The sequence below is a fragment of the Brachybacterium sp. AOP25-B2-12 genome, assembly GCF_052378625.1.
Classification (GTDB): Bacteria; Actinomycetota; Actinomycetes; order Actinomycetales; family Dermabacteraceae; genus Brachybacterium.
The window spans coordinates 1-56,900 of sequence record NZ_JBQSXW010000015.1 but is presented as its reverse complement, the minus strand read 5'-3'; the positions used below and the strand labels follow the sequence as shown (position 1 = coordinate 56,900).

The 56,900-nt window shown below is 72.8% G+C and carries 47 protein-coding genes and 1 pseudogene (1 of these 48 running past the window's edge); 22 read left to right on the top strand and 26 right to left on the bottom strand.

Annotation, left to right across the window (positions count from 1 at the left end; genetic code table 11):
• The 7 genes from ACT3TZ_RS11530 to ACT3TZ_RS11500 form a co-directional block, all read right to left on the bottom strand.
• A protein-coding gene (locus ACT3TZ_RS11530; RefSeq protein WP_444583567.1) for a serine/threonine-protein kinase crosses the window boundary here: on the bottom strand, positions 1 to 233 show its 5' end (the start). 1,156 nt of this gene lie to the left of the window's left edge; only the first 233 of its 1,389 coding nucleotides appear in the window; the start codon lies at positions 231 to 233; the stop codon falls past the left edge of the window.
• Positions 230 to 1,675: a peptidoglycan D,D-transpeptidase FtsI family protein gene (locus ACT3TZ_RS11525; protein WP_444583566.1), complete on the bottom strand. Its 1,446-nt coding sequence runs from the start codon at positions 1,673 to 1,675 to the stop codon at positions 230 to 232. The genes ACT3TZ_RS11530 and ACT3TZ_RS11525 overlap by 4 nt, the downstream gene beginning before the upstream one ends.
• Positions 1,676 to 3,046: an FtsW/RodA/SpoVE family cell cycle protein gene (locus tag ACT3TZ_RS11520; RefSeq protein WP_444583565.1), complete on the bottom strand. Its 1,371-nt coding sequence runs from the start codon at positions 3,044 to 3,046 to the stop codon at positions 1,676 to 1,678.
• On the bottom strand, positions 3,046 to 4,392 hold the full coding sequence (locus ACT3TZ_RS11515; RefSeq protein ID WP_444583564.1) for a PP2C family protein-serine/threonine phosphatase: 1,347 nt from the start codon (positions 4,390 to 4,392) through the stop codon (positions 3,046 to 3,048). The genes ACT3TZ_RS11520 and ACT3TZ_RS11515 overlap by 1 nt, the downstream gene beginning before the upstream one ends.
• Positions 4,389 to 4,892, bottom strand: a complete 504-nt coding sequence (locus ACT3TZ_RS11510) for an FHA domain-containing protein FhaB/FipA (protein WP_444583563.1) — start codon at positions 4,890 to 4,892, stop codon at positions 4,389 to 4,391. Before ACT3TZ_RS11510 ends, ACT3TZ_RS11515 begins: the two co-directional genes overlap by 4 nt.
• A 7-nt stretch (positions 4,893 to 4,899) precedes the next feature.
• Complete coding sequence (locus ACT3TZ_RS11505) at positions 4,900 to 5,673, bottom strand: FhaA domain-containing protein (RefSeq protein WP_444583562.1); 774 nt, start codon at positions 5,671 to 5,673, stop codon at positions 4,900 to 4,902.
• Between the two features lie 82 nt (positions 5,674 to 5,755).
• Positions 5,756 to 6,502, bottom strand: coding sequence for a L,D-transpeptidase family protein (locus tag ACT3TZ_RS11500; protein ID WP_444583561.1), 747 nt, complete (start codon positions 6,500 to 6,502; stop codon positions 5,756 to 5,758).
• A gap of 293 nt (positions 6,503 to 6,795) precedes the next feature.
• On the opposite strand from ACT3TZ_RS11500, the gene ACT3TZ_RS11495 reads away from it, so the two are divergent.
• Together ACT3TZ_RS11495 and ACT3TZ_RS11490 are read left to right on the top strand one after the other, a co-directional pair.
• Complete coding sequence (locus tag ACT3TZ_RS11495; RefSeq protein WP_444583560.1) at positions 6,796 to 7,617, top strand: serine hydrolase domain-containing protein; 822 nt, start codon at positions 6,796 to 6,798, stop codon at positions 7,615 to 7,617.
• A gap of 60 nt (positions 7,618 to 7,677) precedes the next feature.
• A complete protein-coding gene (locus tag ACT3TZ_RS11490; protein WP_444583559.1) occupies positions 7,678 to 8,538 on the top strand; it encodes a serine hydrolase domain-containing protein in 861 nt (286 codons plus the stop codon).
• Here ACT3TZ_RS11490 and ACT3TZ_RS11485 read toward each other — a convergent pair.
• Positions 8,517 to 8,873, bottom strand: a complete 357-nt coding sequence (locus tag ACT3TZ_RS11485; protein ID WP_444583558.1) for a hypothetical protein — start codon at positions 8,871 to 8,873, stop codon at positions 8,517 to 8,519. The genes ACT3TZ_RS11490 and ACT3TZ_RS11485 overlap by 22 nt on opposite strands.
• 162 nt (positions 8,874 to 9,035) lie before the next feature.
• On the opposite strand from ACT3TZ_RS11485, the gene ACT3TZ_RS11480 reads away from it, so the two are divergent.
• The gene (locus ACT3TZ_RS11480) at positions 9,036 to 10,184 is read left to right on the top strand and encodes an NAD-dependent epimerase/dehydratase family protein (protein WP_444583557.1); all 1,149 of its coding nucleotides are present in this window, start codon (positions 9,036 to 9,038) and stop codon (positions 10,182 to 10,184) included.
• 223 nt (positions 10,185 to 10,407) lie between these two features.
• Positions 10,408 to 11,724 carry a glycosyltransferase gene (locus ACT3TZ_RS11475; RefSeq protein ID WP_444583556.1) on the top strand — a complete coding sequence of 439 codons (1,317 nt, stop codon included), beginning with the start codon at positions 10,408 to 10,410 and terminating at the stop codon, positions 11,722 to 11,724.
• A gap of 551 nt (positions 11,725 to 12,275) precedes the next feature.
• On the opposite strand, the gene ACT3TZ_RS11470 is transcribed toward ACT3TZ_RS11475, so the two are convergent.
• Positions 12,276 to 12,809, bottom strand: a complete 534-nt coding sequence (locus ACT3TZ_RS11470) for a hypothetical protein (protein ID WP_444583555.1) — start codon at positions 12,807 to 12,809, stop codon at positions 12,276 to 12,278.
• A 236-nt stretch (positions 12,810 to 13,045) separates the two neighbouring features.
• On the bottom strand, positions 13,046 to 14,536 hold the full coding sequence (locus tag ACT3TZ_RS11465; protein WP_444583554.1) for an SDR family oxidoreductase: 1,491 nt from the start codon (positions 14,534 to 14,536) through the stop codon (positions 13,046 to 13,048).
• A gap of 169 nt (positions 14,537 to 14,705) precedes the next feature.
• Here ACT3TZ_RS11465 and ACT3TZ_RS11460 point away from each other — a divergent pair, with 169 nt between their 5' ends.
• Genes ACT3TZ_RS11460 through ACT3TZ_RS11430 form a run of 7 tightly spaced genes read left to right on the top strand, consistent with a single transcriptional unit; the run spans position 14,706 to position 20,198 of the window.
• Complete coding sequence (locus tag ACT3TZ_RS11460; protein WP_444583553.1) at positions 14,706 to 15,611, top strand: phytoene/squalene synthase family protein; 906 nt, start codon at positions 14,706 to 14,708, stop codon at positions 15,609 to 15,611.
• Positions 15,608 to 17,206: a phytoene desaturase family protein gene (crtI, locus tag ACT3TZ_RS11455; RefSeq protein WP_444583552.1), complete on the top strand. Its 1,599-nt coding sequence runs from the start codon at positions 15,608 to 15,610 to the stop codon at positions 17,204 to 17,206. The genes ACT3TZ_RS11460 and crtI overlap by 4 nt, the downstream gene beginning before the upstream one ends.
• Positions 17,203 to 17,556, top strand: coding sequence for a lycopene cyclase domain-containing protein (locus ACT3TZ_RS11450; protein WP_444583551.1), 354 nt, complete (start codon positions 17,203 to 17,205; stop codon positions 17,554 to 17,556). Before crtI ends, ACT3TZ_RS11450 begins: the two co-directional genes overlap by 4 nt.
• On the top strand, positions 17,553 to 18,029 hold the full coding sequence (locus tag ACT3TZ_RS11445; RefSeq protein ID WP_444583550.1) for a lycopene cyclase domain-containing protein: 477 nt from the start codon (positions 17,553 to 17,555) through the stop codon (positions 18,027 to 18,029). Before ACT3TZ_RS11450 ends, ACT3TZ_RS11445 begins: the two co-directional genes overlap by 4 nt.
• Positions 18,026 to 18,901 (top strand): prenyltransferase, encoded by an 876-nt coding sequence (locus ACT3TZ_RS11440; protein WP_444583549.1) that lies wholly within the window; start codon positions 18,026 to 18,028, stop codon positions 18,899 to 18,901. Before ACT3TZ_RS11445 ends, ACT3TZ_RS11440 begins: the two co-directional genes overlap by 4 nt.
• Positions 18,898 to 19,656, top strand: a complete 759-nt coding sequence (locus ACT3TZ_RS11435) for a glycosyltransferase (protein ID WP_444583548.1) — start codon at positions 18,898 to 18,900, stop codon at positions 19,654 to 19,656. The genes ACT3TZ_RS11440 and ACT3TZ_RS11435 overlap by 4 nt, the downstream gene beginning before the upstream one ends.
• On the top strand, positions 19,653 to 20,198 hold the full coding sequence (locus ACT3TZ_RS11430; RefSeq protein ID WP_444583547.1) for a hypothetical protein: 546 nt from the start codon (positions 19,653 to 19,655) through the stop codon (positions 20,196 to 20,198). Before ACT3TZ_RS11435 ends, ACT3TZ_RS11430 begins: the two co-directional genes overlap by 4 nt.
• 93 nt (positions 20,199 to 20,291) lie before the next feature.
• Here ACT3TZ_RS11430 and ACT3TZ_RS11425 read toward each other — a convergent pair whose 3' ends face one another.
• The 9 genes and pseudogenes from ACT3TZ_RS11425 to hemE form a co-directional block, all read right to left on the bottom strand.
• A complete protein-coding gene (locus ACT3TZ_RS11425; protein WP_444583546.1) occupies positions 20,292 to 21,302 on the bottom strand; it encodes a hypothetical protein in 1,011 nt (336 codons plus the stop codon).
• 48 nt (positions 21,303 to 21,350) lie between these two features.
• Positions 21,351 to 22,706, bottom strand: coding sequence for a glutamate-1-semialdehyde 2,1-aminomutase (hemL, locus tag ACT3TZ_RS11420; RefSeq protein WP_444583545.1), 1,356 nt, complete (start codon positions 22,704 to 22,706; stop codon positions 21,351 to 21,353).
• Positions 22,707 to 22,819: 113 nt separating this feature from the next.
• Entirely contained in the window at positions 22,820 to 23,863 is a 1,044-nt protein-coding gene (hemB, locus tag ACT3TZ_RS11415; RefSeq protein ID WP_444583594.1) for a porphobilinogen synthase, read from the bottom strand.
• 204 nt (positions 23,864 to 24,067) lie between these two features.
• Positions 24,068 to 24,781, bottom strand: a pseudogene (locus ACT3TZ_RS11410) (uroporphyrinogen-III synthase); the annotation flags it as partial.
• A complete protein-coding gene (gene hemC, locus ACT3TZ_RS11405; RefSeq protein ID WP_444583544.1) occupies positions 24,778 to 25,845 on the bottom strand; it encodes a hydroxymethylbilane synthase in 1,068 nt (355 codons plus the stop codon). The pseudogene ACT3TZ_RS11410 and the gene hemC, both read right to left, overlap by 4 nt.
• On the bottom strand, positions 25,842 to 27,101 hold the full coding sequence (locus tag ACT3TZ_RS11400) for a ferrochelatase (protein WP_444583543.1): 1,260 nt from the start codon (positions 27,099 to 27,101) through the stop codon (positions 25,842 to 25,844). Before ACT3TZ_RS11400 ends, hemC begins: the two co-directional genes overlap by 4 nt.
• Positions 27,098 to 27,838: a hydrogen peroxide-dependent heme synthase gene (hemQ, locus tag ACT3TZ_RS11395; RefSeq protein WP_444583542.1), complete on the bottom strand. Its 741-nt coding sequence runs from the start codon at positions 27,836 to 27,838 to the stop codon at positions 27,098 to 27,100. The genes ACT3TZ_RS11400 and hemQ overlap by 4 nt, the downstream gene beginning before the upstream one ends.
• Complete coding sequence (hemG, locus tag ACT3TZ_RS11390) at positions 27,835 to 29,310, bottom strand: protoporphyrinogen oxidase (RefSeq protein ID WP_444583541.1); 1,476 nt, start codon at positions 29,308 to 29,310, stop codon at positions 27,835 to 27,837. Before hemG ends, hemQ begins: the two co-directional genes overlap by 4 nt.
• Complete coding sequence (gene hemE, locus ACT3TZ_RS11385) at positions 29,307 to 30,509, bottom strand: uroporphyrinogen decarboxylase (protein ID WP_444583540.1); 1,203 nt, start codon at positions 30,507 to 30,509, stop codon at positions 29,307 to 29,309. Before hemE ends, hemG begins: the two co-directional genes overlap by 4 nt.
• Positions 30,510 to 30,632: 123 nt before the next feature.
• Between hemE and ACT3TZ_RS11380 the strand changes: the two genes are divergently transcribed.
• The 3 genes from ACT3TZ_RS11380 (at position 30,633) to ACT3TZ_RS11370 (ending at position 33,790) form a co-directional block, all read left to right on the top strand.
• Positions 30,633 to 32,081, top strand: coding sequence for a glutamyl-tRNA reductase (locus tag ACT3TZ_RS11380; RefSeq protein WP_444583539.1), 1,449 nt, complete (start codon positions 30,633 to 30,635; stop codon positions 32,079 to 32,081).
• Entirely contained in the window at positions 32,078 to 32,374 is a 297-nt protein-coding gene (locus ACT3TZ_RS11375; RefSeq protein WP_444583538.1) for a hypothetical protein, read from the top strand. Before ACT3TZ_RS11380 ends, ACT3TZ_RS11375 begins: the two co-directional genes overlap by 4 nt.
• A gap of 339 nt (positions 32,375 to 32,713) precedes the next feature.
• Positions 32,714 to 33,790 (top strand): hypothetical protein, encoded by a 1,077-nt coding sequence (locus tag ACT3TZ_RS11370; protein WP_444583537.1) that lies wholly within the window; start codon positions 32,714 to 32,716, stop codon positions 33,788 to 33,790.
• A gap of 8 nt (positions 33,791 to 33,798) precedes the next feature.
• Here the strand turns inward: ACT3TZ_RS11370 and ACT3TZ_RS11365 are convergent, their stop codons facing one another.
• From ACT3TZ_RS11365 to ACT3TZ_RS11355, 3 genes are all read right to left on the bottom strand, one after another.
• On the bottom strand, positions 33,799 to 35,118 hold the full coding sequence (locus tag ACT3TZ_RS11365; protein WP_444583536.1) for a M18 family aminopeptidase: 1,320 nt from the start codon (positions 35,116 to 35,118) through the stop codon (positions 33,799 to 33,801).
• Positions 35,119 to 35,181: 63 nt separating this feature from the next.
• Positions 35,182 to 38,142 (bottom strand): SGNH hydrolase domain-containing protein, encoded by a 2,961-nt coding sequence (locus tag ACT3TZ_RS11360; protein WP_444583535.1) that lies wholly within the window; start codon positions 38,140 to 38,142, stop codon positions 35,182 to 35,184.
• Positions 38,143 to 38,451: 309 nt separating this feature from the next.
• A complete protein-coding gene (locus ACT3TZ_RS11355) occupies positions 38,452 to 39,528 on the bottom strand; it encodes an NAD-dependent epimerase/dehydratase family protein (protein ID WP_444583534.1) in 1,077 nt (358 codons plus the stop codon).
• A 210-nt stretch (positions 39,529 to 39,738) separates the two neighbouring features.
• Here ACT3TZ_RS11355 and ACT3TZ_RS11350 point away from each other — a divergent pair, with 210 nt between their 5' ends.
• The 3 genes from ACT3TZ_RS11350 to ACT3TZ_RS11340 are packed head-to-tail and all read left to right on the top strand — an operon-like array spanning position 39,739 to position 41,860.
• On the top strand, positions 39,739 to 40,440 hold the full coding sequence (locus tag ACT3TZ_RS11350) for a glycosyltransferase family 2 protein (protein ID WP_444583593.1): 702 nt from the start codon (positions 39,739 to 39,741) through the stop codon (positions 40,438 to 40,440).
• Positions 40,437 to 40,862, top strand: a complete 426-nt coding sequence (locus ACT3TZ_RS11345; protein ID WP_444583533.1) for a DUF2304 domain-containing protein — start codon at positions 40,437 to 40,439, stop codon at positions 40,860 to 40,862. Before ACT3TZ_RS11350 ends, ACT3TZ_RS11345 begins: the two co-directional genes overlap by 4 nt.
• Positions 40,859 to 41,860 carry a glycosyltransferase family 2 protein gene (locus ACT3TZ_RS11340; protein WP_444583532.1) on the top strand — a complete coding sequence of 334 codons (1,002 nt, stop codon included), beginning with the start codon at positions 40,859 to 40,861 and terminating at the stop codon, positions 41,858 to 41,860. The genes ACT3TZ_RS11345 and ACT3TZ_RS11340 overlap by 4 nt, the downstream gene beginning before the upstream one ends.
• 2 nt (positions 41,861 to 41,862) lie before the next feature.
• On the opposite strand, the gene ACT3TZ_RS11335 is transcribed toward ACT3TZ_RS11340, so the two are convergent.
• The gene (locus ACT3TZ_RS11335) at positions 41,863 to 43,167 is read right to left on the bottom strand and encodes a hypothetical protein (protein WP_444583531.1); all 1,305 of its coding nucleotides are present in this window, start codon (positions 43,165 to 43,167) and stop codon (positions 41,863 to 41,865) included.
• A 75-nt stretch (positions 43,168 to 43,242) separates the two neighbouring features.
• Between ACT3TZ_RS11335 and ACT3TZ_RS11330 the strand changes: the two genes are divergently transcribed.
• The 3 genes from ACT3TZ_RS11330 to ACT3TZ_RS11320 all read left to right on the top strand — a co-directional run bounded on the left by ACT3TZ_RS11330 (position 43,243) and on the right by ACT3TZ_RS11320 (position 47,219).
• Positions 43,243 to 44,124, top strand: coding sequence for a glycosyltransferase family 2 protein (locus tag ACT3TZ_RS11330; RefSeq protein WP_444583530.1), 882 nt, complete (start codon positions 43,243 to 43,245; stop codon positions 44,122 to 44,124).
• Between the two features lie 28 nt (positions 44,125 to 44,152).
• Positions 44,153 to 45,121, top strand: coding sequence for an acyltransferase (locus tag ACT3TZ_RS11325; RefSeq protein WP_444583529.1), 969 nt, complete (start codon positions 44,153 to 44,155; stop codon positions 45,119 to 45,121).
• A 133-nt stretch (positions 45,122 to 45,254) separates the two neighbouring features.
• Complete coding sequence (locus ACT3TZ_RS11320; protein ID WP_444583528.1) at positions 45,255 to 47,219, top strand: DUF6541 family protein; 1,965 nt, start codon at positions 45,255 to 45,257, stop codon at positions 47,217 to 47,219.
• Positions 47,220 to 47,237: 18 nt separating this feature from the next.
• Here ACT3TZ_RS11320 and ACT3TZ_RS11315 read toward each other — a convergent pair whose 3' ends face one another.
• A complete protein-coding gene (locus ACT3TZ_RS11315; protein ID WP_444583527.1) occupies positions 47,238 to 49,529 on the bottom strand; it encodes an acyltransferase family protein in 2,292 nt (763 codons plus the stop codon).
• Between the two features lie 71 nt (positions 49,530 to 49,600).
• Here ACT3TZ_RS11315 and tgt point away from each other — a divergent pair, with 71 nt between their 5' ends.
• Positions 49,601 to 50,938: a tRNA guanosine(34) transglycosylase Tgt gene (gene tgt, locus ACT3TZ_RS11310; RefSeq protein WP_444583592.1), complete on the top strand. Its 1,338-nt coding sequence runs from the start codon at positions 49,601 to 49,603 to the stop codon at positions 50,936 to 50,938.
• A gap of 7 nt (positions 50,939 to 50,945) precedes the next feature.
• Here tgt and ACT3TZ_RS11305 read toward each other — a convergent pair whose 3' ends face one another.
• Both ACT3TZ_RS11305 and ACT3TZ_RS11300 read right to left on the bottom strand, forming a co-directional pair.
• The gene (locus ACT3TZ_RS11305; protein WP_444583526.1) at positions 50,946 to 51,596 is read right to left on the bottom strand and encodes a hypothetical protein; all 651 of its coding nucleotides are present in this window, start codon (positions 51,594 to 51,596) and stop codon (positions 50,946 to 50,948) included.
• Between the two features lie 181 nt (positions 51,597 to 51,777).
• Positions 51,778 to 54,873, bottom strand: coding sequence for a glycoside hydrolase family 2 TIM barrel-domain containing protein (locus ACT3TZ_RS11300; protein WP_444583525.1), 3,096 nt, complete (start codon positions 54,871 to 54,873; stop codon positions 51,778 to 51,780).
• Between the two features lie 140 nt (positions 54,874 to 55,013).
• Here ACT3TZ_RS11300 and ACT3TZ_RS11295 point away from each other — a divergent pair, with 140 nt between their 5' ends.
• Positions 55,014 to 56,549 carry a DUF3375 domain-containing protein gene (locus ACT3TZ_RS11295; RefSeq protein ID WP_444583524.1) on the top strand — a complete coding sequence of 512 codons (1,536 nt, stop codon included), beginning with the start codon at positions 55,014 to 55,016 and terminating at the stop codon, positions 56,547 to 56,549.
• Positions 56,550 to 56,900: the final 351 nt, after the last annotated feature.

Here is a 56,900-nt window from a genome sequence, read left to right as displayed (position 1 = left end):
TCGTAGAGCCCGGCGATCGTGTCGTGCGAGAGCGCCGCGGTGTGGCGCGCCTCGGCCCGGAAGCGCTTGAGGAAGCCCTCGTCGCCCGCGTACTCCTCGCGCAGCACCTTGACCGCGACCTCACGGTCGAGATCCTGGTCGGTGCCCTTCCACACCTGGCCCATGCCGCCCGTCGCGATGAGCTCGTCGAGTCGGTAGCGGCCTTCGAGGACCAGTCCGGATTCGGTCCTCATCCCGTGACCACCGCCTCCATCACGTCGCGGGCGATGGGTGCCGCGGCCTCGGCGCCATAGCCGCCCTCCTCGACGACGACGGCCACGACGACCTTCTTGTCGCCGGCGTTCGCGTAGCCCACGAACCAGGCGTGGGGCTCGCGGCCGTCGCCCCACTGGGCGGTGCCGGTCTTGCCGCCCACCTCGACGCCGTCGATGGCCGCCGCGGTGCCGGTGCCGTCCTGGACGGTGGCGACCATCATGTCCCGCATCTGCGAGGAGTTCGCGGCCGAGAGCGGCTGGGAGAGCTTCTTGGAGGAGTACGGGGTGACCTCCTGCAGGTCGCTCGTGCGCACGGACTTCACGAGCTGCGGCTGCAGCAGCACGCCGTCGTTGTCGATCGCGGAGGCCACCATCGCCATCTGCAGCGGGGTCACGCGGTCCTCGTACTGGCCGATGGAGGACGTCGCGATCTGCGCCCCGTCGAGGTCGCTGCCGATGGTCGAGGGCGTGACGCCCATCGGGATCGAGAGCTTCCTGCCGAAGCCGAAGTCCTCCGCGGTCTTCGTGAGGTCCTCCTCGCCGACCTCGGTGCCCAGCAGCGCGAAGGACGTGTTGCAGGACTGCTCGAGCGCCGACTGCATGCTCGACTGGTCGTCGGGGCCGCACGGCTCCTGGCCGCCGCCGGAGTGGTTGTTCATGACCGAGGACGAGTTGGGCAGGGTGTACATGCCCGGTCCCGGGATCACCGAGTCCTTCGTGTACTTCCCGGAGTTCAGCGCGGCGGCGGCGACGACCAGCTTGAAGGTGGAGCCCGGCGGGTAGAGGTTCCCGCCGATCGCCCGGTTGGTCAGCGGCTTGGCCGGGTCGTCGTTGAGAGAGTTCCAGGCCGCGGTGACGTCCTTGCTCGAATGCCCGGCCAGCTGGTTGGGGTCGTAGGAGGGCGCGGAGACCATCGCGAGGATCTGCCCGGTGGTCGGATCGATCGCGACGGCGGCGCCGCGCTTGCCCTGCAGCCCGTCCCACGCGGCCTTCTGCGCCGCGGGGTCGATGGTCAGCTCGACGGTCGCGCCCTGGGACGGGCGTCCCGAGACGGCATCGGCGATCCGCTGGTAGAACAGCGCGTCCGCGTCCCCGGAGAGCGTGTCGTTGAGCGACTTCTCGATGCCCGAGAAGCCGTAGACCACCGAGTAGTAGCCCGTGATCGGCGCGTACATCGCGCCGGGATCGTAGGCGCGCTGGTAGCCGTAGGAGTCGTCCGAGGGGGTCGAGGAGGCGATCGCGTCGCCCGCCACGACGATCGGGCCCCGGTCCTTGCCGAACTCGTTGTAGATCGTGCGGGCGTTGCGCGGGTCGGCGTTGAGGGACGTCGCCTGCAGGACCTGGATGTAGGTCGTGGATCCGAACAGCAGCACGAACAGCACCGCCACCACCAGGGAGACGTGGCGCAGGGGTTTGTTCACTCAGCTCACCTCCGCAGGGACGCCGGCCGGGGTGCCCGCGCGGCGGGCCGCGGGTCGCCGTGCGGCATCGGACAGCCTCACCAGCAGGCCCACGATGATCCAGTTCGAGATGAGGGAGCTGCCGCCCGCCGCGAGGAAGGGCAGCGTGAGCCCTGTCAGCGGGATCACCCGGGTCACGCCGCCGACGACGACGAAGACCTGCAGGGCGATGACGAACCCGAGGCCGCCGGCCAGCAGGGTGCCGAAGCCGTCGGAGATGCCGACGGCGGCCCGCAGGGCGCGCTGGACCAGGAGCAGGTACAGCAGCAGCACCGCGAAGGCGCCGACCATCCCGAGCTCCTCGCCGAGCGAGGTGTAGATGAAGTCCGAATGGGCGAAGGGGACGATCGCGGGGCGCCCCTGCCCGAGCCCGGTGCCGACGATCCCGCCGTTGGCCAGGCCGAACAGGCCCTGGTCCACCTGGTAGCAGCGGTCGTAGTTGGCGGCGGCGAGCGGGTCCAGCCAGCAGGTCAGGCGCGTGCGCACGCGGGCCACCTGCGTGACGGCGAAGACCGCCGGGGGCACGAACATCGCCGCCCCGATGATGAGCCAGCTCAGGCGGTCCGTCGCGACGTACAGCATCACCACGAACAAGCCGAAGAACAGCAGCGAGGTCCCGAGGTCCGCCTGGAACACGAGCACCGCGACGGAGAACCCCCAGGCCACGAGGATCGGCCCGAAGTCCGACCAGCGCGGCAGGTGGATCCCGAGGACCTTGGGGCCCGCGAGGGCGAGGGAGTCGCGTCGGCTCACGAGGTAGCCGGCGAAGAACACGGCGAAGCAGATCTTCGCGAGCTCGGCGGGCTGGAAGCTGAAGCCCGCGATGCGGATCCAGATCTGTGACCCGTTGATCGAGCGTCCGATGCCGGGGACCAGGGGGAGCAGCAGCAGGAGGGCACCGAGCACGGCGGAGATCCAGGTGTAGCGGCGCAGCAGGCGGTGGTCGCGCAGGCCCACGAGCACGACGCAGGCCAGCACCACCCCGAGCGCCGTCCACATGAGCTGACGGTCCGCGTAGTGGGTGGCGGTGCCCGAGGCGGCCTTGGCGCCGTCGATGCTCGAGATCACGGCGATCCCGATGAGGTTCAGCAGCAGCACGATCGGCAGGATCACGGGGTCCGCGTACGGCGCGCGCCACATGACGACGGACTGCAGGGCGACCGCCAGGACGGTCGTCACGATCGCGATGGTGGTGAGGTGGGCGGGGAGCTGCTCGTCACGTCCCAGGGAGGCGAGCGCGACCGCCGACAGCCCGATCACGAGGGCGCTCAGGAACAGGAGCGCCTGGGTGCTCCGTCGGGTGCGCGCCGTGTACGAGACGACGGTCGCCACTACGTGGGTCCGTCCGTGGGGGTCTGGGTCGTCGGGGTCGCCGCCGGCGGGGTCGGCTGCTGCGACTGCGCCGCCGCGGCGGCGGCCTCCGCCTGACGCTGCTCCTCCTGGGCCTGCCGGGCCTGCTGGTTCTGCTGGGCCTCGGCCTCGAGCCGGTCGACGATCTGGTCGGCCCCGGCGCGGTCGCTCGCGGGGAGGGTCTCGTCGACCTGTCCGCGCGTGACCGAGGACAGGTCGGAGACCAGGACGTCCGTCTGCTCGACCTCGTGGGACAGCCCGATCGGGCCCAGATCCTGCGAGACGCCCTGATAGACGACGACGCGGCCGTCCCGGGCGGCGACGTAGTACTGGGTCTGGGTCCAGGCGTAGCCGGCCCAGAGGCCGCCCGCGATGACCGCGGCGATGAGGGCGGCCACGACCAGGGCGGGCCAGCGGCTGCGGCGCGGCAGCTCGTCCTCGCTGAAGTCCTCGTCCTCGAACGGGACGTCCCGCTCGGGGCGGGTCAGGGCGGCCGCCTTGGCAGCGGGGCCCGAGGCGCTCGTGGGGCGGTTGCGCGAGCGGGCGGCGGAGCCGACGATCTCGGGGCTGGTCGAGGGGGCGTCGACGCCCTTGGGGAGGTCGTCGAGGTCCACGACGTCGGCGATCACGCAGGTGATGTTGTCCGGGCCGCCGCCCTTGAGGGCGAGCTCGATGAGCGCGTCGGCGCACTCGCCCGGGTCCTCGATCTTCACCAGGGTGCGCTCGATCGTCTCGAGCGAGACGAGGCCCGAGAGCCCGTCGGAGCAGAGCATCCAGCGGTCGTCCACGCGGGCGGGGCGCAGCGAGAGGTCCAGCTCCGGCTCGGAGTCGACGTCCCCCAGCACCCGCATCAGCACGCTGCGCTGGGGATGGCGCTCGGCCTCCTCGGGCGTGAGGCGCCCTTCGTCCAGCAGGCGTTGGACGAAGGAGTGGTCCTTGGTGATCTGGGTGGCCTCGCCGTCCCGCAGGAGGTAGGCGCGGGAGTCGCCGATGTGGGCCAGGGCGAACTTGCCCTCGGCGCGCAGCAGGGCCGTGACCGTGGTGCCCAGGCCCGCGAGCTGGGGCTCCTCGCGCGCGCGACGCAGGATCGCCTGGTTGGCGTCGAGGATCGCCTCCTCGAGGGCCGCGACGATCTCGGTGGCGGGGGTCTCGGAGTCCAGCTGGGCCAGGCGGCCGATCGCGATGGAGGACGCGACGTCCCCGCCGGCGTGCCCGCCCATCCCGTCGGCGACGGCGACGAGATGCGAGCCCGCGTACCCGGAGTCCTGGTTGTTGGAGCGGACGAGGCCCACGTCGGAACGGGCCGCGAAACGCAGCGCGAAGGTCATCGGGGACCTCGCCTCAACTCGATCTCGGTGCGGCCGATCTTGATCCGTGCCCCGGACTTGAAGGGGACGGTGCCCTCGATGCGGCGGCCCGACAGCAGGGTGCCGTTGGTGGATCCGAGGTCCTCGACGAACCAGTCGCCGTCGCGCTCGAAGATCCGGGCGTGCCGGTTGGAGGCGTAGTCGTCGTCCAGGACCAGCGTGCACTCGGGGGCGCGGCCGATCAGGACGGGCGTCGCGCCGAGGCTCAGGGTGGTCCCGCGCAGGGGGCCGGCGGTGACGACGAGGTTGGTGGCGGTCACGGCCGGATCGGTGCGCAGCGCCGCGGCGGCCGCGGGGTCGATCGACGGGCGCTGCTCGCGGCGGGGGTCGGGCTTCGTGCCGCGGGTGACCACGGTGGTGCCGAACAGGTCGCTGCGCAGGACCAGGAGGACCACGACGACGAACACCCACAGGGCGATGACGAAGCCGATCCGCAGGACGACGATGGTCAGTTCGCTCACGGGCGCCTCACCAGTCCGCCGCGCCGGGCGCCGCGGGCAGGATCACGGTCATCCGGGTGCGGCCGACCGTGAGCAGCGAGCGGTCGTGCAGGGCCACGGGGGTGCGGATCCGGTCGCCGTCGACGAACGTGCCGTTGGTCGACCCCAGGTCGGTGGCGACGACGCCGCCGTCCTCGGCGCGCAGCTCGAGGTGATGGCGGGAGACCCCGGTGTCGTCGAGGATGATGTCGGAGTCGCCGCCGCGGCCGATCACGGTGATCCGGCCGGTCAGCAGGTACTGCTGGCCGTCGATCTCGAGGATCGGGTCCCCGGCCGCGCCCTCCTGGACGCCGGTGGCGGGGGCGACGGTGCCGCGCTCGGTGCGGGACTCGGTCTCGAAGCGCCCCTGGCGCACCTCGTCGTCGGACTGCAGCTCGACGGCTACGGCGCCGACGAACATGTAGGCCTGCTTCTCGGCATGCTCGACGAGCACGCGCTCGAGCTCGTCGACGAGGGTGTCCTGCCACGAGGAGAAGCGCTCGAAGTCGACGCTGTTGAGGAAGACGGTGTAGACGTTGGGTGCGAGCGTGCGGGTGCGGTCGAGCACCTGGATCTGGTCGTCGCATTCGCGACGCAGACCCTGCGCCAGGTCGAGCGGCTTGATCTGGCCGCGTCCGGGCGAGAACACGCTCGTGACCCCGCGGTCGAGGCCGCGTTCGATGCGCTCCAGGATCCCCACGTGTGGTCCTCCGCTGTCGTGACGTCGTGCATCGGGCAGGTGCCCGTCGAGGACGACGGACACCTGCCCGAGCCTACCGTGCGCGGAGCGCCGGTCGGAGCGGAGGCCCTGCGGGGCATGTGCAGGTCCGGTGAGGATCAGATGGTCAGTAGACCAGCACCCGCGTGCCGTGGGCGGCGAACCCGGAGGCCCACAGCAGGTTCATCATGTTCACGGTCACGCGCGCGCAGCCGTGCGAGGCCGGGTAGGCCGGGACCGAGTTCGAGCCGTGGAAGGCCCACCCCTTGAAGAAGTACGCCGGGCGGTAGAGCCGCCCCAGCGGTGCGGTCTGCCATCCCGCGCTGTGGGTGCGGAAGACCGAGAAGTCGCCCCGGGGGGTGGTGGCCGTGGCCCAGGAGCCGCCCGAGGTCCTGTAGCGCTTGCCGCTGCCGGTGGACGTGTTGATCACGTACCCGAGCTTGCCCAGCGAGGTGACGATGAGCAGCTGGCGGGCGAGGTCCACCTCGATCCCGTTGCCCTCCTGGATCCGGCGCTGGGCGCGGTGGCCCGCGTCGAGGGCCTGGCGTGTCTTGGGGCCGACGAAGCCGAGCCGGTCCAGCCCTGCCGCTTTCTGGAGTGCGAGGACGGCCTGCTTGGTGTCGTTGCCGAAGGAGCCGTCGGGTGCCCCGCAGGGGTAGCTGAGCTCGTTGAGGCGGTTCTGGAGGTCGGTGACCTCCTGGCCCTTGGATCCGACCTTGAGATTGCCCGCGGCGAGCGCGGGGGTCGCCCCGAGGGCGACGGTCGCGGCGATCGTGCCCGAGCCGAGCAGCAGGTCCCGACGTCCGACCGGGCGCCGGCCCCCACCGGTCGTCCGGGCGTCGTCCGCGCTGTACGCGCGCGGTGTGCTGAACATCGTCGTGCTCCCCCCGTTCCATGTCGTCCCCGATGGGTCACCGGGCATCCGACGCCGGTCATACCGACTCCCCCATCGTGTAAAGGAATGGCAAAGTCGCACAACCGGCATCCGGGATGTTTCCGGGACATTCCCGGACGGCTTGCGCGGGTACGACCGCAAAGAGTGGTTCGACGGGTATCTCGGTCACGGGGTGAGCAGATCGTGCGCAGAGACCGAGCGGAGTCCCCATGCAGCGGCGGCGGCGCGACGGGGCGAGCCGCCCGGAGGAGCCTGTGTGCCATCCTGGCGCCGTGGACGACTCCCGGCTGACCCCCCTCGATGCCTTCGACTTCGGCTGCGCGATCGGCGTCACCGATGTCGCGGGCGACCTCCTCCTGCAGGGCGAGGACGTCGAACGGGCCCTCATGAGCGTCTCCAAGCCCGTGACGGCCCTGGGCGCGCTCGTGGCCGTGCGACGCGGACTGCTCGACCTCGACGAACCGGCCGGTCCCGAGGGCGCCACCGTGCGGCACCTCCTCGCCCACACCGCCGGGTACGGCTTCGACACCCCGCGCGAGAAGCTCCTGGCCGGCCCCGGGGAGCGTCGCATCTACTCCAACACCGGCTTCGAGGTGCTCGGCGAGCACGTCGCCGAGGCCACCGGCTACGATCTGCCGGACTGGCTCGAGGAGACCGTCGTGACCCCGCTGGGACTGCGGAGCCTCGACGTGCAGGGGTCCCCGGCCTCCGGCTACCGGGGCACGGTCTCGGACCTCCTCGTCCTCGCGCGCGAGCACCTCGCGCCCACCCTGGTGCCCGGGGAGCTCGCGCGCGAGGCCCGGAGCGTCCAGTTCCCAGGCCTCGCCGGGATCCTGCCGGGCTACGGACGCCAGGCGCACAACGACTGGGGCCTCGGCGTCGAGCTGCGCGACCACAAGGACCCCCACTGGACCGCACCGAACAGCGCCCCGGAGACCTTCGGGCACTTCGGGCAGTCGGGATCCTTCTGGTGGGTGGACCCCACCCGGGGCATCGCCGCGGCGTTCCTGGGCGACGAGCCCTTCGGTCCCGTGCACGTCCAGGGGTGGCCGCCGCTGACCGCGGAGATCCTGCGGCGGGCTGACGCGCGATGAGTGCCGGGCGCGGCGGGGTCCAGACGCGATGAGTGCCGGGCGCGGCGGAGTTCAGGCGCGATGAGTGCCGGAGCCGGCGGGGCCGGGGCGCTCGCGGCCCTCGAGGTGTTCTCCTGCGAGACCGCGGGGATCGTGCTCGGGCCCGAGGGTGTGCGCGAGAACCGCGGGGACCTGCACCGAGAGCGTCCCCTGCGCAGCGTCACCAAGTCCCTCACCGGATACGGCATCGCGATCGCCGTGGATCGAGGGCTCGTGGATCTTGACCAGCCGGCCGGCCCCGAGGGGTCGACCCTGCGGCACCTGCTGGCCCACGTCTCCGGGTACTTCTACGAGTCCGACGGGGTGCTGATGGCGCCCGGCAGGCGCCGGCACTACTCCAACTTCGGGATCGACGAGGCTGCGCGGGCGGTCGAGCGGAACACCGGGATCGACTTCGGGGAGTGGATCCGGCAGGAGGTGGCCGAGCCCCTGGGGGTGACCGCCCTGCGCTGGGACGGCTCCCCGTCCGTGGGCGGCTTCGCGCCGCTCGCGGACCTCGCGCTCTTCGTGGGGGAGCTGATGCGACCCACCCTCGTCGGCGCGGAGACGTTCACGACGTTCACGACGCCGCAGTTCCCCGCACTCGTTGGGATCATGCCCGGCTTCGGCAAGCAGGACCCCAACCCCTTCGGCCTGGGATTCGAGGTGCGCGGGGACAAGACGCCGCACTGGACGGGCCGCACCAACGCCCCGAGCACCTTCGGTCACTTCGGGATGCTGGGGACGATGTTCTGGGTGGACCCGGCCGCGCGGCTGGGCCTGGTGGTGGGGACGGACCTGACCTTCTGCGACGAGCACCGGGAGGTGCTGCCGGTGGTGTCCGATGCGGTGGTGGCCGCGTACGGGCACACCTCGCATCGTCAATCCCGGCAGTGCACCTGAGTGCCGGCGCGATAGGTGCGGGTCGTCCAGTCCGCGAAGCCGATCTCCACGGTCTCGATCGTGCCGTCCGGGAACGCGGGCGTCCTCCATCGTCCGGGGCCGTCGGCGTCGTCCTCGGCGGGATCCCACTCGACGTGGTCGACCTCCGCGCTCCAGCTCTTCCCGTCCTCGCTGATGCGTGCGCCCTCGGGGACGTCCCCGACCATGACGAGCCGGTGCGGGTCGGGACCGGAACGGTCCGACCCGAGGGACCGCGAGGCCGGTGCGTCATCGTCGGCGGAAGGTGTCGGCGTCGGGTCGGCGGGACGTCGTCCGCGGCGGAACAGCGGAGTCATGGGCGCTCCTTCGGGTCGTGCGGTGATCGTAGGCGCGACCCCGGGCATCTCGCGTTCATCTGCGAGCGCGCGTGGGGGGCAGGGCGCCGCGTACCGTGGGAGCGACCCCGCTGAGGATGCCCGAGGCATCGTCGTCCGCCCCCACCAGGAGGAACCCCGACCATGAAGATCGTCGTCGCCGGCGGAGACGGATTCTGCGGCTGGCCCACCGCCTTGCATCTCTCCGACCGGGGGCACGAGGTGACCATCGTCGACAACCTTGTGCGCCGCCGGATCGACGAGGAGCTTGGTTCCAACTCGATGACGCCGATCCTCCCGCTGGACGAGCGCGTCGCCGCCTGGAAGGAGGTCAGCGGGCACGACATCGCCGTCCGCATCGCCGACCTCACCGATTACGACGCCGTGACCTCGGTGTTCGAGGACGTGCGGCCCGATGCTCTCGTGCATTTCGCCGAGCACCGCAGCGCCCCGTACTCGATGATCGACCGTGAGCACGCGATCGAGAACCACCGCAACAACGTCGAGGGCACCCTGAACGTGCTGTGGGCCATCAAGGACCACGCGCCCGACTGCCACCTGGTCAAGCTCGGGACGATGGGGGAGTACGGCCAGCCCAACATCGACATCGAGGAGGGGTGGATCGAGATCGAGCACAAGGGACGCACCGACCGCCTGCCCTTCCCCAAGCAGCCCGGCTCCTTCTACCACCTCACCAAGGTGCACGACAGCGACAACATCATGTTCGCGTGCCGCATCTGGGGGATCCGCGCGACCGACCTCAACCAGGGCGTCGTCTACGGCCTGGGCACCGAGCAGACCGACCGGGACCCGCGCCTGGTCAACCGCTTCGACTACGACGCGGTGTTCGGCACCGCGCTGAACCGCTTCCTCATCCAGGCGGCGATCGGCCACGACCTCACCGTCTACGGCGGCGGCTCGCAGACCCGCGGCTACCTCAACATCGCCGACACCGTGCGCTGCCTCGAGATCGCCTGCGAGAACCCCTCCGAGCGCGGCGAGTTCCGCGTGTTCAACCAGTTCACCGAGTCCTTCTCCGTCGAGGAGCTGGCCGAGAAGGTCCAGCGGGTGGCTCGCGCCGAAGGCCTCGATGCCGTGATCGAGCACATCGACAACCCCCGCGTCGAGAAGTACGACCACTACTACAACGCGGTCAACACGCACCTGCTGGACCTCGGCCTCGAACCGCACCTGCTGACCGACGAGGTGCTCGCGCAGATCCTGGCCGTCGCCCGCGCCAACACCGACCGGGTGCGCCGCGAGCTCGTGATGCCGACGGTCACCTGGCGGTGACCCCTCCCGTCGGAGTCGGGGAGCAGCGGCACGATGTCGGTGATGGGGCGTGAGGACGCGGGGTTCGTGGCGCAGACGTCGTTGCCTGGTATTCGGCGGCGTCGCGTGAGGATGGGGATCGTGACCGAGGCGTCGCCGCCGGGATTCGACGGCGCAGCGTGGGGATGCGGATCGTGACCGAGGCGTCGGCGCCGGGCGGCGGCGGCGCATGAGGATCGCCATCGTGACCGAGACGTTCCTGCCGAGCGTCGACGGGGTCGTCACCCGGCTCACCCACGCGGTCGAGCACCTCACGGCGCGCGGACACGAGGTGCTCGTCCTCGCCCCGGATCTGGGAGTGCGCGAGCACTCAGGGGCGCGGGTGATCGGGATCCCTGCGGTGACCCTGCCCTTCTACCGGGATCGTCCGTTCTCCCTCCCGCACCGCGCGGTCGACCGGGCACTGCGGGAGTTCCGGCCCGACATCGTCCACGCCGCACAGCCGATCCTCCTCGCGAGCTCCGCCGCGCGCGCGGCGCACCGCCGGGGTGTCCCGCTCGTGGCCAGCTACCACACCCATGTGCCGCGCTACCTCGACCTGTACCGAGGGACGCGGTGGGCGCGGCCGCTGCTGTGGTGGTGGATCCGCCGCAACCATGGTCTCGCCGACCTCAACCTGGTCACGAGCGCGGCCATGCGCGACGAGCTCGCCGCGCATGGGATCCCCCGGCTGCGCGTGCTGCGACGCGGGGTCGACACCGAGGCGCGGAACCCGCGGTTCCGGTCGGCGGCGATGCGGGAGCGGCTGCTGGGAGGTGCCGTCGATGGGATGGGGACGGGTGGCCGGGAGCCTGCCGTGCTGCTCTACGTCGGCCGGCTCGCCGCAGAGAAGTCGATCGACACCCTGCGGCCGCTGCTGGATCGTCGCGCGGACGTGAGGCTCGCGATCGTCGGCGATGGCCCCGACCGGACCCGGCTCGAACAGGTCTTCGCGGGGACGGGCACGGTGTTCACGGGCTTCCTGCGCGGCGACGAGCTCGCGGCGGCCTTCGCCAGCGCCGACGCCTTCATCTTCCCCTCGGTCACCGAGACCCTGGGGCTCGTGATCCTCGAGGCCATGGCGTCGGGCCTGCCGGTGGTCGCCGCCCGCTCCGGGCCGACCGTCGAGCAGGTCGAGGACGGCGTCACGGGGCGTCTCTACGAATCCGGGGACGTGGCGTCGATGGAGCGGGCTGTCCGTGGGGTCGTGGGAGATGAGGTCGGCGACGCGGCGGGGGTTGGGGATGATCTTCGGCCGGAGCCCGAGCCCGAGCCCGAGCCCGAGCCCGAGCCCGAGCCCGAGCCCGGGTCCGGACCCGGGGGCGGACTCGGGGGCGGGGATGGCGACGGGGATGGCGACGGGGGAGTCGACCGGGACGGCGGGAATGCAGCTCCCGGTGCTGACGTGGGGCGCGCGGCGCGCGTCGAGGCGCTGAGGTTCTCGTGGGACGCCGCCGGGGACGACCTGCTGGACTGCTACGGGCAGGCCATCGCCGTGCATCGGGTGCGGAGGGACAGATGAGGTGTGGGGCTCCGGGGGTCGTGAGCGAGTGAGGTCGTGGCTCGTGGCCAATGACCATTGGCCAATGGTTCTTGGTGTGCGACGCGGAGGTCGTGGCTTCACGCCCCAGGAGTCATTGCCTCCTGGGGCAGTGGCCACGTGGCTGGGGGCTGCGGGGCGCGATGGACAGGTGCACTCGGGCCGGCCGGGAGGAGCCGAAGGGGATCAGACCACTGCCGGCCTCGGGGTGTCCACGGAACGGCGCTCTGAGTGACGACCCCTGCACCGGTGCAGTCCCTTTGGCACAGAGCGCCGGTGTGTGTACATCCGCCCAGTGCCGCGCCTGTCCGACGCGGGGTGCCGCGTGCGGTGAACGGCTCGGGGAGCGACGGAATCCGAGGCTGTTCCGGGCAGGGGTGTGCACTGACCGGCGCTCCATGCGACGACCCCTGCACCGGTGCAGCCGTGCCCGCACATGACGCCGGTCCGTGCGCACCCGGGTCCGATCCCGGCGAGGACGACCTCCGCTCCGGTCGCGCGGCGGTGCTGAGCGGGTGGTGTCCGGGCCCGGGTCACCGGGAGCGGTGGAACAGGCCTCGGAACCCGCGGCGAGGTGACGTGCGGCGGGACGAGCGGGAATGCCGAGGGTCCGTGGGGGTGACGGGGACCTCGTCGTCAACCGGGGCGCGCGACGTGTGGTCAGAGCCGAAGGTGCGGGTCTTCCGGTCAGAGGCGGAGAATTCGGTATCGGTATCGGTATCGGTATCGGTGTCGGTGTCGGAATCCGCCCCCGCGTCCAGGTCCGCGCCGTGTTCGTCCGGGTCGGGATCGTCGTCGTCCTCGATCCACTGGTCGGTCCAGCCGATGTCCTCGGCGTCCCGGGGGCGGTAGGCGGCGCGGGCGGGGAGCTGGTCGGCGACGTCCGCGAGCTCGATCTCCTCGGGGGCGGTGACGTTCGAGGCGCGGTGCGGCACCGGGCAGGTCCAGAAGTACGGGCACCCGGGGCAGCCGGCGAGCTCGTCGTCGGGGGCGGCCTCGCGCTGCATCTGCACGCTGTCCTGGTTCTCCAGGATGCGCAGGCGGGCCAGGGAAGGGTTGATCTCCATCGTGGGGTGCAGGGTAGTCGGTCACGATGGGGATCGGGATCGACCACACGCAGGATGGGTGCCGCGTGATCCGTGGGCGTCCGTGCACCGGCCAGGGTGCCCCGCCCGCCGTGCTCGGCCAGGGTGCCCCGCCCGCGGTGCTCGGCCTGCAATGCTCCGCCCGCGGTGCTCGGCCTGCAGTGCTCGGCCCGCGGTGCTCAGCCTGCGGTTCCCCGCCCTCGGTGCTCGCCCCGCGCTCAGCCCTTCGCCGTGCGGGCCGCCTTCAGGATGTTTCGGGCCATGGCCGGGAAGACCAGGGCGTGGAACGGGAAGATCGCCCACCAGTACAGCCGTCCGATGAGACCGTCGGGGAAGTAGACGGCCCGCTGGTGATAGGTGGAGCCGCCGCCCTCTGCCGGGGTGACGCCGAGCTGCAGCCAGGCTCGCCCGGACATGCGCATCTCCGCCCGCAGGGTCAGGCGCTCGCCCGGCTCGATGGCCTCGACGCGCCACCAGTCCAGGGCGTCGCCCACCCGCAGGCGGCGCGGGTCACGGCGGCCGCGGGCCAGGCCGTAGCCCCCGAGCGCGCGGTCCATGACGCCGCGCAGCCACCACAGAGTGGGGGTCGAGTACCAGCCGTTCCTGCCGCCGATCCCCTCGATGACGGTCCACACGGCCTCCGGGGTCGCCGCGGGGTCGGTGCGCTCGCGCTCGTCGGTGTAGACGGTGTGGCCGGCCCAGTCGGGGTCCGGCGGCAGGGGCGCCGCGGGGTCGGTGTCCATGGTGTCGTCGTCGTCCCAGGTGGAGGCGAGGTCTCCCGCCTTCTGGGAGGCGATCGCCGCCCGCACCGCGTCCTCGTAGGACGTCGCGCCGCCCTCGGGGGCGGGGACGACGTCGCTGAGCGGACGATCGTGGGGGACCGCCTCGTGCTGCATCGACTGGGCCAGCGGGATCGCGGTGCGTGCTGGCACGGGGGTGACCACGCCGATCCACAGCCCGGACAGCAACGGCGCGGGCACGGGCAGGGGGATGACCCGGCGACGACGCAAGCCCGCCACCTCCGCATACCGGGTGAGCAGGTCGCGGAACCGCAGCACCTCCCCGCAGCCCACGTCGTACGTGCCGGCGATGTCGTCCGGGGCGGTCGCGGCGGCGGTCAGGTAATGCAGGACGTCAGCGATCGCGACCGGCTCGATGCGGTTGTCGACCCAACGGGGTGCGGGCATCACAGGCAGCCGCTCGGCGAGGTGGCGGATGATCTCGAAGCTCGCGGACCCCGCCCCGATCACGGTCGCCGCCTGCACCACCACGACGGGGGTGCGGCCCTCGCGGAGGATCCGCGCCACCTGTTCGCGCGAGGCCATGTGCTCGCTGAGCTCCTCAGTCTCCGGATGGATGCCAGAGAGGTACACGATGCGCCTGACCCCGGCCCGCGCGGTCTCATCGGCCACGATCCGCGCCATGCGGGCCTCGCGGTCCGCGTAGCCCTTCCCGCCGCCCATCGCGTGCACGAGGAAGACGACGACGTCCATGCCCTCGACGGCGCGGCGCACAGCCATGCGGTCCGAGAGGTCCGCCTCGGCGATCTCGACCCGGTCGGACCAGTCCCAGGCGCGCAGGGAGTCGGCGTGACGACCGGTGACGCGCACGCGGGCCCCGGCCTCGAGCAGCTCGGGCACCAGGCGCCCGCCGATGTAGCCGGAGGCGCCGGTGACGAGCACGCGGGGATTCTCGGGGATCTGGGGCACGGGGGCTCCTCCTCGTCGACGATGCGATCTCCCGGACACGCCATCCGAGGTGCCCTCGATGCTAGCCCCGCGGCCTGCGCGACCACCTGGTCGGCCCCGCCGTCTGAGGGCGGCCGGCCACCGGTTGCGTGCTGTAATGGTGCAGGTCGCCCCAGGGAAGAAGGTCGCCATGACCGCTCTCGAGACCCGTGCCGCCCGGGAGTACACCGAGGCCGCCGCATTTGCCGCAGATGCGGTGATCTCGCGCTACTCGACGTCGTTCGGCCTCGCGACCCGCCTCCTGCAGGGACCGGCCCGTCGCCGGACCCGCTCGGTGTACGCGATGGTGCGGGTGGCCGATGAGATCGTCGACGGCGCAGCCGCCGGCTGCGGACTTCCGCCGGCCGAGATCGGCCGGACCCTCGACGCCTACGAGGCGGAGATCGAGAGCGCCCTGACCTCGGGTTTCAGCACCGACCTGGTGATCCACGCCTTCGCGAGCGCGGCGCGGGCCACCGGCATCACGACCGAGCTGACCCGCCCCTTCTTCGCCTCGATGCGCGCGGACCTGACCACCTCCACGTACTCCGCGGAGGCCTTCGAGGAGTACGTCTACGGCTCTGCGGAGGTGGTGGGCCTGATGTGCCTGCACGTCTTCGCGACCGATCGGTCGGTCCGGCCCGTCGCGCCGGACGACGCCCTCGTGGCGGGGGCCCGTCGCCTGGGCGCGGCCTTCCAGAAGGTCAACTTCCTGCGGGACCTGCGGGCCGACGACGGCCGCGGGCGCGCCTACTTCCCAGGGGTGGACCCCACCCACCTCACCGAGGCCGACAAGCACGAGCTGCTCGACGACATCGACGCCGACCTCGCCGCATCCCTCGGCGCCCTCGCGGCCCTGCCGGCGTCGAGCCGTGCCGCGGTGCGCCTGGCCCACGACCAGTTCGGCGAGCTCTCCGCACGCCTGCGGTCCACGCCGGCCGACGTGCTGCGCACCACCCGCGTGCGGGTGCCCGGGCACCGGCGGGCCGTGATCGTCGCCCGGGTTCTCGCCGAGCGCGCGACCGGGCGCCGCCTGCCGTCCCGGAGCGTCCGATGAGCCGCGCCGTCGTCATCGGCGCGGGCGTCGCGGGTCTGGCGACCGCGGCGCTGCTGGCGCGCGACGGGCACGACATCACGGTCCTGGAGCGCAACGACACCATCGGCGGCCGTGTCGGCTCCTGGGAGGCACAGGGGTTCCGCTTCGACACGGGCCCCTCGTGGTGGTTGATGCCGGAGTGCTACGAGCACTTCTTCGCCCTGCTCGGCACCCGCCTCGAGGACCACTTGGAGCTCGTGGACCTCGACCCCGCCTACCGCGTGTTCGGCGAGCGGTACGAGGGGCCGCTGGACGTCCGCACGGGCCGCGCCGCCGTGATCGACCTGTTCGAGAGCGTCGAGCCGGGCGCGGGGCGCGCGATCGCCGAGTACCTCGACTCCTCGCGCGAGGCGTACGACCTGGCCATCGGATCCTTCCTCTACACGACGTTCTCCCGGGTCCCGCTGCGGACCCTGATCCGCGTGCTGCCCCACGCCGGGCGCCTGGCGAGGCTGCTCCTGGAGTCCCTGCACGACCGGGTGGCCCGCACCGTCACCGACACCCGGCTGCGGCAGATCCTGGGCTACCCGGCGGTGTTCCTCGCGGCGACGCCCCGGACCGCACCGAGCCTGTACCACCTCATGAGCGCGATGGACCTCGAGGACGGGGTGCGCTACCCCCAGGGTGGCTACGCGCGGTTCGTCGAGGTGCTCGGCGAGCTGGCCCGCGCGCAGGGCGCGCAGCTCCGCACCGGCGTCGAGGTCACGCAGATCCGCACCGCCCCGATCGGCCGCACCGGGAGGCGCGCCCGCGCCACCGGCGTCGTCGCCCGCACCGCCGACGGTGCCGAGCTGCGTCTGGACGCCGACATCGTCGTCTCCTGCGCCGACCTCCACCACACTGAGACGGTGCTCGTCGAGGAGGGGCTGCGCACCTATCCCGAGCGACACTGGCGCCACGTCAGCTCCGGGCCGGGCGCCGTGCTGGCCCTCCTGGGCGTCGAGGGTGAGCTGCCCGAGCTCACGCACCACAACCTGTTCTTCACCGAGGACTGGGACGCGAACTTCGCACAGGTCTTCGGGTCCGAGCCCGTGGCACCGGAGCCCGCGAGCAGCTACGTGTGCATGCCCTCGGCCACCGATCCGCAGGTGGCGCCCGCCGGGGACGAGAACCTGTTCGTGCTGATCCCCGTGTCGCCGGATGCCCCGGACGGGCGCTCGGTGGGCGCAGGCGGCGTCGACGGCGCCGGGGACCCCGCGGTCGAGCAGGCCGTGGACCGGGCGATCGCCCAGATCGCCGACCGCGCCGGGATCCCCGACCTCGCCCAGCGCATCACGGTGCGCCGCACCATCGGCCCCGCGGACTTCGCCCGGCAGTACCACGCGTGGCGCGGCAACGCCCTGGGGCCCGCGCACACCCTGCGTCAGTCCGCCTTCCTGCGCGGCACCACCCGCAGCCGGCACATCCGCGGGCTGCTGTACGCCGGGGCCACCACGGCGCCGGGCGTCGGCGTGCCGATGTGCCTGATCAGCGCCGAGAACGTGCTCAAGCGGGTCCGCGGGGACACGAGCGACACGCCGCTTCCCGTGCCGGGTCCCACCGGCGGGGCCCGATGATCGCCTTCGCCTACCTCGCCGCGCTGCTGGTCAGCGCCGCGTCGATGGTGCTCATCGACCGCCGCTGGCGCCTGTACCTGTTCGCGGCACCCGGCCGGGTACTCGTGGTCCAGGCCGTGGGCGTCGGGTTCCTCCTCGCGGCCGACCTCGTGGGCATCGGCGCCGGGATCTTCCAGCGGGGCGAGGGACCATACCTCTCGGGTCTCGACCTCGCCCCGCACCTGCCCGTCGAGGAGCCGATCTTCCTGTGGTTCCTGTGCCACCTCACGATGCTCGTGTTCTGCGGGGTGCGCCGCGGGCTCGACGCCCTGGCCGACCGCTGCAGCGCACGGGACGGGGGCCCGGCATGAGCTACGCGATCCTGGCCAGCGCCGTGGTGGGCATCGCGGGTCTCGCCGCGGCCGGGATGCTGGTCATCGCGCGCGGGCGCCACCTCGGGCGCACGCTCGGGGCGATGGGGATCACCGCGCTCGTGATCGGCGTGCTGACCGCCGTCTTCGACTCGATCATGATCGCCGCGGGCCTGTTCCAGTACGTCGAGGAGCACCTGCTGGGGCTGTACATCGGCCTGGCCCCGATCGAGGACTTCTCCTACGTGATCGCGGCGACGCTGCTGCTGCCGGCGCTGTGGCTGGCTCTCGGCGGCAGGCGAGTGCGTGGCCGGACCGCGCAGGGGCCGGAGGCTCCGACGCACGGCGCGCTCGCCGGACGGGAACGTCTCGGGACGTCGGAGGGCCGGGGATCACGGACGGCGGGCTCACCGGCCGACCTCGGCCCGGACCCCACCGCACCACACCCCGACACCGATGGACCGCGCTCGTGACTGCCCGCCGCCGCTCCCTGCTGGCCGAGCTCGTGCTCGTGGCCCGGCCTCTCTCGTGGGTCAACACCGCCTACCCCTTCGGCGCCGCCTACCTGCTGTCCGGCGGCTCCCTCGACGCGACCTTCGTGGTGGGCGCGCTGTTCTTCCTCGTCCCCTACAACCTCGCGATGTACGGGATCAACGACGTCTTCGACTACGCCTCGGACCTGCTGAACCCCCGCAAGGGTGGCGCCGAGGGCGCGCTCGCCGACCGCTCGCGCCACCGGGCGATCCTCGTGGCCGCCGCCGTGACCTGCGTGCCCTTCCTCGTCTGGCTGTACGCGGCGGGGACCTGGGCCTCCGCGATCGCCCTCACGGTGACGATGTTCGCCGTCGCCGCCTACAGCGCCCGCGGCCTGCGGTTCAAGGAGGTGCCATTCCTGGACTCGGCGACCTCGGCCACCCACTTCGTGGGGCCCGCCGCCGTGGGACTGCTGATGTCGGGCACGCCCGTGCCGCTCGGCGCCGTCCTCGCGCTCGTCGCGTTCTTCGCCTGGTCGATGGCGAGCCAGGCCTTCGGCGCGGTGCAGGACATCGTCGCCGACCGCGAGGGTGGCCTGGCCTCGATCGGCACCGTCCTCGGCGCGCGGCGCACCGTCCGCACCGCGATCGGGCTCTACGTGGTGGCGGCCGCGGCGATGCTCGCGGTGCCCTGGCCCGCGACGGTCCTGGCCGTCGTGCCCCTCGTGTACGCCGCGAGCATCTGGCCGTTCCGCTCGCTGTCCGATGCCGAGGCCGAGCGCGCCCACGCCGGGTGGACCCGGTTCCTGTGGCTGAACTACGTCGCGGGCTTCCTCGTGACGATGGTGATCCTCTGGGCACGCCTGGGATGAGCGGCGACACCCTCACCTGCTCGGTGGTCGTGCCCGTGCTCGACGATGCCGCGGAGCTGCGCGGGCTGCTGGCGGCGCTGGCCGGGCAGACGGAACGTGCCCTCGAGGTGATCGTCGTGGACAACGGCAGCCGGGACGGCAGCGCCGAGGCGGCGAGAGCGGCGGGCTGCACCGTCGTCGACGAGCCACGCCCGGGCATCGCCGCGGCCGCCGCGACCGGCTACGACCTCGCCCAGGGTGATCTCATCGTGCGCTGCGATGCGGATTCGCGGCCCCCGCGCACCTGGCTCGCGGCGCATCGCCGTGCGCACGAGACCGCGCGCCCCGGGACCGTGGCCGTGACCGGCCCGGCGATGTTCGCGCTCTCGACACCGCTGCTCCCACTGGGGCCGGTGGTCTCGACCGCGTACCTGGGCGGCTACGTGCTCGCCTCCGGGGCGGCGCTGGGCCACGTGCCGTTGTTCGGGACGACGATGTCGATGCGACGGGATTGGTGGCAGGAGGTGGGCCTGGACGCCGCCCGAGGGTCGGACGTGCACGACGACATGGATCTGTCGTTCCGCGTCCGCCCCGGCGAGCGGGTGCGCCTGGCACCCTCGGTGCGGGTGGGCATGTCGCCGCGTGCGCTCCGGCCGGGTGCCGATGCCGCTCGTCGCTGGCATCGCGCGACCGCGACCCTGCGCCGCAACTGGCGCCGGGAGACCCCGTGGATGCGCTGGCACGCACGCCTGTGCCCGGAAGGAGAGGGCCGATGAACCCCGTCGAGATGCTCGTGATCCGGTGGACCGGGCTCATGCTCGCGGTGGTGTTCGTCCTGCGCGGACAGTGGGTCGAGGCCGCCGTGAGCATGCTCGTGGCCTTGGTCCAGGTGCTCGCCTGGCGCACCCGGCTGCCGCGTCCGTGGGAGGTGTACGCCTCGCTGACGAGCCTGCTGGCGGCCGTCAGCTCGTTCTTCCTGCTCTACGAGCGGATCGGCTGGTGGGATGTGCCCGTGCACATCCTGACGACCGGCGCCGTCGCCGTGCTCGCCGGGTGGGTCCTGCGTCGGGAACGTCTGCGGGGACGGCTGATCGTCGCGTGCGGGATGGTGCTGTCCCTCGTGTGGGAGGGCCTGGAGCTGTGGGGCCACGTCGTCGTGGACCCGAGGGTGTACGTCGCCGTGTGGGACACGGTGGGCGATGTGGCTTCGGGGGCGCTGGGATCGGTGATCGCCGCGTGGGTGTGGACGCGGTGGATCGAGCGGTCCGCGGTCGGGGCCGTGCTCCGGGGGAGCCGGGAGCATCGGCTGGATCGGTGACCCGGTGACCCGGTGATCCGGTGATTGGGCGACCCGGCGACCGAGCGACCCGGTGACCGTGGCCCAGGGTGCTGGGGCGCTAACGGCCAGGTCTCAGTGCGTCAGATGCCGCGCCGCCCGCCACCCCGGATCCGGGGCTGTCGCGAGTTCGCTGTGCACCGACTCCGCGAGCGCGGCCAACCGTCCCTCGACGTCCCGGTCCTCGCTGTCGGTGTAGACGAAGAACGTGGCCACGCCGTCGATGAGCTCGCGCCCCAGGTAGATCCCGGCGTCGCCCACGGCTGCGGCCAGCTCGTCGTCGATCGCGGTGATGCGGTCCAGGGCCTCGCCATCGGGCGGCCCTGCCGGGGCGTAGCGGATCGTCAGCTGGTGGCCCCGGTCGAGATGCGGCGCATCGACCCAGCGGACGTCGGAGCGGCACAGCCCGAAGATCGGCGTGCCGTCGTGCTCGCCGCCGAGGATCGACCAGGCGCCCGGGTTCTCGCGCCGTTCGCGGTCGAAGCCCTCGACGGCTTCGAGGACGGCCGAGGTGGGCAGGGCCGGGTCGGGTCGCGCGGCGAGGGGCTCGAGGGCTCCCACCCAGCGCTCGACGGCGTCCTCGCCCAGCAGCCAGTCGACCGCCAGGAAGCTGACCTGCCCGCGAAGGCCTTCGGAGATGGTGGGGAAGGCGGGGTGGAACACGCCGACGTGCACCCGGCGCACGTCCGGATCGGCCTCGACCGCGAAGACGAGCTCCGACAGCGACAGCTGGACGCCGTCGATCTCGAGGGAGTTCGCGAGGGCCGAGGTGTCCGCAGGTGTGGACGCGGAGTACTCCCAGCGGGTGTCGCCGTCCTGGGCCAGGCGCAGCCAGCGCTCGGCCTGGACCCGACCCTCCGGTTCCCCTCCCGCGCTCAGCACCAGGCGGTGCTCGGCGCGGTCGCCGGCCGTGAAATGCCAGCTCAGCGAGGGATGGATCGCCTCGGCGTGGTCCGAGAGCTCGTCGACCCAGCGTCCGGGCTCCGTCGGGTCGAGGCCGCGGCCCGAGGCCTCCCACCAGGTCCAGAAGTCGACGGTCGGCGGGGTGGGCAGGGTGGCGTCCTTGCGGCGGCGGAAGAGCGGCATCTGGTCAGTATGGGTGCCCTGGACCGAGAGGACCAGGCCCGCGCGACCTCAGCCCGCAACCGCCGCCCGCGCCGCCCCCGGCAGCGCCTCGGCGATCCGATCCAGCACATCGGCGTCGTGCGCCGTCGAGACGAACCACGCCTCGAAGGACGACGGCGGCAGGTAGACCCCGGCATCCAGCATCGCGTGGAAGAAGCGTCCGAAGGCCGCTGTGTCCTGCTCCTTGGCCTCGGCGTACGTGTGGACGGGCTCCTCGCGGAAGAACACGCTGAACAGCGTGCCCGCCGTCTGGATCACGTGGGGGACGCCCGCCGTGGTCAGCGCATCGGCCACGAGGCCGCGCAGCGCGACGGCGGTGCGGTCGATCGCGGAGTAGGCGGCGTCGTTCAGGCCCTCGAAGGTGGCCAGGCCCGCGGCGGTCGCCAGGGGGTTCCCCGACAAGGTGCCCGCCTGGTAGACGGGGCCGGCCGGGGCCAGCAGGTCCATGAGGTCGGTGCGTCCGCCGAAGGCGCCCACGGGCAGTCCGCCGCCGATCACCTTGCCGAAGGTCATGAGGTCCGGGGACCAGCCGCCGCCGTCGATCCCGTAGTAGCCCTCGCGGGAGGCGCGGAAGCCCGTCAGCACCTCGTCGGTGATGAGCAGGGCCCCGGCGCCGTGGGCCACGGAGGCCAGGAAGGCGTTGAAGCCCAGGCCGTCGCCGTGCTCGGTGCGCGAGGGCGGGACCACGCCCATGTTGGCGGGCGCCGCCTCGGTGATGATCGCGGCGATCTCGTGGCCGCGCTCGGCGAACAGGGCGCGCACGGCATCGCGGTCGTTGTAGGGCAGCACGACGGTGTCGCGGGCGGTCGCGGTGGTCACCCCGGCCGAGCCCGGCATGGCGAAGGTGGCGACGCCGCTGCCGGCCTCGGCCAGCAGCGCGTCGACGTGCCCGTGGTAGCAGCCGGCGAACTTCACGACCACGTCGCGGCCGGTCGCGGCACGGGCCACCCGCAGGGCGCTCATGGTGGCCTCGGTGCCGGAGTTGACCAGGCGCAGGGAGGAGACGGGCCCGATCCGTGAGACGACCTCCTCGGCGAGCGACACCTCCCCGGGCTGCGGGGCACCGAAGGACAGTCCGCGCCCGGCGGCCTCGCGGACGGCCTCGACGACCCGGGGGTTGGCGTGGCCAAGGATCATCGGCCCCCATGAGCCCACGAGGTCGACGTACTCGCGGCCGTCGACGTCACGCAGCAGGGCGCCCGCCGCGGACTCGATGAACGGCGGGGTCCCGCCGACGGAGCCGAAGGCGCGGACGGGGGAGTTCACGCCCGAGGGGATGACGCGGCGGGCCCGCTGGAACAGCTCCTCGGACAGGGCGCCGGTGGGCACGGCGGGATCGGCGGACGGGGTGTGCGAGGTGGTCATGGGTCCTCCTCCTCAGGATGCTCGGCCCCGAAGGGGCGCGGCACGGGACAGCGGATGCGGTGGGCGGTCGGGGGGGCAGACCGGGCGCGACGGCGCCAGGCCTCCCGGTCGGCTCAGACGAACTCGCGCAGGTGCGCGGGCAGGCCGTCGTGCAGCCAGGTCGCGACCTCGGTCGCGTAGTACGTGAGCACGCAGGTGGCGCCGGCCCGGCGGAAGGCGAGCAGGGACTCCAGGACGGCGCGCTCGCGATCGAGCCAGCCCTGCGCGCAGGCGGCCTCGATCATCGCGTACTCGCCGGAGACCTGGTAGGTGCCGACGGGCACGGGGGACGCCTGGGCCACGTCCCGCAGCACGTCGAGGTAGGGCAGGCCGGGCTTGACCATGACGAGGTCGGCGCCCTCGGCGAGGTCGAGCGTGAGCTCGCGCAGCGCCTCGGCGCCGTTGGCGGGGTCCTGCTGGTAGGCGCGGCGGTCCCCGGTCAGGGAGGAGTCGACGGCCTCGCGGAAGGGGCCGTAGAACGCGGAGGCGTACTTCGCGGTGTAGGCGAACAGGCCCACGTCCGTGAACCCCTCGGCGTCCAGCGCTCCGCGGATCGCGGCGATCTGCCCGTCCATCATCCCGGATGGGCCCAGCAGGTGAGCGCCGGCGCGGGCCTGGGAGAGCGCCATCTCCTGGTAGCGGACGAGCGTGCGGTCGTTGTCGACGCGGCCCTGGTCGTCGAGGACTCCGCAGTGGCCGTGGTCGGTGAACTCGTCGAGGCAGAGGTCGGCCATCACGAGGACGGAGTCCCCGAGCTCGGCGCGCAGGCGGGCGATGGCGCGGTTCATGATGCCGTCGGGGTCGCTGGCCTGGGATCCGGTCGCGTCCTTGGTGGTGGGCACGCCGAACAGCATGATCCCGCCGACGCCCACCTCGGCGGCCCGCCGGGCGGCGGCGACCAGGGAGTCCTCGGTGTGCTGGACCACCCCGGGCATCGAGGAGATGGGGGTGGGCTCGCCCGCCCCCTCGCGCACGAACATCGGCTCGATGAGGTCGCCCGCGCGCAGGGTGTGCTCGCGCACGAGGGAGCGCATGGCGCCGGTGGTGCGCAGGCGGCGCGGCCGGATCACGGGCGGGGTCAGGGGCAGGTCGGTGCGGGGGGTCGCGCTGGAGGTCATGTCTCTCCTTGCTGTCCCGCGGCGGTGGGCCGGGGGCGATGGGTGGTGCGGCGCCCGGACGGTGGCCCGGGTGGTTCGGGTGGTCAGAGGCTCCGTGGGCTCCGTGGGCTCCGTGGGCTCCGTGGGCTCCGTGGGCTCCGTGGGCTCTGTGGTGCCGGTGGCGAGCCGATCGATCGCCTCGCGGACGGCGACCGTCATGCCTGCGGCGGTGGGCTCGGCGGCCTGCGCGTCGACCCGCAGGCCGGCCTCCTGCGCGGCACGCGTGGTGGGCTCGCCGATGGTGACGACGGCGGTGGACAGATGGATGGGCAAGGATGCGGCCAGGCGCGCGATCATCCCGCTGGTCAGGACGATCGCCGCGTAGTTCCCGTGCATCAGGTCGCGCGGCACCTGCGGGTCCAGGGCCACGGACACGGGTCGGTAGGCGACCTCCTGCCGCACCCGATAGCCCGCGCCCGTGAGGCCCGCAGGCACGGTGTCCGCGGCGGCCGAGGACGCCGGGAACAGCACGGCTTCCCCAGGCACAGCGGGGGCGGGCAGCTCCTCGACGAGGGCGGCCCCGGAGCCGTGCGCCACGAGGTCCGGGGAGACCCCCGCCTCCCGCAGCGCCGCTGCGGTCCCCTCGCCGACGACGGCGATGCGAGTGCCCTCGGGCACGGCGAAGAGCACGCCACGACGGTCCTCGGAGCCGTCGAAGGCGCTCAGCGCCGTGACGGCCGCAGGGCTCGTGAGGACCAGCCAGGCGAAGGCGCCGTCGGCGAGGTCCTGGACGGCCTCGCGCAGATCCGTGTCGGCCTCGGGCAGCAGCTCGAGGAACGGATGGTGCTCCGGTGCGAAGCCCGTGTCACGCAGGCGCTCGACGAGGTCGTCGGTGCGCCCCGCGGGGCGGGGGAGGAGGACACGCGGGGTCGCTGTCATGGGCGCGCGTCCCCGTGCGGAACCACGGCGCCGGGCGTCTCGACGGCGGCGCCCTCCTGGGCGGCGTGGCCCGCCGGCTCGCGGTCCTCGTTCCCCGTGAGCACGGCGGCGGCACCGTCGTCCAGCAGCAGCGCGGCCAGGCGCGTGCCCAGGTCCGCGGCGATCACCGCGACGGCGGCGGCCTCGGCGGCCAGGTCCACGCGTGCGGCGAGCGTGCCCTCGAAGACCTGGGCGCCATCGGGGGAGATCGCCAGGCCCCGCAGGGTGAGCTGGTCCCCGTCGAGGTGCCCGAGGGCGCCGACGGGGGCGCTGCAGCCGGCCTCGAGGGCGCGCAGCAGGGCCCGCTCGGCGGTGACGGCCGCGCGGGTGGCGGGGTCGTCGACGGCCGCGGCGGCGTGGGCCAGCGTGATCCCCGCGAGCTCGCCGTGGAGGTCGGCGCTGCGGCACTCGACCGCGAGCGCGCCCTGCGCCGGGGCCGGGAGCATGACGTCGACCTCGAGCAGCTCGGTGATCGCGGCCTCGCGGCCCAGGCGCTGCAGGCCCGCGGCGGCGAGCACCACGGCGTCCAGATCCGCGTCCGGGCCCTGGGCGCGGGCGAGGCGGGTGTCGACGTTGCCGCGGATCCCGACCACGCGCAGGTCCGGGCGGGCCCGCAGGAGCTGCGCGGCCCGGCGCGGGGAGCCGGTGCCCACCTGCGCGCCGAGGGGGAGAGTCGCGAGCGTGGCGCCGTCGCGGGCGCACAGGGCGTCGCGCACGTCCCCGCGGGCGGGGATGCACGCGAGCTCGATGCCCTCGGCCGGCTGGGTGGGCAGGTCCTTGGCCGAGTGCACGATCGCATCGACCTCCCCGTCCAGCAGCGCCTCGCGCACGGCGGTCACGAACACGCCGGTGCCGCCGATGCTCGCGAGCGGGCTGATCCGGTCGCGGTCCCCGTGGGTGGAGACGTGGACCAGCTCCACCTCGAGCTCGGCGCGGCCCGCCGCCTCCGCGAGCGCGCGGCCCACGAAGCGGGACTGCACCTGGGCCAGCTCCGAGGCGCGGGTGCCGATCCGCAGCGCGGTCACGGCGCCGCCAGGTACTGCTCGGACGCCTCCGGGCCGACGGCGGTCGCGATGTCCGCGGGGGAGTCGACGGCCGAGGTGGTGGGCACGATCGGCCCCCGGGCGGTGCGGCAGCAGTTGACGCCGCAGATGTCGGCGCAGGCCGGGAAGTCGGTGACGACCTCGCGGGAGTCCCGGACGCCCAGACGCTCCTCGATGAGGTCCACCAGACCGGCGACGAAGCGCGGGTCGCCGCCCGCGGTCGCGACGCGGCGGAACCCCAGGTGGTGCTCCTCGGCGGACTCCTTGGCCTCGTTGTCGAGGTCCCAGACGACCTCGACGTGGTCGGTCACGAAGCCGATGGGCACGACGACGACCGCGTCGGTCCCGCCGTCGGACGCCAGGCGCTCGATGACGTCGTTGATGTCGGGCTCGAGCCACGGGATGTGCGGGGCCCCGGAGCGGGACTGGTACACGAGCTCCCAGGGCGAGGCGGTGGCATCGGCCCGATCGGCCCGGGCCGCGAGCTGCTCGATGACGTACCGGCAGGCGGCGAGGTGCTGGGCGACGTACCAGCCGCCCGAACCCTCCTCACGGGTCTCCTCGGGGCCGGAGGCATCGGCCATCGTCAGCGGGATCGAGTGGGTGGAGAACAGGATGCGGGTGCGCTCGGGGGCGTGGCCCTCGGCGGCGAGCTCGGACAGGGCCGCGGCGACGCCGTCGGTGACCGGGTCCAGGAACCCGGGCATGTTCATGTAGACGCGCACCTTGTCGATGCTGAGGCGCCCGAACAGGTCGTTCTCCGCGAGGGCCTTGCCGAAGTCCTCGCGGTACTGCCGGCACGAGGAGTACGAGGAGTACGCGCTCGTGACCAGGCCCAGCACCCGCTCGTGGCCGTCGGCGTGCATCTGGGCGACGGTCCGGGCGGTGTACGGCTCCCAGTTGCGGTTGCCCCAGTAGACGGGAAGGTCGATCCCGCGGGAGGCGAGCTCGGCCTCGAGCGCCGCGATGAGGTGGCGGTTCTGCTCGTTGATGGGGGAGCGGCCGCCGAGCGCGAGGTAGTGGTGGCTGACCTCCTCAAGGCGCTCGTCGGGGATCCCGCGGCCGCGGGTGACGTTGCGCAGGAACGGCATGACGTCCTCGGGGCCCTCGGGGCCGCCGAAGGACGCGAACAGCACCGCGTCGTAGGCATGGGGCGGGGCGTCGACGGGGCTGGTGCCCGCCGTCGGCGTCGCGCTGCGGGGCGAGGTGTGGGCCTGCGTGCCCGGGGCGGCGGTCACAGCAGGATCTCCGCGACGTCACCGGTGGTGGCCAGGCGCCGTCCGACGTGGAAGGGCAGCTCGTCGCGCACGTGCAGGCGGGCGTCGGAGTAGCGCAGGTGGCGCATCATGTCGACGAGGTCGTGGAGCTCCTCGGCCTCGAAGGACAGCAGCCACTCCCAGTCGCCGAGGGCGAAGGAGGCGACGGTGTTGGCGTGCACCTGCGGGAAGTCGCGGCCCAGCATGCCGTGCTCGCGGAGCATGCGGCGGCGCTCCTCCTCGGGCAGCAGGTACCACTCGTAGGAGCGGGTGAAGGGGTAGACGGTGATCCACTCCCGCGGCGTCGCGGACTCGCTCATGAACGCGGGGGCGTGGGAGCGGGAGAACTCCGCCTGACGGTGCACGCCGACGGCGGCCCAGGCCCGTACGAGGCCCTCGGCGGCGGGGGACCGCTCGAGGATCCGCAGGGCGTGCTGGAGGGACTCGGGGCGCTCGGCGTGCATCCACACCAGCAGGTCGTCCTCGGGGCGGAAGCCGCTGGCGTCGTAGATCCCGCGCACGGTGACGTCGATCCCGGCGATCTCGGCGAGCACCCGGTCCAGCTCGGCGGCCAGGCCGTCGCGGTCCGCGATCGCGCCGTCGGCGGCGCCCGGGGCGCCCGTGCGCGTGAAGACCGTGTACGAGGTATAGCGGAAGATCTCGCGGCCGCCCTCGGCGGCGGGGTCCTGCGCGGGCCCGGGGTGGTGCTGCTCGGTCATCGGGACTGTCCTTCCATGACAGGGGTGGTGGGGCGAAGTGGACGGGCCGGTGCTGCCGTTGCCGCCGCCGGTGCCGCTGCTGCGGACGGGGCGGCGGCGGTGCGGCGGCGGTCGGCGGCGGCGAGGGCGTCGATGCCGGTGCCGTCGCGCCAGGAGCCGACGAGCTCCAGCGGAGGGTGCGGGGCCTCGGCGGCGAGCACCGTCGTGAGGCGGTCGAGGGCGTCGCGGTGCCCGGGACGGCTCTGGCGCATGGCGTTGTCCCAGCTCACGACGTGGACGCCATGCAGCTGCGTGCGATCCAGGGGGACGCCGAGGATCGCCGAGGCATCGGCCAGCGCGAGGTCCGGCAGGGCGTCGTCGTCGGCGGGCAGGGTCTCGCCGGGACGCCCGTAGGACAGCCGCACGATGTGGTGGGGCGCGGCGGCGTCGGCCAGGTGCGGCCACTTGGCGGTCATGTGCGTGAGGGCCTTGGCGCGGATCCCCGGGGTGCCGGGGGCCACGAGGGCGCCGGTGCCGACAGGGGCCCCGTCCAGCGCGGGGGCGTCCAGGACCAGGGCCACGAGGCGCACGGGGGTGGGCGGCGCCTCGGGGATCGCGGCGGCCACCTCGGGCGCGGCCACCGCGAGCAGGGCCGCGGCGACGTCGGGCGGGGTCGCCAGGATCAGGGTCGTGGCGCTGAGCTCCGTGCCGTCGGCGAGGGTGGCCTGCCAGGTGCTGTCGCCGTGGCGCAGGGTGCGCACGTCGGTGCCGGTGCGCAGCTCGGCACCGGCGGCGCGCAGCTCGCGGTCCAGCGCGCGGGGCAGGGCGGCCATCGAGGGGCTCAGCGAGCGCACGGCCGTGCCGGTCCCGGCGCCTGCAGGGCGCAGGGCCCGCACGGCGGCGGCGAGCGAGCCGTGGGTGCGCACGGCGGCCTCGAGGCGGGGCAGCAGGGCGCTCAGCTCCAGGGTCTCGGGATCGCCCGAGTGCACGCCGCCGACGACGGGCGCCACGAGGCGCTCGGCCACGCGGCGGCCCATCCGGCGGCGCACGTAGCGGCCGATCGGGACGCCCGGCTCCAGGGCGTAGGTCGCGGGCAGGAAGCGCTCGGCCCAGGCACGCAGGGCACCGAGGGTGCCGACGACGTGGCGGACGTCGGCCGCGAGCGGCCGGCCCGGGATGCCCAGCAGGGCGCCCCGCGGTGCGCGGCGCACCCCGGCGGCCGAGACGAGGCGCGAGCTGCGGCCCGGATCGGGGGAGACGATGTGCTCGGCCAGGCCCAGGGCGGCCATCAGCTCCGTGGCGGCGCCCGTGGCCAGGCCGAAGGACTCGGCGCCCGCGGCGACCTCGATGCCGTCGGCGTCGAGCGCGGCGATCGCGCCGCCGAGGGCGTCGGACGCCTCGACGAGCGTCACCGCGGCCCCGGAGCTGGCGTGGCGTCGCGCGGCGAGAAGCCCGGCGAGGCCGCCGCCGATGACGAGCGTGCGGTCGGTCATGCGCGCGCGGCCTCCGCGGGGGCGGCGGGGGCGTCCGCGACGGGCAGCGCGCCGGTCGCCCGGGGGGCCGGCTGCTCGTGCAGGAAGGCGACGAGGTCGGTGAGGACCGCGGCGTCGGTCTCGGGGGGCACCCCGTGGCCGAGGTTCACGACATGGCCCGGTGCGGCGGCGCCGGCGGCCAGCACCGACAGGGCCTCGGCCTCGCGCGGGCCCGCGCCCGTGAACAGCACGGCGGGGTCGATGTTGCCCTGGACCGGGACGCCGGGACCCAGCAGGTCCACGGCGTGGTCCAGGCGGATCCGGTGGTCGACGCCCACCACGGTCGCGCCGGCGTCGTGCATCGCGGGCAGCAGGTGGCCGGTGCCCACCCCGAAGTGGACGCGGGGGACGGGGAGGTCGGCGACCGCGCCGAGCAAGGCGCGCGAGTGGTCGATGACGTGCTCGCGGTAGATCTCCTCGGAGAGGCTGCCCACCCAGGAGTCGAACAGCTGCACGGCGCTCGCGCCCGCGAGCACCTGGGCGCGCAGGAAGCGGCCGGAGAGCTCGGCGACCCAGGCCGCCAGGCGCGCCCAGAGGTCGGGACGGTCGCGCATGAGCGCACGGGTGCGCAGGTGGTCGCGGCTGGGGCCGCCCTCGACCATGTAGGAGGCGACGGTGAACGGCGCCCCGCAGAAGCCGATCAGCGGGGTGGTGCCGAGCTCGCCGACGGTCAGCGCGACGGCCTCGCGGATCGGGGCCAGGGCCGCGTCGAGGTGCTCGTCCAGGACGGGCAGCGCGTCGATGTCGGCCTCGGTGCGGACCGGGTGGTCGAAGACGGGGCCGCGTCCCGGCACGATCTCGACGGCGAGACCGGCGATCCGGGCGGGCACCACGATGTCGGAGAAGAAGATGCCGGCATCCACGCGGTGGCGGCGCACGGGCTGCGCGGTGATCTCGGCGACGAGGTCCGGGGTCAGGCACGCGTCGAGCATGGCCGTGCCCTCGCGGGCGGCACGGTACTCCGGCAGAGAACGCCCTGCCTGGCGCATGAACCAGACGCTGGGCGGGGCGTCGGTGACCTGCCCGCGGTAGCGCCGGATCAGGGGTGCGTCGGCGGTCCCTCCTGCCGCGCCCGCCCGCCGCAGCGGGTGGTCCTGCGGGAGCAGGGATTCTGACGTCGCGTCGTGAAAAGTGGCCTCTGACGTGCTGTTCTGTTCCATCGCCCGTCCATTGTGCACATGTCTCCTGGACGATGCCGGGACATGGGCCCCGAGCGTGTGCGACGACTCACCGCCCCCGCCTGAACGCCCCGCGGGCGGGGGCCGATGCCTACCATGGGCATCATGCTCGCCGCCCTCCGCGCCACCCACGAGCACCTCGATCTCGGGGTGCTCGATGCTCTCACCCGCGGCGCCGAGCACCTGGACCACGTCATCGAGCGCCTGAACGTCCGCGCCGGCGAGGCCGCGGGGGAGGACGGGCCGCCGCTGGCCGGCTGGGCCGTCGTCTCCACCTGCAATCGTCTCGAGGTCTACCTCGATGCCCACCGCTTCCACGACGGCGTCGAGCTGGTGGCCGCGGCCGTGGCCCGCACCAGCGGCCTGGAGCCCGAGCACGTCGCGATGTGCCTCGAGACCGCGACCGGCGCGCCCGTGGCCGAGCACCTCTACGAGGTGACCGCGGGCCTGCGGTCGATCGTGATCGGCGAGGCCGAGATCGCCGGGCAGATCCACCACGCCTTCGAGACCTCGCGCGCCGCGGGCTCGACCACCCCGATGCTCAACGATCTGTTCCAGATCGGGTTCCGCCACGCCAAGCAGGTCACGGCCCGCACGCCCGTGGGCGCCGCCGGCCGCAGCGGTGTGGCGATCGCCCTGGACCGTGCGGCCCGCGAGCTGGGGGACCTCCGCGAGCGCAGCGTCCTGATCATCGGCACCGGCGCCTACGCGCGCCTGGCGGCCGCCGAGCTCACCCGCCGCGGCTGCCGCGCCGTCCACGTCCACTCCGCCTCCGGACGCGCCGTCGACTTCGCCGCCCGCCACGGCATCGATGCCGTCGGGCCCGGCGAGCTGCCCGGCCGCCTCCACGACGCCGACCTCGTGCTCGCCTGCTCGGGCCGCGGCACGAGCCTGTTCCCCGAGCACTTCCTGCACGCCGGGCCCACGCTGATCCTGGACCTGGCCCTGCACTCGGACCTGCACCCGCTGCTGCGCCACCTCGCCGACGTGCGGATCCTGAACCTCATGGACCTCACCGTCGCCGTCGACGACTCCGCCGCCGAGCCCCTGGCCGACGCCGAGCGGATCGTGCTGGACGGCGTCGAGTCCTTCCGCCAGAAGCAGGAGTTCCGCCGCATCGACCCGGCGATGGTCGCCCTGCGGCGCTCCGTCTCCGAGGCGGCCGATGCCGAGATCGCGGCCCTGCGCCGCCGTCCCGATGGCGTCGCCGAGGAGGTCGAGCGCGGGATCCGCCGGATCCTGGCCAAGGTCATGCACTCGCCCACCGCCCGCGCCCGCCGCCTCGCCGAGGAGGGCATGGCCGACGAGGTCGTCGACGCCTTCCACACCATCTTCGGCATCGAGATCGCTGACGACGAGGACGCCCCCACCGCGATGGGCGCCTCCGCCGGGTGGATGCGCCTGGACCGCACGGTCCCGCCGCGCCTGGACGCCGACGCCCCCCGCCGCGACGACGCGCAGCTCGAGGCGGAGCTGGCCCGCATCGCCGCGGTCGCGCCCTCGTGCCCCATCGGCGTCGCCGCCGTCCCCAGCACCCCGGAGGTCCCCGCATGAGCGAGCAGACGCCCCCGTCGACCGAGGACGCCGAGGCCCGCATGCGCGCCGCCTACCAGGCGCTGCCGCTCGTGCTGGTCGAGCACGACGCCGATGACGTCGAGGCGCTCTCGGCCCGGCTCGAGCTGGTGCGCGCCTGCGCCGAGGCGGGATTGCTGGACGATGCCCTGCTCCAGGTGCGCGAGCTCCACAAGGACGCCGGTCGGCGCCATGGTCGGGAGCACCCGATGACGCTGGAGGCCCGGGCGCTGCACGAGGAGCTCGAGGCCCGGGCGGATGCGTCCGTGGGCTAGAGGGTTGCCCGAGCACGCAATGAACTTTGAGCAAGTGCCTGGCCAGTGCTGACTTCAAAAGGTGCAAACAGCAGGACGTTCGCATTTGGGGTTAGTATCCCCTGTCTGGATGGGGCCCTGACAGGGCGGCCGGTTTCGAGAGATGATGTCGATTGCCGAGTGGTCTGGCCCGCGCTTTGGAGCGCGAATAACGGAGAAGCGAAGGGCTCGGTAGTGATTCCCGGGTCATACACAGGTCATTGCGATACCTGATTGATGTCTATCCGGTGTTGACTATTGCAAAGAAGTGTGTCACGGTGAATTCATGTCGCACGATCGTAGCGATCGAAGGCCTCCGAGGTGACGCTTATGGATGTGGATCGAAAACGCTCCGACGATTTGAACACAAGGTCTGCTGCGGCAGTGCTCGCGGAACTTTTCGCGGTGAGTGTCGCCGCACTCGTGCTGGCATTCTTGATTTTATCGTTGGCGACCCCGAGGTCGACAGATGGGTCCATTGATGTATTGCGAGTTCTTTCGTTGGCCGGCGCATTGGGGAGCGACCTCAGTTCGAGCCTCCTCGATGGTCTGGTCGTTCTTGTAAGTGTACTGGCCGGCATTTACATACTTGTTCTCAGCGGTGCTTATATCTACAAGGATCCCGATAGAGTGTTTGGCCTGCGAAGAAGGCTGGGGGTTCTCGGGGAAGCGTTCTTCGCTGCGATGTGCATCCCCATGACGTTCTCGCTCATTTGGTATATCGGGAATGGTTCGATGCTGGGCAGGCTTACCGTGATCGTTCCTGTGTTCTTGGTCGCATTTTCCCTGGCGATGGGCCTCGGGGTGTTCGTGTCCAATCCGCCGGCCAAGGAGAAGGAGATCGCGGAGAATTGGATCGAATGGCGCGATAATCGGATTTCGTCGATCCTTGAACGCGGGGGAGGCGTGAACGAGCAGAAATGGGGCTGGCTCACTTCGATTCTCGGCACAGCTGGCGTTTCCTCCGTGGTCGGTTCTCTCGCGTTGTGCACACTGGTTTTGCGAACGAATTCGTGGATTGCGTTGATGGTTGTTGCGGCTCCAATTTGTATCGGCACGCTGCCCTTTTGTGCAGTTTCTGCAATGTGGGTCGTCACCCGTAACGTCGAACGGGATGTCTTCACCCGCATAATATCCTGGATCGCCGTCGTTCTTGGGTACCTGTTTGGAGTTTTCGTGATGGTGGCCGTGTGGCACCAATTTGGCTCAGGTGCTGGGGTCTCTGCGGCTTTTATTCTACTGACAACGCTCGGATCTACGCTACTGCCGCCTAAGCGCCTCGGAATTTTATCAAGATTCACCGTAAGTGGCGGCGGGGTCGCGTATTCACTATTTCGTCTACGTAAGCAGTCCGATAAGGATCGTGCGACGATCAACCGAATCTCTGATTCGGTGTGAGTGAGGGGTTACGGCCGCCAGAACGCCCCCGCCACGCGCGACAGCGCGATCGGGTCCGCGACGGCGCACAGCTCCCGTGCGGAATGCATCGACAGCAGGGCGATCCCGGCGTCGATCGTCGTGATGCCCAGGCGGGTCGCCGTGATCGGGCCGATGGTCGAGCCGCACGGCACCGCATTGTTGGAGACGAACTCCTGGTAGCGGACGTCGGCGGCCTCGCAGGCGCGGGCGAAGATCGCCGTGCCCACGGCGTCGGTCGCGTAGCGCTGCTGGGCGTTGAGCTTGAGCAGCGGGCCCGCGCCCAGCCGCGGCCGGTTCACGGGGTCGTGGCGGTCGGGGTAGTTGGGGTGCGCGGCGTGCCCGGCATCGCACGAGAGCACCGTCGAGGAGGCGAGCACCTGGCGCAGGCTCGCGTCGTCCCCGCCGAGCGCCGCGTGGATCCGCACCAGCACGTCCTCGAGGAACGGGCCGCCGGCCCCGGAGCGGGACGCCGAGCCCACCTCCTCGTGGTCGTTGGCCACGAACAGCGGCAGGGGCGAGCCCGCCGGTGCGTCCTCACCGGCCGCGAGGTCTGCGAGGGCGCGCACCCCGGCATGGGTGGAGGAGAGGTTGTCCAGGCGTGCAGAGGCGAGGAACTCCTCGCGGGCGCCGATCACGGCGGGCTCCTGGGTGTCGACGGTGACGACGTCGTAGCCGAGGATCTCGGAGCGGTCGATCCCGGCGGCCTCGGCCAGCAGCGCCAGCGGGTCCAGAGGGCCGCCGCCGGTCAGCGCGAGGATGGGCTGCAGGTGCCGCTGGGGGTCCAGGCGCAGTCCCTCGGCGTTGACGCCGCGGTCCAGGTGCACGGCCAGCTGAGCCACCCGCGCCACGGCCCCGGTGCTCACGAGGACGCTGGAGCCGTCGCGCAGGGCGAGCCGCCCGGCCAGGCGCAGGTCGCGGTCCAGCCAGGAGTTCAGCAGCGGCCCGCCGTACACCTCGACGCCCGCCTGCTCGAAGCCGTCCGCGGAGATCCGCGGGTGGGGCTTGAGCTTGAGGGCGGGGGAGTCCGTGTGCGCGCCGACGATCCGCACCGCCGTCCCGGTGCCCAGGTCCGAGGGGGCGCTCCACGCGATGATCGACCCGTCCCGCACGACGTAGCGGTCCCCGGAGACGGCCTCCGCGTCCCACGCCTGCGTCTCCTCCAGCGGGGTGAAGCCCGCCGCGGCCAGGCGTCGCGCGGACTCCGCGGCGGCGTGGAAGGACGACGGGGAGGCGGTGACGAACGCGCCGAGGTCCTCGGCGAAGGCGCGGGCGTCGGCGGTGGGGGCGGTCGTGGCGGGGGAGGTCATGGTGCCATTCAAGCACCGGCGGCCGCGCGACCGGGATGCCCGGGCGAGGAGCGGAGCTGCCTCTCAGCCGTCCGACGGCGCCCCGGCGCCGAGCACCTCGTCGATGCGTGCGCCGAGCCACGGCGCCATCGTCGCGGAGAAGTCGGCGGTGAGGTGGTCGTCGTCGCGGTAGACGTACACGTTGCCGATGATCGGCGAGCAACGACCCCTGGGGCACAGCACCGCGGTCGAGGGGTCCGCGACCGCCACGCGGCGCGCGGGGTCGGTGTTGGCGAAAGCCAGGGTGGGGTCCTGGGCGGCGAGCTTCTCGGTCAGCGGGGCGCCGCAGGCGGCATCGGCGGCCTCGGGGTCGCCGCCGGCACGCAGGGCATCGAAGGCGCAGGCGTACTCGTCGACGGGCCAGCGCGGGTTGTCCCGCAGCACGAGGGCCGGGATCCCCCGGTCCTGGACCAGGGCGAGCGCCGCCGGGAGATCGGCCCGCGCCACCTCCGGGGTGCCGTCGGAGGCCGAGTGGCTGCCCAGCGTCACCACGACGTCCGGCTTCAGGGTGTCGAGCACCGCAGGCCAGATGGTGTCGACCGTGGCGCACTCGGGTTTGCCGCTGCCGGTGCTGAAGGAGCATCCCGGCTTGCCCACGTAGTACACGGTCCACCCCCGGGATCGTGCGGCCTCGGACACGGCCGAGGAGTACTGGGCGCTGTGGGAGTCCCCGGCGATGAGGATCGTCGCGGTGGCGGTGCCCACAGCGGGTGCGCTGCGGCACGTCACGGCCTCGGCCGGCCCGTACCGGCCGCCGCAGTCCTCGGGCAGCAGATCCTCCGGGGCGTAGCTCTGGTCGGCTCGGGGGACCGGCGCGACGCCTCCGGCCGTCAGGGGCGAGCCCGTCCACGCGGCACCCGGGTGCTCGGCATCGGCCGACTGCGATACGGTCGAGGACCCCGTCGCGCCCGGCGTGGGGGTTCTCGCCGTGGGGCTCCCGGAGCCGGTGCCCTCGATGACCTGAGTGGTCACGGCGGAGAACCCGACCGTGGAGCCGGCCGCGAGCACCACCAGGCACACCGCGACGGCGGCGAGGGACCGCAGGCGGCGCGCGGCGAACCAGGCCGAGCGGTGCAGCGGCCGGTCCACGAGCACGGTCAGGCCCCACGCCACCACGAGGGATACGGCCAGCAGCACGAAGCCGTCGACCAGACCGGCGCGCCCGGCGCCGTGCCACGCCAGCCACCCCACGAGCAGCGGCCAGTGCACGAGGTAGAGCGCGTAGGAGATCGATCCCAGCCCCTGGACCGGTCGCAGGCCCAACAGACGGTCCACGCCCCAGCGGGTCCCGGAGTGCCCGGCGACGATCACGAGAGCCGCGGCGGCCAGCGGCCACAGGGCGATCCAGCCGGGGAAGGCGGTGCTGACGTCGAGCACCAGACCGCAGGCGATGAGCGCGCCGACGCCGGCCCAGCCCAGCAGGGCACGCAACGGGCGCAGTCCTGGCCTCTCCTCGGCGTCCGGGCGGCGAGCACGCAGCGCCCGGTCGATGGCCGGCAGTGCGAGTGCCAGCAGCGACCCCGCCGCGAACTCCCACAGCCGGGCGCCCGTGTCGAAGTAGGCGACGGTCTGGTCGCGCGAGGTCTCGAGCACCGACCACGTCAGCGATGCGGCGCCCACGAGCCCGAAGACGATCCCCAGCACGGGACGGACGGCGCGAGGCCGGCGTCGCAGGCCCAGCAGCGCCAGCAGGCCGATGAGCAGGGGCCACAGGAGGAAGACCTGCCCTTGGATCGACAGGGACCACATGTGCTGCAGGGGCGAGGCGGAGGAGGCATCGTGCTGGTAGTAGTCCACCGAGTCCAGGGCGAGCGCGACGTTCTGCACGTACAGGCTGCTGGCCACGGCATGACGCTGGATCATCGGCCAGGACGTCACCGGCAGCACCGTCACAGCCAGGGCCAGCGCACCCAGGATCACGATCGTCACGGGCGGGTAGAGGCGCTGGAACGTGCGCGCCCAGTACGCCCGCAGCGCCAGCGGGCGCCCCTGTTCGAGGCGCCGTGCGAAGGCGCCCGTGAGGAAGAAGGCGGACAGGAAGAGGAAGACGTCCACCCCGCCGGAGACGCGCCCGAGCCACAGGTGGTAGACGACGACCAGGAGCACGGCGATGCCGCGGAGGCCGTGGATCTCGGTGCGGAACGACGTCCGGGGAGCCGCCGGGTCCGGGGGGCGCTCGCCGTCCGGCGCCCCGGGGGCACCGGGAGCGTCCGGCGCGCTCCCCGCGGACGGGGCGGTCTGCGGGAGCGATGGGGGGTCGACCGCCCGCGATGCCGTCGACGCGGCGGAGGGCGGGGTCTCCCCGGCCGGATCCTCGGTCCAGTCGGACACCTCGGAGGCGATGGAGGTCTCGGTCCTCGGGCCCGATGCGGCGTCCGCGTGCTCCGAGGGTGCGGGGGGCACGGGGGACCAGGGCTCGAACTCGGAGGTGATCTCTGCGGGCGGGGTCGAGTCGTCAGGGCCATCGGTGGGGGGGAGGTCCCGCCGATGCGACGGGTGGGTCCGCACCGCGCGCTGTCCGGGGGCGGCGGTCGATCCCGCCCCGGGTTCGGTCCCGGGCCCGTGGGACGGGTCCGGCGTGGTGGTCCGCGCGACCTCGAGGGCCCCGGCGACCTCGGAGCCCGAGGCCGTCGCATCCCGGTCCGAGGCCCAGGGGTCCTGGGGATCCCACGTCGCCGAGGTCAGCTCGCCCCTCAGGGACAGGGGGTCCTGCAACCACGGGTCGCTCGACGGCGAGGCCGTGGGGTCCGGTGCACCGTGACGGCGGCGGTCCGGGGCATCCGGTGCCGGAGCCGGTGCTGGTTCCGTGTCGGCGGTCCACGGGTCGTCGCCGTCCGCGGCGGACGCCCGGCGCCGCCCGGGGACTGCGCGTCGCCGTCCGCTGCGGGGCGCCTGCTCGCGGGCACGGGCTCGGGCCGCCTCGGCCTCGGGGGAGAGGGGCGCCGCGCGACGTCGGCCGCCGGAGGGGGTGTCGGGCTCGTCCATGGCGTCTCCCCGTCCCCTCCCGTCCTCGTATCGATCCCCGTCCTGGTCACGGCTCCGTGGAGGCCGTCGTGATCGCCGCGGCCCCGGCACGGAGGCCTGCCGGGCGGCTTGCGGCCCCGGTGCGGGCACCGGACATCTTCGCAGAAGACCCCCTCGGCGGCACGGCAGCGGCCGTGGCCACGGGGAGCAGCGCTCACGCCGCGACGACGAGCACGCTCCCCGCCGGAACGGGGACCCGCCTCGAGGCGCTGGTCGCCTCGTCTCCGTGACCCGGCGCCGATCAGCGCGACGAGCAGGGCGTTCCGCGACTCACGGCGTCAGGGGCGGCACGTCCGGCTGCTCCTCGATCCACGCGGTGAGCCGGGACACCCCGGCCTGCAGGTCGAAGCGCGGACGCCAGGGGGCGAGGACCTCGGTGGCCGCCGTGATGTCGGCCCAGGCATGCCGGACGTCGCCCTCCCGGAAGCGGCCGGTGACATGGGGCTCCGGGGCGCCGTAGGCCGCCGCGATCGCGCGGGCCGCCGCCCCGATCGTCTGGACCTCACCCGAACCGATGTCCAGCGGGGTCTCGGACACGCGAGGCACCAGCGCGGCGGCGACGATCGCGTCCGCGACGTCGTCGATGAGCACGAAGTCCCGGCGCACCTCGCCGTCCTCGTAGAGCGGGATCGAGCGGCCCTCCCGGGCGTAGCGGCAGAACAGGGTCATGATGCCCGTGTACGGGTTCGCCATCGCCTGCCCGGGGCCGTACACGTTCTGCAGGCGCACGATCGCGGGTTCGACCCCGAAGGACGTGGCCCAGATCCGCAGGAGGTTCTCCTGCGCGAGCTTGGTCGCGGCGTAGACGCTGACCGGGCGCGGCTCGACGGAACGGGCGTCCATGGCCAGGGGCACGGCGCCCGGCACGTCCCACTGCCCCGTCGCGAGAGAGGCGGCCGTGCGCTGGCGGGGATGGAAGGCCTCGCCGTCCTCGCCCTGCCAGGCGCCCTCCCCGTACACCGCCCGTGAGGACGCCAGGACGATGCGCCGGGGACGGATGCCGCGGGAGGCGAGGGCGTCCAGCATGCGGGTCGTGCCCACCACGTTGGCCAGGGCGTGACGCGTGGACTCGGTGAGGGACTGGCCCGTCCCGGTCTCGGCGGCGAGGTGCACGACGACCTCGGGCTCGACCCTCGTGAGGACGTCGTCCCAGGTGGCAGGGTCCGCGATGTCGCCGACGACCAGCTCGACCGCGTCCGGGAGCGCCGCCGGGCGTCGCCGCCGGGGGTGGATCTGGGGATGCAGGCTGTCCACGACGACGACCCGCTCGAAGGCCGCGAGGAGGGCCGGGGCGATCGCGCAGCCGATGAAGCCTGCGCCTCCGGTGACGAGGACGGTGCGGGGCATGAGGTGCCTTTCGGTGCGGAGCAGGGCAGGGCCACGAGGGAACCTGCGACGGAGGGGGACAGGGGGCGGACGCGGACGGGACCGACACGGGCGGCAAGCGCGGAGGCTCCGTGCGTCGGGGTCGGGTCCGCACGGGTCGATCCCGTATAGTCGGGCCGCGTGGACGCCCCTGCACAGCCCGCCGAGAACGGCCTGAGGACACTCGTCATCATGCCTGCCTGGAACGAGGAAGCGGCCATCGGCGGCACGATCCGCGAGCTGCGACAGGCGCTGCCCGACGCCGAGCTGCTCGTCGTCGACGACGGCTCCAAGGATGCCACCGCCTCCGTCGCCGAGACCGCCGGCGCCCGGGTCCTGCGCCTGCCCTACAACCTCGGCGTCGGCGGCGCGATGCGCGCCGGCTACAAGTACGCCAAGCGCTTCGACTTCGATCGCGCGATCCAGGTGGACGCCGACGGCCAGCACGACCCCAAGGACATCCTCGACGTGCTCGCGGGGCTCGAGCACGCGGACATCTCCATCGGCGCCCGTTTCGCCGAGCGGGGGAGCTACCGTGCGACGGGACCTCGGCGCTGGGCGATGATCCTCCTCGCCTCGATCGTGTCCCGCCTGGCCAAGGTCCGGCTGACCGACGTCACCTCGGGTTTCCGTGCCGCGGACCGGCGGGCGATCGCCCAGTACTGCGAGCACTATCCGGCCGAGTATCTCGGCGACACCATCGACTCGCTCGTCGTGGCCATCCGGTCGGGGCTGACCGTCGTCCAGGTGCCGGTGGAGATGCGGGAGCGCCAGGCGGGCACGCCCTCGAACAATCCCGCCAAGGCCGCCGTGTACCTCCTGCGCAGCGTCTTCGCGCTGTTCATCGCGCTGACCCGGCGCCCCGTGCGCTGGGAGAGCGGAGAGCCGGCATGAGTCCCCTCTTCTTCCTGGCCATGGCGGCGCTGATCGTCGTCGTGGTCCTCCTGCTCCTGCGTTCGCGACGGCTGCGTGAGAAGTACGCGGCGCTGTGGATCGTCGTGGGGCTGGCGAGCATCGTGCTGGCCGCGTTCCCCGCGCTCCTGGAATGGGCCGCGCACCTGGTGGGCTTCGCCGTGCCCTCCAACCTCATGTTCACGCTCGCGATCGTCCTCCTGCTCGGCGTGTGCCTGCACCTGTCGCTCGAGCTGTCGCGGCTCGAGGACGAGACCCGCACGCTCGCCGAGGGCGTCGCGGTGCTCGACTCGGAGGTGCGGGAGCTGCGCGCTGCGGAGGCGATCCGCAGTGCCCGGACCCCGGTCGTCGAGGATGCCGCCGCGCGGGAGCACGCTCCGCGTCCCCGGGACGTCGTGGAATGAGCACGCCCCGGGCCTCGATCGTGATCATCGGCTACCGCGCCGAGGGGACGATCGCCGCCGCGGTCGAGAGCGCCCTGGCCCAGACCGTCCCCGACGTCGAGGTCGTCGTCGTCGACGACGGCTCGGACGACGGCACACGTCGGGTCGTCGAGGAGATCGCGTCCCGCACCGCCGATCCGCGCCTGGTCATCGCGCCGCCGGCGCCCAACGGCGGCCCGTCCGCCGCGCGGAATCGCGGGCTCGCCCTGAGCCGCAGCCCGTGGATCGCGTTCCTGGACTCCGACGACACCTACGAGCCCCAGTTCGTGGCCCGCATGCTGGCGGCCGCGGAGGAGACGCCGAGCGCGCACGTCGTGGTCTGCAGCCACATGATCGTCCCGGTGGACGGGCCGCGGCGTGTGCGCACCCCTGCATGCGGCGTCGGGGTCATGACCGGCCGCGACGCCGCGATCACCTTCCTCGAGGACCGTCTGACCCCGTACGTGTGGGACAAGCTCTTCGCCCGGGAGGTCCTAGGCGATGACCCCTTCCCCACCGACATCCATCGCGCCGAGGACGCCGTGGTCGTCCTCGGTGCCTGCCTGGCCGCCGACCGCGTCCGGGTGATCACCGATGCGCTGCAGATCTACGTCGTCTCGACGACCTCGCTGACCTGGGGTCGGGTCGCGCCGATCGCCGAGAGCGCCGCCCTCATGGAGCGGCTGCGCGAGCTCGCCGCCCCCGTGCTCGACTCGGCGCCCGGGCGGCGTGCGCTCGACGTCTCGACCGTCCTGACCTACCTGAACACGGCGCACCAGGCGATCATCCGGCTCCCGGGTGCCGAGCGGGCGCCGTACGTCCGTGCATGCGCTCGTCGGGTCCGCTGGTCCGAGATCGTCGGGGCCCTCCGCGCGCGGCCCGCCCTCGGCGCCGCGGCGGTGCTCCTGAAGGCCGCGCCCTGGGCGTACCGCCGGGCCTATCGCGCGTACGTGCGGCGTGCCTACGCCATCACGGACTGAGGTCAGGCGCTCGACGCGGCCGGGTCCGTCGCCGCGGCGGGCGGCCTCGAGAGCAGGATCGTGACGACGTGGACGGCGACCCCCAGCAGGGGCCCCACGATGAGCGCCACGACCGACCGCACCGGGAGGTCCCACGGCGTCAGCAGCAGGGCGAACGCAGAGACCGAGGCGACGACCCAACCCAGGGAGTACCCGAGGTGGGCGCTGACGGCGATCGTCGCGGTGCCGGTGAGGGTGAGCAGCGCGAGCGAGGCCGCGGCGATCATGAGGCCGGCGAGGGTGGCCCCGGCGACCTCGTAGCGGTGGCCCGACAGCAGCGCGATGATCCAGGGCCCGAGGAGGTAGGCGCCGATGGCGCCGACGATCCCGAGCAGGCAGAGGCCGAGCGCGGGCGTGGCCAGGGCGCGCAGCGAACGCCCGCCGGCGCGCAGGAACGCCGTGATCGCGACGCCCTGGAAGGCCTGCAACGGGATCATGATCGGCGAGCGGGTCAGGGAGATCGCGAAGATCGTGGCGACCCGCACGGCGGCGTCGGCGTCGGTGCTGGTGAGCTTCATGAGCACCGGGAAGCCCGCGATGAGCGCCGCCGAGGAGGCCGAGGAGACGATCGCGAACAAGTGGTGGCGCAGGAGGCGCGGGAGGGGGACGTCCGTGCGGGCCCCGGCGGCCGAACGTGCGGCGGGGGAGAGGAGGACGAACAGCAGCCAGATCCCGGCAGGCGCCGCGATCGCGAGCTCGACGGGGCCGATCAGCGCCACGGCCGCCATCGCCACGGCCCACAGCACGAGCCGTCCCGCGGACTCCGCGGCCATCAGACCCGAGAACAGGCCCCAGTTGCCGCGGCCGGCCAGGGACCCTGACAGGGTCGCATGGCAGGCGTAGAGGACGACCCCGACGGCGACCAGAGGGACCGCCCACAGCGCGGAGTGGGGGACGACGCGCGAGGCCCACAGGGGGCTGCTGAGCACCACCGCGACGGCTGTGATCCCACCCAGCACGAGCGCCGCTGTCATGGCGCGCGCGCCGTCGCGACGCCCCAGCTCGGCGGAGCCCACGGCCCGCGTGGTCTCGTTCTGCGTGCCCGAGATGACCCCGAACACGCCGAACAGCAGACCCCAGAACGCCAGGAACTCGTCGGCGAAGGTCGCCGATGACCAGCGCACGACCAGCCACTGGATGATGAACGCGGAGATCGCCGCGATGCCCGAGGCGCCGATGATCCCGATGGCGCGGGACCGGGTCACTCCCCGTCGCGGCGCATCGGGCTCGGCGGCGGGGGTGGAGGGGGCAGGGGATCCATCACTCACCGGGGGATCCTACCGGTGGCCCCGCAGGGGATGTGGTGTGATGGTCCCCAGCCGACCGACCGACCCGGAGGATCCATGACCGTCGACATCCTGTTCCCCTACTACGGGGACGTCGATCTGATGAAGCTCGCTGTCCAGTCCGTGCGGCAGCAGACCGTGACGGATTGGCGGATGGTCGTGATGGACGACGGGTACCCGGACGACTCGATCCCCGGCTGGTTCGCCTCCCTGGAGGATCCGCGGATCTCCTACGAGCGCAACGCCGAGAACCTCGGCGCCAACGCCAACTACCGCAAGTGCCTGGGACGCGTCGAGAACGAGCTCGTCGTCGTCATGGGTGCCGACGACATCATGATGCCCAACTACCTCGAGTGGTTCATCGACCGGGCCGAGCACCACCCCGAGGCCGCGGTCTTCCAGCCGGGCGTCTTCGTGATCGACCAGAACGGCGCCCCCTCGAACACCCTCGTCGAGCGTGTCAAGGCCGTGTACCGGCCCTCGGGCAGCGGCGTGCGGCTGCTCAGCGGTGAGAAGCTCGCGATCTCGATCCTGCGCGGCGACTGGCTGTACTTCCCCTCCCTGGGGTGGCGCGCCGAGACCATCACCGGCATCGGCTTCCGCGAGGGCTACGACGTGGTCCAGGACGTCGCCCTCGTCATGGACGTCGCCTTCAGCGGCAGGTCCCTGCTGGTCGACGACGTGGCCGCCTTCATGTACCGACGCCATTCGGGGTCGGACTCGTCCTGGCGCGCCCTGGAGGGCACCCGCTTCGCCGAGGAGCGGCGGTTCTTCTCCACCATCGCCGACGAGATGGACGCCCGCGGCTGGCGCCGCGCCGCGCTCGCCGCGCGCCTGCACGTGTCCTCGCGTCTGCACGCGGGATCTCTGCTCCCCAAGGCGGCCGTCGCCCGCAAGTGGACCGGCGTGAAGAACCTCGGCGAGCACATCGTCCGATGACGACCCGCCCGACCCGCCGGACGTCGCGGTGACGGCCCCCGCGACCACCCGCGCCTCTCGTCCGCGGCTGGTGTACCTCGATGTCCTGAACATCTGCGCGATCCCACTCGTGATCTTCCTGCACGTGCGCGTCGCGTACTGGAACGCGGACGGCAGCCCGGGCTGGTGGTTCGAGAACGTCGTCTCGGGGTTGGGCGTCATCGCCGTCCCCATCTTCTTCATGAACTCCGGCGTTACCCTGGTGGGGTTCATCGAGCGCTCGACCGTCGGGACGTTCTACCTCAAGCGGTTCAAGAAGGTCGTCGTCCCGTACCTCATCTGGTCGCAGCTCTACCTCCTCTTCGGTGTGCTGATCGGGGCCCGCACGGACGTGGGCGTGGGCACCGTGCTGTCCACCGTGGTCGACGGCAGCTCCGCGGGTGCGACCCTGTGGTACCTCGAGGCCGCGATCGGCGTCTACATCGTCCTGCCCGTGGTGTCCCTGGCCGTCCTCGCGCTGACGCGGGACCCCGAGCGCAGGGACCGCAGGCTGCTCCTGCTCCTGGGGATCAGCGTCCTCGCCGCCATCGTGCTGCCGGCCGTCCGACGGATCCTGCCCGCCACCCTGCCCAGCATGGAGATCCCGTTGGGCGGTTACCTCGTCTTCGTGCTCGCCGGCGGGGAGCTGCTCCACCGCGGCTCGCCCCTGGCCCCGATCTTCACGGACTACCTGACGCTCGGGACGCTGTGCACCGCCGCCGCGGTGTTCGTCGCGGTGCGCCAGGCCCGGCCGGAACGTCTCCCCGAACGTGCTCAGCGGATGATCTCGTCCCTGGCGGGCATGACCTTCGGCATCTACCTGGTGCACCTGATGGTCATCGAGACCGCCGACCTCTGGCTGGCGCCCCGCACCCCGTCGTCCGACGTGCCGATGACGATCGGCGTCTGGGCGGTCTCGTTGGCGATCGTCGCCGTCCTGCGGCTGATCCCGCCGGTGAGACGATGGGTGCTCCCGTGAGGGTTCCCCGCACCACGGGGGGCCGGACCGCCCGAGTCGGCGGCATCGGTCCTCGCGGCGAGGGACGACCTGCCGCACCCCTTCCCCTGAGCCGGACCTCCCGGGTCCTGCCGAACCGACCGACGAGGACACGATGCACTGGACCGAGCTGCTGCCCCTGATCGGCCTCGCCGCCCTCGTCCTGCTGGTCCCCGGTGCCGTCCTCGGGCTGGCCCTGGGCGTGCGCGGGGTCGACGTCCTGCTGCGGGCTCCCGTGTTCTCCGTTGGCGTGGTCGGGGTGGGTGCCGTCGTGTGCGGGATCGTGGGCATCCGCTGGTCCCTCCTGTCCCTGGCCGTCGTGACCGCGGTCTTCGCTGGCCTCGCCGCCCTCGTCTCCCTCGTCCTGCGGCGCTGGAGCGATCCGGCGGAGCGGCCCGGGCGGACGCCTGCGGCCGTCTGGTGGGGCATCGGCGGCGCGGCCGTCGGGGGGCTGCTGCTGTGCCGTCAGCTCAAGGCGGGGATCATCAGTCCCGATGGGATCTCGCAGAGCTACGACAACATCTTCCACCTCAACGCGATCCGGTACATCATCCGCACGGGCGACGGCTCCAGCCTCACGCTGAACTCGATGACCACCGCCGACGGCTCCGGATCCTTCTACCCGGCGGCATGGCACGACGTCACCGCCCTCGTCTTCTCGGTGTTCCCGGGATCCGTGCCCGCGGCGACCAACGCGATGACCTTCGCGGTCGCGGCGCTCGTATGGCCCCTGTCGATGACCGCGCTGGCGCTGGCGCTGCGTCCGACGGCCCGCCTGCACGCCCTGGCTGTCGGCGGCCTCACCGCCGCGTTCGTCGGCTTCCCCGGCATCCCGATGAAGTGGGGGATCCTCTACCCGAACATGCTCGGGCTGGCGATACTCCCGGCGTTCCTGATGCTCGTCCGTGCGGCGGTCAGGGATCTCGAGCGGTCCGCCTCCCCGGCGCGGTGGTGGTCCACGGGCGGCCAGGTGCTGGTGGGCGCCGCCGCCGTCAGCCTCGCGCATCCCAACGCGCTCGTCGCCGCCGCCGTCCTGCTGCTGCCGTGGCTGCTGTGGGTCACGGGCCGGACGCTGCGGTCCGCGCGTCGGGACGGGTCGCTCGTGCAGGTCCGCACCGTCCTGATGGTGCTCGGGTGCGTCGCCGTGGCGGGCCTGTTCGTGGTCCTGCGGCCGCCGGCGGAGAACTCCGTGTGGGGGCCGAGCCTGCCCAACGGTCAGGCCGTCGGGGAGTTCCTCACCGGGGCGTTCAACGCGACGCGCACGCAATGGGTGGTCGCGGCCCTCGTGGTGGCGGGCGTCGTGGCGTCGATCCGCGCGCGCCGTGATCGATGGGTGGTCGCCGCCTGGGCGGTGGCCGGCGCCCTGTACGTCGTGGCCGCGTCCGCGGATGTCGGGCCCCTGCGCACCTTCCTCACGGGCCCCTGGTACAACGACAGGTTCCGGCTGATGCCCCTGGCCGTGGCCCCGGCGGTGCTGCTGGCGGCGGCAGGCGTCTCCGCGGTCGCCGCATGGCTGGTGCGTGCCCTGTCCGCGTTCGACCTGCCGCGGCTCCTCCGGGTCGCCTCCCCGGCGATCGCCGCGGTGGTGGTGCTCGTCGTGGCCGTCTGGGCCTCGATGTCGCGCGCGATGGACGAGGCCTGGGACTCCGTCGCCTACGAGTTCAAGGAGACCCCGGACTCCCTCCTCATCACCTCCGACGAGCAGGCCGTGCTGGACGCCGTGGACCGCTACGTGCCGCCCGGGGACGTGATCGTGGTGGATCCGTGGGAGGGGTCGGCGCTCGCCTATGCGCTCGAGGACCGGGAGGTCACCTCGCGGCATTCGCTCAGCGAGACCCCGGAGCGGTACGAGGACATCGTCCAGCATCTCGACGAGCCCTCGCGCGCCGCCGAGGTGTGCGCCCAGGTCCAGGCGACCGGTGCGCACTGGTACCTCGACTTCGAGGACACCCTCGACATCGGCCGGGACTACGCCCACCAGTACGAGGGTCTCGAGGACGTCGTCGAGTCCGGGGCGGTCACTCCCGTGTTCACGTCGGGTCCGGTGGGCCTCTACCGGATCAGCGAATGCGATCGGTGAGCCGGCCCGACGGGCCTCTCAGCGCTGCCAGCTCCAGCCCGCGTCCGTGAGCTGACGGTCCGCGATGGGCGCGAGCGTCTCGCTGTAGGTCGACGAGATGTGCCGTTCGTCGAGCCAGACGTAGACGTTGCCGATCTCGAGCCGGCAGCGCAGGCCCGGACAGATCGAGTCGACGAGGTCGACCCGGTAGAACCTCCCCGGGTACCCGCCGTCGCGGTCGAGCGCGGCGACGTCGGCCATGGCGTCGTCGTCCCCGTACTCGTCCCGGACATCGAGGTCGCAACGCGGCCGGCTCAGGGTGCCGCCCAGGCAGTCCACGGGGTTCTCGCGGAGACGAGGCATGTCGCGCAGGCCGATCACGTCGACGCCCTCGGACAGCAGCGAGGCCGTGATGTCCGTGGTGCCCTGCATCGGCACCTCCTTGCCCTCCCAGGGGACCTGGGTGGTCTCCAGCGCCACCGCGGTCGGCCTCAGGGCGTGCAGGTAGTCCAGGACCTGGCCATTGCGGGCCTGGCATTCCTCGCGCAGGAACTCCCCGGTCGCCAGGGGGCAACCGGGGGCCCAGAGCAGCACGACGGTCCAGCCCTGCGCGCGCGCCGTGGTCATCAGCGACGGGGCGAACTGGCGCGCTCGGGAGTCGCCGACCACCACGAGGACCGGGGCGCCGTCGGCGGTGGACCCTCCCATCGAGCACGAGTCCGCCAGGGCGGGTGAGGGCGCCACACGGCCGGTGCAGCCGTCGGGGAGGGTGAACCAGTCGTCCGGGAGGCTCGCGGGGTCCGGCGCCGGGAGTGCGCCGCGCGGGACGGCGACGGGATGCGCCCCCAGCACCGCGGCCCCGGGGTTGTCGGCCGGCCCCTGGGCGTCGCGCTGCGCGTCTCGCGCGTCGAGCTCCGCCCGGATGCCGATGACGGGCGCGATCACCAGGGCGCAGCACGCGGCGATGACCGCGGGCCCCCGCCACCAGCGCAGCTCCAGCCTCTTCGAGGAGCGCACAGGGGTGTCGACCCACCGCGTGATCCCCCAGGCCAGGACGATCGAGGCGAGGACCACGGCGCTGCCCTGGAGAGCGTTCAGGTGCGCGACGTCCAGGGCCACGAGGGTCAGGATCAGCAGCGGCCAGTGCACGAGGTACAGGGCGTAGGAGATGTCCCCCACCCAGCGCAGCGCACGGCCGGCGAGGAGGCGGTCCGGACCCCAGCGCAGGCCCGTCGGCCCCGCCATGATGACCATCGACGCGGACAGCAGCGGCCACAGCGCGATCCAGCCCGGGAAGGCCCCCTGGACGTCGACGAGCCATCCGCAGGCCAGTGCGAGAGCCAGACCCGCCCATCCGATGACGGCGCGCAGCGCCCTCCCGCTGTCGAGCGTCGGATCCGCGGAGGCGCGGTACCCCAGCCTCTTCTCGAGGGCGGGCAGCACGAGTGCCAGGACCGACCCGAGCGAGAACTCCCACAGACGGGTCCGGGTGTCGAAGTAGGCGAACGACTGGTGCGTGGCCGTCAGGTGGACGCTCCACGCGAAGGAGGCGACCGTGATCGCGCCGAACACGATGAGCAGGATCCGGCGCGCAGGCCAGCCGAACCGCCGGACGAGCAGCCCCACCACGAGGAAGATCAGGGGCCACAGCACGAACACCTGACCCTGGATCGACAGGGACCAGAAGTGCTGAAGGGGGCTCGCCGTCGAGTGGTCGGCCGCGTAGTAGTCCACGCTCCGCAGGGCCAGCAGCCAGTTCTCGGTGTACGTGAGCGAGGCGATCGCCTCGTCCAGGACGTCCCTCCACCGCGTGGGGGACAGGACCAGCAGGCTCCCGACCATCGTCAGGACGATGACCAGAGCCCCCGGCGGGACGAGGCGTTTGAAGGCATGCACCCAGTACCGCGGAACAGCCAGAGGCCGTCCCCGTTCGAGCTTGCGGGCGAAGGAGCCGGTCAGCAGGAACGCGGAGATGAGCAGGAAGATGTCCACCCCGCCCGAGACCCGGTCGAACCAGATGTGGTAGCAGACGACCATGAGGATCGCGACCGCGCGCAGGCCCTGGAGCTCCGGGCGGAAGGAGCCGATCGGGCCGGGGGCGGGGGGCTCTCCGGTGGGCGCGACGTCACTCGCCGCGGTGTCCACGGGCGGCACGGCCCCTGCCGGTGCGGACGTCCGCTCCCGCTCCATCGGGATCGGCGCCCACGCATCGCGCACCGGCCGGGACGTGGCGCGGATCACGGAGTCGACGTGCTCCGACGTCCCGGCAGCCTCGGGTCGCGCGGCGGCGCGCCGGCCGCGGCGCGGTGGGGGTTCCGGGTCGGACGTCATGTCGGGATGGGCCTCGCGAACAGGGTGGGGGCGCAGGACCCGACCATGCTACGGGCGCTCCCCGTGCCAGACTGTCCTGCGTGCCGCATCCGTCCGAGACCTCCGTCGTCACCCCTGGCCAGGACCGGTCCGACGCGACCGATCCCTCCTCGCCGGCCCCGGCCCCCGCCGCCACCGGCTTCACCCTCACCGCCCACGACGGCCACCGAGCCCGGGCCGGCGTCATCTCCACCCCCCATGGCGAGATCCGGACCCCCGCGTTCATCCCCGTGGGCACCAAGGCCACCGTCAAGGCGGTGCTCCCGGAATCCATGCGCGACCTCGGCGCCCAGGCGATCCTGGCCAACGCCTACCACCTCTACCTCCAGCCCGGCCACGACCTCGTCGACGAGGCGGGCGGGCTGGGGGCGTTCATGAACTGGGACGGCCCCACATACACCGATTCCGGCGGCTTCCAGGTGATGAGCCTGGGTGCCGGGTTCAAGAAGGTGCTCTCGAGCGAGTTCTCCGGCGGGGAGAAGGCCCGCACCGCCTCGGGTGAGGACGACGCCGTCGCCGAGGGCAAGGAGCGCCTCGCGCACGTCGACGACGACGGCGTCACCTTCCGCTCCTTCATCAACGGCGACGAGCACCGCTTCACGCCCGAGATCTCCATGCAGATCCAGCACGGCCTGGGCGCGGACATCATGTTCGCCTTCGACGAGCTCACGACGCTCATGAACTCCCGGGGCTACCAGGTCACGGCGCTCGAGCGGACCCGTCTGTGGGCGCAGCGATGCCTGGCCGAGCACGCCCGGCTCACCGCCGAGCGCACGCATCGGCCCGCTCAGCAGCTGTGGGGCGTGATCCAGGGCGCCCAGTACGAGGACCTGCGGCGCCGCGCCGCCCACGACCTCGGGACGATGGACGTCGACGGCCAGGTCTTCGACGGCTTCGGGATCGGCGGGGCGCTGGAGAAGGAGAACCTGGGCACGATCGTGGGCTGGGTGACCGACGAGCTGCCCGAGGACCGCCCCCGCCACCTGCTGGGCATCAGCGAGGTCGACGACCTGTTCACCGCCGTGGCGGCAGGCGCCGACACCTTCGACTGCGTCTCCCCGTCGCGGGTGGCCCGCAACAGCGCGGTCTACACGCGGACGGGCCGCATCAACCTCACGGGGGCGCGCTACCGCCGGCAGTTCGCCCCGATCGACGAGGGCTGCGACTGCTACACCTGCACCCACTGCACGGCGGCGTACGTGCACCACCTGTTCCGGGCCAAGGAGATGCTCTCGGCGACCCTGTGCACGATCCACAACGAACGCTTCGTGGTGCGCCTCGTGGAGCAGATGCGGGCGGCGATCACCGCCGGCGAGTTCGCGGCGCTGCGGGAGGAGACGACGGGCGCGTACTACGGCTCGGCACGCTGAGAGCCTCTCAGCCCAGGGGGCGCAGCGGCCCGCCGGGAGCGGGTGAGGCGGGGGGCGCAGGGCTCGACGGGGGCGCCGGAGCCGCGGAGGGCGCCGCCGCACGGCTCGCCCGCCACGCGATCACCGCGCCGACGATCGCCGCCGCGGAGAGGAGCACGGCGATCAGGAAGTCCAGGAGCGAGACCACGGAGTAGGCCGTGCTCATCGAGCGGATGCTCTCGAAGTCGGCCCTGGCCACGGCGAGCCGGACGATGAAGAAGACGATCGACTGCCCGATGCCCAGCACGAGAGCCGCGATGACGACGATCCCGCCCGTGCGCACACGTCCGCGACCGCGCACCACCACGAGGATGGCCAGGACAAGCAGGGTGACCTGCGCGATGAACACGAGGGCACCGAACAGCCGTGTTCCGAGCGACAGGACCGTGACGCCGTCGCTCGGGTAGCCGCCGGGGGCCGCGCCGATCACGACGCCGATCAGGAAGCCCGCCACCATGGACAGCAGCTGGCCGAGGAGGGGCAGGAGGGCCACGATGAGCAGCGCCAGGGTGAGCCGGGCAGGCGGGGACGCGGGCGAGGCCGTCGAGCCGACGGGAGCGCCCGGGGACGGGAACGTGGGGGCCGCCTGGGGCGGAGGCCCGTAGGGGTTCTGGCTCATCGTGCTTCTCCTCGGGTGTCCGGCGTGGACGGATCGTCGACAGGGCGCGGCCTCTGCGAGCCGTCCGTGCCATCGTCCCACGGGCCGCGCCCCTGCCGTCCTTCCCGCGATCGCGCCGCGGGACGCCCGCTGTGGACCTCGGCCGCGAGCAGGTGCGCTCCGCTCGACGCGGAGGTGTCGCTCACGGAGCGCTCACCTGCACCGAGAACGACACCGGTCGGGCGCTCAGCACGTACTCCGGCAGGGGGGCCGGGCCGCACGCCGCCGAGCCGACGCCGTGCAGCGCCGCCGAGAGCGTCACCCAGGTGCGCCCGTCCGGTCGCAGCTCTCCCTGGTGCCCGCGGCGGTCGAGCTCCGCAGAGCTCCAGGGCCGCACCGCGAGCCCGACGGCCTCCGGGGCGCCGATCACGAGAGGTCCCGCCGCGGTGGTGATGCGGGCGGTCACGGTCCCGGCGCGATTGCCGTTCTCCTGGGGGAACACGTACGGGGTCTGCAGGCGCTCGACGTCGAGGTGCCAGTGCGCCAGCGTCGTGCCGCCGCCGGTGTCCGGATAGGACTCGTGCGGGCCGTACCCCGTGTAGTCGACCTCGCGGCCCTCGGCATCGATCGCGAGGGTCCAGCCCACGCGCGGCAGCGGGAGGTCAGCGGGCCACGCGGCGTCCGGCACGACGTCGACGTCGAGCCGCAGGTGCTCGCCGTCGCTGACGAGTCGCTCGGTGATGTCCGCGCCGAGCGAGCTGCCGTCCAGGCCCAGGCGCCGGGTCACGCGGAGTCCGTTCTCCTCGACGGTGACGTCGACGGTGCGGCTGCGGGCCACGTCGAGGTTCAGCCGCTTCCAGCGCACCTCGAGGGGGTTCTGGGTGAAAGCGCGCTCGTTGTCGACCGGGGCCCGCCACAGGTCGACACCGGAGGTCGACACCGGGAGGTTCCCCAGGGCGCGGATCCTCCCGCGGTCGTCGAGGGTCGCGGGGCCCAGCCGCCAGCCGCCGTGCGGGAGGGGTTCGGGGGCCACGGACCGCCCGAGCGCTGCGACGGAGGCGGCCAGGCGGGTGGGCTCGACGTGGTCGGCGATGTCGACGAGGTGCCCGCCGGGCACGGGGCCCCGGGCGGTGCGGGTCGTGACCCGCACCGTGGTCGCGGGGCCCTCGTGGCGCGGCAGCGGGACCTCGACCGCACTCCCGGGGGCGATGGGGTCCACGGGCAGCTCCGTCCAGGTCTCCTGGGCATCCGTGGACACCTCGAACCGCAGCTGCGCGGTGTCCGTGAAGGCCTCGCGGTTGGTGATCCGCACCGAGCCCGCGGTGACGTCCAGGCCGATGGGGGAGTACCAGTGCTTGGCGTCCAGCAGCCCGGGGGACGGCGTGCGGTCCGGGAGCACCAGGCCGTCGGCCACGAAGTTCGCGTCATGCAGGCGCTCCCCGAAATCTCCGCCGTAGCCGTCGATCGGGGTGCCGTCGGGCGCGGTGGTCGCCAGGGCGTGGTCGATCCACTCCCAGATGAACCCGCCCTGGAGCGCGGGGTAGCGGTCGGTGAGCTCCATGTACTCGCGCAGCGACCCGGCGCCGTTGCCCATCGCGTGGGCGAACTCGATCCACAGGAACGGCTTGGTGAACGCCGGGGGAGCGACCAGCAGCTCCTCATCCGGAGTCACGCCCAGACCGCGGAGCATGTCCCGCATCCACGTGCGGTAGTCGTCGTCGAGGTCCCGACGGCCGATCTGCGCGGAGCGCTCGACGCTGGGGTACATGAGCGAGAAGACGTCGACGTTCTGGGCCAGGTAGTCCTGCTCGTAGAGCACGGGACGGGTGGGATCCACCTCGCGCACCCGCTGGATCATCGCGTCGGTGACGCGACCTGTCGCGGCCTCGTTGCCGATCGACCACAGGATGATCGAGGGGTGGTTGCGGTCGCGGCGCACGAAGCGGTCGGTGCGCTCGACGAGGGACGCCTCGAAGCGGGGGTCGTCGGCGGGGCGGCGCGCCGCCCCCGAGGAGTCCTCCCCGGTGGTGTCGCCGTGGAAGCCGTGGGCCTCGAAGTCCCCCTCGCACACGACATACAGCCCGACCTCGTCGCACAGATCGAGGAACCGCTGGTGGGGCGGGTAGTGGGAGGTGCGGACGGCGTTGATGTTGTGGGTCTTCATGAGCGCCACGTCGCGGTCCTGGTTCGCGAGGTTCTGCGTGCGCGAGCCCAGCCGGTCCACCTCGTGGCGGTTGACGCCGCGGAGCACCACGCGCTCGCCGTTGACGCGCAGGATCTCCCCGTCGACCTCGACGCGGCGGAACCCGAGGCGCAGCGCGACGGCCTCGATCGGCGTGCCGTCGGCGGCGGTCGCCGTCACGGTCGCGTCGTACAGGCGTGGGTGCTCGGCGCTCCAGGCCTCGACGGTGCCGGCATCGATGACGCCGGACTCGTCGGCCGCACTCCCGGTCGCCCTGGATCCGTCGCCTGCTGCGGCGGCCCCGGGGAGCCGCGTGTCGATCCCGAGCTCGGGGACCTGCACCCGCACGTCGAGCGGCGCCCCGGCGGCGTCGGTGGCCGTGAGGCGCAGCGTGCCCGTGCCGGTGGCCGGGTCGAGGTCCGCCGCCGCCTCGAGGTCGTGGATACCCCCGGCCGGGCGCAGCAGCAGGTCCACGCTGCGGAATATCCCCGAGGCCCACCACATGTCCTGGTCCTCGACGTAGGTGTTGACCGACCACTGGTTGACCAGGACCGCGAGGGTGTGGGCTCCGGGCGCAGCCAGGATTTCGGTGACGTCGAACTCCTGCGTGAGCCGGCTGCCCGCCGTCACCCCCACCTCGGTGCCGTCGACCAGCACGGTGCCGCACGAGTCGACCCCCTGGAAGCGCAGGAGGATTCGTGCGCCGTCGGCCAGGGCACCGGCCCATGCGGCGGGTACCTGCACTGCGCGCGAGTACAGACCGGTGGGGTTGTCCTCCGGGACGTGGGGAACGTCCAGCGGGATGGGATAGACGACGTTGGTGTACTGCGGTGCACCGAAGGGGTGACCGTCCTCCAGCGCGGAGCGTCCGTCCCGGCCCTGGAGCTGCCAGAGCCCCGGCACCTCGATGCTCGTGGTGGGCCCCAGGTCGCCGCCGTCGGCACGATGGCCGAACCGGAAGTCCCATCGGCCGTCGAGACGCAGCGACGGGGCGTCGGAGCGAAGGTGCGCGCGTCCGGGGAGTCGGGAGCGCCCTGCGGGAAGGGCCTCCCACGGGCGGCCGCTGAGAGGCAGGAAGTCGGGCAGGGCCTCGGGGGCCTGGAAGTCTGAGGTCACAGATGTACTCCACGTCGAGTGCGGTGATCCGCCCGGTCGCCAGGCGTGATGCTCATGCTATGACACACGAGAAAGGCGGTGCACCGGTTGCCGCAGGATGCACTCCGGCCCGATGACGACGATTGGTAGGCTCGACCCCCGTGACGACGGCTGAGCAGACGGGGTGGCAGGACCCCGCCCAGGACGCGGTGCGCGCGCGCAAGGAGTCCTACGAGCAGCTGCGGCGCCTGAGCACCTGGCGGCTGCTGTCGGCCACCAAGGCTCCCGCCGTGCTCTCGATCCTGCAGGCCGTGTTCCCCGGTGGGGATCGGCGCCTGCCACGCAGCGAGCTGGTCGCCCGCGTCACCACCCACCTCGACCTCCTGCGGGACGACCGCGAGGAGCGCGAGGACGGCGGCGAGGACGCGGACGCACCGCGCGGCGGCCGCAGCGCCGCCGAGTACTGCGACGCCTGGGTGCGCGAGGGCTACCTGACCCGGCGGGACGACCCCCAGGAGGTCGAGACCACCTTCGAGCCGTCGCCGGCGACGATCGAGGCGATCGGGTTCATCGTGTCGCTGGAGGAGCATCGGCCCACCACCACGGAGTCGCGCCTGCAGCTGGTGGTCCAGCAGTTCGATCGGCTCGTCGAGGAGACGGAGGCCGATCGCGACGTGCGCCTGGCCTCCCTCCAGGCGCGGCGTGCCCGCATCGAGCGGGAGATCCAGGAGCTGTCCGAGGGTGACCTGATGCTCCCGAGCTCCGAGTCGTCGCTGGACCGCCTGCGGGACGTCCTGCAGATCGCTGCCGAGCTCTCCGGGGACTTCCTGCAGTACCGCGAGGACCTGCGGGCCGTGGACCTGCACCTGCGTGAGCAGATCCTCGCGCCCGACGGATCGCGCGGCGAGGTGCTCGAGCAGCTGCTCGCGGGCGACGACCTGCTGGGCCAGTCGAGCGTGGGCCGCACCTTCACGGCGTTCTTCCGCATGCTGAACGACCCGGGCCGCAACCGCACCGCGCAGTCCCTCGTGGACCGCCTGCTGGAACGCGACTTCGCCCAGCGCCTCACCCGGGCCGAGCGCGAGGCGCTGGCCAACGTGTTCAGCGACCTCTATGAGCCGGCTCAGGAGGTGCTCGACGTCAAGACCGAGCTGTACCGCTCCCTCGCGCGGTTCGTCCGCAGCCAGGATTTCCGCCAGCACCGGGTGCTGCTGGACCTGCTGCAGGAGGCCCAGCACGAGGCGCTGGCCCAGAAGGACACGGTGTCCACCCGCACGCCGTTCGCCCTCGGGCTGGACCTGTCGCGAGCGCGGTTGGCGTCGGTGTCCCAGCAGCAGCTCAAGGACCCCACCGACCCCGGCGCCCCGGCCGAGGCCGAGGTCCACGAGGCGACGACGCTGAGCGTGGAGGTGCTCGCGGACCTCGTGCGCACCAACGACATCGACCTCGTCGAGCTCACCGGACGCGTCAACGACGTGCGCGGCACCCAGGGACAGGCGAGCATCGGCGACGTGCTGCGGGCCCACCCCGCCAGCCAGGGCCTGGCGAGCGTGATCGGCCTGATGTTCCTGGCCACCCAGTACGCGCAGTTGCGCGAAGGGGCCACGGAGCTGGTGCGCTGGCGTGAGCTCGACGGGACGGACTATGCGGCCACGGTGCCGTCGTTCTTCTTCCTCGAGGACGTGCCGGCAGGCTGATCGCCCTCGTGCGTTCCGAGGGCGTCGCACCCGGTCCGACGCCCACTCCGCCTGTCATGACGGCACCGGATGGACCGGCCCGGGGTCCCTCGAGGTGATCTGGCGACGGTCGCACCCATCCGGACCTCCTCACCTGCGAGCCCTCCCGGTGCTCGTGCACCGCGTTGCGGTCCCGAGGCCGTCCGTGAGCCCCGGCGTCCGCGTGGTCGTGGAGCCCGGGACGACTGCCCGGTGCGATCACTCCTGCGCATGATGCGGAGGGTGGATTCGCCGGCGGAATCACGACACCGCGATAGGGACAGATCGCAGGTAGGTCTCAACTGTGCGCAATCGGACATGTGCGGCTAATGT

What these genes read in the sequence shown, in the direction of transcription:
- ACT3TZ_RS11515 (WP_444583564.1), bottom strand. Translation starts at nt 4,392, where the DNA reads ATGACCTTCGCGCTGCGTTTCGCGGCCCGTTCCGACGTGGGCCTCGTC.
- ACT3TZ_RS11500 (WP_444583561.1), bottom strand. Translation starts at nt 6,502, where the DNA reads ATGTTCAGCACACCGCGCGCGTACAGCGCGGACGACGCCCGGACGACC.
- ACT3TZ_RS11490 (WP_444583559.1), top strand. Translation starts at nt 7,678, where the DNA reads ATGAGTGCCGGAGCCGGCGGGGCCGGGGCGCTCGCGGCCCTCGAGGTG.
- ACT3TZ_RS11485 (WP_444583558.1), bottom strand. Translation starts at nt 8,873, where the DNA reads ATGACTCCGCTGTTCCGCCGCGGACGACGTCCCGCCGACCCGACGCCG.
- ACT3TZ_RS11480 (WP_444583557.1), top strand. Translation starts at nt 9,036, where the DNA reads ATGAAGATCGTCGTCGCCGGCGGAGACGGATTCTGCGGCTGGCCCACC.
- ACT3TZ_RS11470 (WP_444583555.1), bottom strand. Translation starts at nt 12,809, where the DNA reads ATGGAGATCAACCCTTCCCTGGCCCGCCTGCGCATCCTGGAGAACCAG.
- ACT3TZ_RS11460 (WP_444583553.1), top strand. Translation starts at nt 14,706, where the DNA reads ATGACCGCTCTCGAGACCCGTGCCGCCCGGGAGTACACCGAGGCCGCC.
- crtI (WP_444583552.1), top strand. Translation starts at nt 15,608, where the DNA reads ATGAGCCGCGCCGTCGTCATCGGCGCGGGCGTCGCGGGTCTGGCGACC.
- ACT3TZ_RS11450 (WP_444583551.1), top strand. Translation starts at nt 17,203, where the DNA reads ATGATCGCCTTCGCCTACCTCGCCGCGCTGCTGGTCAGCGCCGCGTCG.
- ACT3TZ_RS11445 (WP_444583550.1), top strand. Translation starts at nt 17,553, where the DNA reads ATGAGCTACGCGATCCTGGCCAGCGCCGTGGTGGGCATCGCGGGTCTC.
- ACT3TZ_RS11435 (WP_444583548.1), top strand. Translation starts at nt 18,898, where the DNA reads ATGAGCGGCGACACCCTCACCTGCTCGGTGGTCGTGCCCGTGCTCGAC.
- ACT3TZ_RS11430 (WP_444583547.1), top strand. Translation starts at nt 19,653, where the DNA reads ATGAACCCCGTCGAGATGCTCGTGATCCGGTGGACCGGGCTCATGCTC.
- ACT3TZ_RS11425 (WP_444583546.1), bottom strand. Translation starts at nt 21,302, where the DNA reads ATGCCGCTCTTCCGCCGCCGCAAGGACGCCACCCTGCCCACCCCGCCG.
- hemL (WP_444583545.1), bottom strand. Translation starts at nt 22,706, where the DNA reads ATGACCACCTCGCACACCCCGTCCGCCGATCCCGCCGTGCCCACCGGC.
- hemB (WP_444583594.1), bottom strand. Translation starts at nt 23,863, where the DNA reads ATGACCTCCAGCGCGACCCCCCGCACCGACCTGCCCCTGACCCCGCCC.
- hemQ (WP_444583542.1), bottom strand. Translation starts at nt 27,838, where the DNA reads ATGACCGAGCAGCACCACCCCGGGCCCGCGCAGGACCCCGCCGCCGAG.
- hemG (WP_444583541.1), bottom strand. Translation starts at nt 29,310, where the DNA reads ATGACCGACCGCACGCTCGTCATCGGCGGCGGCCTCGCCGGGCTTCTC.
- hemE (WP_444583540.1), bottom strand. Translation starts at nt 30,509, where the DNA reads ATGGAACAGAACAGCACGTCAGAGGCCACTTTTCACGACGCGACGTCA.
- ACT3TZ_RS11380 (WP_444583539.1), top strand. Translation starts at nt 30,633, where the DNA reads ATGCTCGCCGCCCTCCGCGCCACCCACGAGCACCTCGATCTCGGGGTG.
- ACT3TZ_RS11375 (WP_444583538.1), top strand. Translation starts at nt 32,078, where the DNA reads ATGAGCGAGCAGACGCCCCCGTCGACCGAGGACGCCGAGGCCCGCATG.
- ACT3TZ_RS11365 (WP_444583536.1), bottom strand. Translation starts at nt 35,118, where the DNA reads ATGACCTCCCCCGCCACGACCGCCCCCACCGCCGACGCCCGCGCCTTC.
- ACT3TZ_RS11360 (WP_444583535.1), bottom strand. Translation starts at nt 38,142, where the DNA reads ATGGACGAGCCCGACACCCCCTCCGGCGGCCGACGTCGCGCGGCGCCC.
- ACT3TZ_RS11355 (WP_444583534.1), bottom strand. Translation starts at nt 39,528, where the DNA reads ATGCCCCGCACCGTCCTCGTCACCGGAGGCGCAGGCTTCATCGGCTGC.
- ACT3TZ_RS11350 (WP_444583593.1), top strand. Translation starts at nt 39,739, where the DNA reads ATGCCTGCCTGGAACGAGGAAGCGGCCATCGGCGGCACGATCCGCGAG.
- ACT3TZ_RS11345 (WP_444583533.1), top strand. Translation starts at nt 40,437, where the DNA reads ATGAGTCCCCTCTTCTTCCTGGCCATGGCGGCGCTGATCGTCGTCGTG.
- ACT3TZ_RS11340 (WP_444583532.1), top strand. Translation starts at nt 40,859, where the DNA reads ATGAGCACGCCCCGGGCCTCGATCGTGATCATCGGCTACCGCGCCGAG.
- ACT3TZ_RS11330 (WP_444583530.1), top strand. Translation starts at nt 43,243, where the DNA reads ATGACCGTCGACATCCTGTTCCCCTACTACGGGGACGTCGATCTGATG.
- ACT3TZ_RS11320 (WP_444583528.1), top strand. Translation starts at nt 45,255, where the DNA reads ATGCACTGGACCGAGCTGCTGCCCCTGATCGGCCTCGCCGCCCTCGTC.
- ACT3TZ_RS11315 (WP_444583527.1), bottom strand. Translation starts at nt 49,529, where the DNA reads ATGACGTCCGACCCGGAACCCCCACCGCGCCGCGGCCGGCGCGCCGCC.
- ACT3TZ_RS11305 (WP_444583526.1), bottom strand. Translation starts at nt 51,596, where the DNA reads ATGAGCCAGAACCCCTACGGGCCTCCGCCCCAGGCGGCCCCCACGTTC.